The sequence below is a fragment of the Gordonia sp. 'Campus' genome (assembly GCF_022206305.1).
Taxonomy (GTDB): domain Bacteria; phylum Actinomycetota; class Actinomycetes; order Mycobacteriales; family Mycobacteriaceae; genus Gordonia.
Genome location: NZ_JAKOIW010000007.1, coordinates 113,978 through 171,648, shown reverse-complemented (window position 1 = coordinate 171,648; position 57,671 = coordinate 113,978). Strand labels below are relative to the sequence as shown.

At 68.0% G+C, this 57,671-nt stretch carries 51 protein-coding genes and 1 tRNA gene (2 of these 52 running past the window's edge); 22 read left to right on the top strand and 30 right to left on the bottom strand.

The window, feature by feature from the left end; genetic code table 11:
• Positions 1-937 carry the 5' portion of an NAD(P)/FAD-dependent oxidoreductase gene (locus MAY35_RS10370; protein ID WP_238421218.1) on the bottom strand. Its footprint begins 599 nt before the window's first position, so 937 of the gene's 1,536 nt are visible here — the first part of the coding sequence; its start codon is at positions 935-937; its stop codon lies off the left edge, out of view.
• A 286-nt stretch (positions 938-1,223) separates the two neighbouring features.
• Between MAY35_RS10370 and MAY35_RS10365 the strand changes: the two genes are divergently transcribed.
• The gene (locus MAY35_RS10365; RefSeq protein ID WP_238421217.1) at positions 1,224-1,688 is read left to right on the top strand and encodes an SRPBCC family protein; all 465 of its coding nucleotides are present in this window, start codon (positions 1,224-1,226) and stop codon (positions 1,686-1,688) included.
• Here MAY35_RS10365 and MAY35_RS10360 read toward each other — a convergent pair.
• The 4 genes from MAY35_RS10360 to sucC all read right to left on the bottom strand — a co-directional run bounded on the left by MAY35_RS10360 (position 1,672) and on the right by sucC (position 5,083).
• Complete coding sequence (locus MAY35_RS10360) at positions 1,672-2,199, bottom strand: RDD family protein (RefSeq protein WP_238421216.1); 528 nt, start codon at positions 2,197-2,199, stop codon at positions 1,672-1,674. The genes MAY35_RS10365 and MAY35_RS10360 overlap by 17 nt on opposite strands.
• Complete coding sequence (locus tag MAY35_RS10355) at positions 2,196-2,906, bottom strand: hypothetical protein (protein ID WP_238421215.1); 711 nt, start codon at positions 2,904-2,906, stop codon at positions 2,196-2,198. The genes MAY35_RS10360 and MAY35_RS10355 overlap by 4 nt, the downstream gene beginning before the upstream one ends.
• Positions 2,907-3,003: 97 nt before the next feature.
• Positions 3,004-3,906: a succinate--CoA ligase subunit alpha gene (sucD, locus tag MAY35_RS10350; protein ID WP_238421214.1), complete on the bottom strand. Its 903-nt coding sequence runs from the start codon at positions 3,904-3,906 to the stop codon at positions 3,004-3,006.
• A 13-nt stretch (positions 3,907-3,919) separates the two neighbouring features.
• Positions 3,920-5,083, bottom strand: coding sequence for an ADP-forming succinate--CoA ligase subunit beta (sucC, locus tag MAY35_RS10345; protein ID WP_086537150.1), 1,164 nt, complete (start codon positions 5,081-5,083; stop codon positions 3,920-3,922).
• A 412-nt stretch (positions 5,084-5,495) separates the two neighbouring features.
• Between sucC and MAY35_RS10340 the strand changes: the two genes are divergently transcribed.
• Positions 5,496-6,653 (top strand): M23 family metallopeptidase, encoded by a 1,158-nt coding sequence (locus MAY35_RS10340; RefSeq protein ID WP_238421213.1) that lies wholly within the window; start codon positions 5,496-5,498, stop codon positions 6,651-6,653.
• Positions 6,654-6,746: 93 nt separating this feature from the next.
• Here the strand turns inward: MAY35_RS10340 and MAY35_RS10335 are convergent, their stop codons facing one another.
• Positions 6,747-9,239 carry a UvrD-helicase domain-containing protein gene (locus MAY35_RS10335; protein ID WP_238421212.1) on the bottom strand — a complete coding sequence of 831 codons (2,493 nt, stop codon included), beginning with the start codon at positions 9,237-9,239 and terminating at the stop codon, positions 6,747-6,749.
• Between the two features lie 206 nt (positions 9,240-9,445).
• Between MAY35_RS10335 and MAY35_RS10330 the strand changes: the two genes are divergently transcribed.
• Positions 9,446-11,002, top strand: a complete 1,557-nt coding sequence (locus MAY35_RS10330; protein WP_238421211.1) for a hypothetical protein — start codon at positions 9,446-9,448, stop codon at positions 11,000-11,002.
• A 5-nt stretch (positions 11,003-11,007) separates the two neighbouring features.
• Here MAY35_RS10330 and MAY35_RS10325 read toward each other — a convergent pair whose 3' ends face one another.
• Entirely contained in the window at positions 11,008-12,879 is a 1,872-nt protein-coding gene (locus MAY35_RS10325; protein ID WP_238421210.1) for a hypothetical protein, read from the bottom strand.
• Positions 12,880-12,980: 101 nt separating this feature from the next.
• Here MAY35_RS10325 and MAY35_RS10320 point away from each other — a divergent pair, with 101 nt between their 5' ends.
• Positions 12,981-13,340, top strand: a complete 360-nt coding sequence (locus tag MAY35_RS10320; protein WP_238421209.1) for a chorismate mutase — start codon at positions 12,981-12,983, stop codon at positions 13,338-13,340.
• 65 nt (positions 13,341-13,405) lie between these two features.
• Positions 13,406-15,103, top strand: coding sequence for a glucose-6-phosphate isomerase (gene pgi, locus MAY35_RS10315; RefSeq protein WP_238421208.1), 1,698 nt, complete (start codon positions 13,406-13,408; stop codon positions 15,101-15,103).
• A 36-nt stretch (positions 15,104-15,139) separates the two neighbouring features.
• Here pgi and MAY35_RS10310 read toward each other — a convergent pair whose 3' ends face one another.
• The 4 genes from MAY35_RS10310 to MAY35_RS10295 all read right to left on the bottom strand — a co-directional run bounded on the left by MAY35_RS10310 (position 15,140) and on the right by MAY35_RS10295 (position 17,995).
• Positions 15,140-15,673: a hypothetical protein gene (locus MAY35_RS10310; RefSeq protein WP_238421207.1), complete on the bottom strand. Its 534-nt coding sequence runs from the start codon at positions 15,671-15,673 to the stop codon at positions 15,140-15,142.
• 57 nt (positions 15,674-15,730) lie between these two features.
• On the bottom strand, positions 15,731-16,246 hold the full coding sequence (locus MAY35_RS10305; protein ID WP_238421206.1) for a hypothetical protein: 516 nt from the start codon (positions 16,244-16,246) through the stop codon (positions 15,731-15,733).
• A 67-nt stretch (positions 16,247-16,313) separates the two neighbouring features.
• Positions 16,314-17,057 (bottom strand): SDR family oxidoreductase, encoded by a 744-nt coding sequence (locus MAY35_RS10300; RefSeq protein ID WP_238421205.1) that lies wholly within the window; start codon positions 17,055-17,057, stop codon positions 16,314-16,316.
• Positions 17,058-17,104: 47 nt separating this feature from the next.
• The gene (locus tag MAY35_RS10295; RefSeq protein WP_238421204.1) at positions 17,105-17,995 is read right to left on the bottom strand and encodes a DNA-formamidopyrimidine glycosylase family protein; all 891 of its coding nucleotides are present in this window, start codon (positions 17,993-17,995) and stop codon (positions 17,105-17,107) included.
• 25 nt (positions 17,996-18,020) lie between these two features.
• Between MAY35_RS10295 and MAY35_RS10290 the strand changes: the two genes are divergently transcribed.
• On the top strand, positions 18,021-18,761 hold the full coding sequence (locus tag MAY35_RS10290) for a 3'(2'),5'-bisphosphate nucleotidase CysQ (protein ID WP_238421203.1): 741 nt from the start codon (positions 18,021-18,023) through the stop codon (positions 18,759-18,761).
• 10 nt (positions 18,762-18,771) lie between these two features.
• Entirely contained in the window at positions 18,772-19,521 is a 750-nt protein-coding gene (locus tag MAY35_RS10285) for an ABC transporter permease (RefSeq protein ID WP_238421202.1), read from the top strand.
• A 31-nt stretch (positions 19,522-19,552) separates the two neighbouring features.
• Here the strand turns inward: MAY35_RS10285 and cobF are convergent, their stop codons facing one another.
• Genes cobF through MAY35_RS10270 form a run of 3 tightly spaced genes read right to left on the bottom strand, consistent with a single transcriptional unit; the run spans position 19,553 to position 21,378 of the window.
• Entirely contained in the window at positions 19,553-20,311 is a 759-nt protein-coding gene (gene cobF / locus MAY35_RS10280) for a precorrin-6A synthase (deacetylating) (protein WP_238421201.1), read from the bottom strand.
• A 2-nt stretch (positions 20,312-20,313) separates the two neighbouring features.
• Entirely contained in the window at positions 20,314-21,123 is an 810-nt protein-coding gene (locus MAY35_RS10275) for an SDR family oxidoreductase (protein ID WP_238421200.1), read from the bottom strand.
• A gap of 30 nt (positions 21,124-21,153) precedes the next feature.
• Positions 21,154-21,378 (bottom strand): hypothetical protein, encoded by a 225-nt coding sequence (locus MAY35_RS10270; protein ID WP_238421199.1) that lies wholly within the window; start codon positions 21,376-21,378, stop codon positions 21,154-21,156.
• 82 nt (positions 21,379-21,460) lie between these two features.
• Between MAY35_RS10270 and MAY35_RS10265 the strand changes: the two genes are divergently transcribed.
• A complete protein-coding gene (locus MAY35_RS10265) occupies positions 21,461-22,423 on the top strand; it encodes a GlxA family transcriptional regulator (RefSeq protein WP_238421198.1) in 963 nt (320 codons plus the stop codon).
• Between the two features lie 17 nt (positions 22,424-22,440).
• On the opposite strand, the gene MAY35_RS10260 is transcribed toward MAY35_RS10265, so the two are convergent.
• Positions 22,441-22,516: transfer RNA gene (locus tag MAY35_RS10260), tRNA-Arg, on the bottom strand.
• Positions 22,517-22,612: 96 nt separating this feature from the next.
• Positions 22,613-22,828, bottom strand: coding sequence for a hypothetical protein (locus tag MAY35_RS10255; RefSeq protein ID WP_238421197.1), 216 nt, complete (start codon positions 22,826-22,828; stop codon positions 22,613-22,615).
• Positions 22,829-22,944: 116 nt separating this feature from the next.
• Between MAY35_RS10255 and MAY35_RS10250 the strand changes: the two genes are divergently transcribed.
• Both MAY35_RS10250 and MAY35_RS10245 read left to right on the top strand, forming a co-directional pair.
• The gene (locus tag MAY35_RS10250) at positions 22,945-25,458 is read left to right on the top strand and encodes a LuxR C-terminal-related transcriptional regulator (protein ID WP_238421196.1); all 2,514 of its coding nucleotides are present in this window, start codon (positions 22,945-22,947) and stop codon (positions 25,456-25,458) included.
• A 151-nt stretch (positions 25,459-25,609) separates the two neighbouring features.
• Entirely contained in the window at positions 25,610-27,001 is a 1,392-nt protein-coding gene (locus tag MAY35_RS10245; RefSeq protein WP_238421195.1) for an acyltransferase, read from the top strand.
• Between the two features lie 7 nt (positions 27,002-27,008).
• Here the strand turns inward: MAY35_RS10245 and MAY35_RS10240 are convergent, their stop codons facing one another.
• The gene (locus MAY35_RS10240) at positions 27,009-28,232 is read right to left on the bottom strand and encodes an oxygenase MpaB family protein (protein ID WP_238421194.1); all 1,224 of its coding nucleotides are present in this window, start codon (positions 28,230-28,232) and stop codon (positions 27,009-27,011) included.
• 152 nt (positions 28,233-28,384) lie between these two features.
• On the opposite strand from MAY35_RS10240, the gene MAY35_RS10235 reads away from it, so the two are divergent.
• The gene (locus tag MAY35_RS10235) at positions 28,385-29,050 is read left to right on the top strand and encodes a TetR/AcrR family transcriptional regulator (RefSeq protein WP_238421193.1); all 666 of its coding nucleotides are present in this window, start codon (positions 28,385-28,387) and stop codon (positions 29,048-29,050) included.
• Between the two features lie 54 nt (positions 29,051-29,104).
• Positions 29,105-30,733, top strand: coding sequence for an MFS transporter (locus MAY35_RS10230; protein WP_238421192.1), 1,629 nt, complete (start codon positions 29,105-29,107; stop codon positions 30,731-30,733).
• A 22-nt stretch (positions 30,734-30,755) separates the two neighbouring features.
• Here MAY35_RS10230 and MAY35_RS10225 read toward each other — a convergent pair whose 3' ends face one another.
• Positions 30,756-31,193, bottom strand: coding sequence for an SRPBCC family protein (locus MAY35_RS10225; RefSeq protein ID WP_238421191.1), 438 nt, complete (start codon positions 31,191-31,193; stop codon positions 30,756-30,758).
• Positions 31,194-31,380: 187 nt separating this feature from the next.
• Here MAY35_RS10225 and ggt point away from each other — a divergent pair, with 187 nt between their 5' ends.
• Entirely contained in the window at positions 31,381-33,285 is a 1,905-nt protein-coding gene (gene ggt / locus MAY35_RS10220) for a gamma-glutamyltransferase (RefSeq protein WP_374237941.1), read from the top strand.
• Positions 33,286-33,424: 139 nt separating this feature from the next.
• Positions 33,425-35,596 carry a glutamine synthetase III gene (locus MAY35_RS10215; protein WP_238421189.1) on the top strand — a complete coding sequence of 724 codons (2,172 nt, stop codon included), beginning with the start codon at positions 33,425-33,427 and terminating at the stop codon, positions 35,594-35,596.
• A gap of 54 nt (positions 35,597-35,650) precedes the next feature.
• Here the strand turns inward: MAY35_RS10215 and MAY35_RS10210 are convergent, their stop codons facing one another.
• Together MAY35_RS10210 and MAY35_RS10205 are read right to left on the bottom strand one after the other, a co-directional pair.
• Positions 35,651-36,529 carry an SDR family NAD(P)-dependent oxidoreductase gene (locus MAY35_RS10210; protein WP_238421188.1) on the bottom strand — a complete coding sequence of 293 codons (879 nt, stop codon included), beginning with the start codon at positions 36,527-36,529 and terminating at the stop codon, positions 35,651-35,653.
• Positions 36,530-36,571: 42 nt separating this feature from the next.
• Positions 36,572-38,179 (bottom strand): CdaR family transcriptional regulator, encoded by a 1,608-nt coding sequence (locus tag MAY35_RS10205; protein WP_238421187.1) that lies wholly within the window; start codon positions 38,177-38,179, stop codon positions 36,572-36,574.
• A 75-nt stretch (positions 38,180-38,254) separates the two neighbouring features.
• Between MAY35_RS10205 and pruA the strand changes: the two genes are divergently transcribed.
• The gene (gene pruA / locus MAY35_RS10200; protein WP_238421186.1) at positions 38,255-39,901 is read left to right on the top strand and encodes an L-glutamate gamma-semialdehyde dehydrogenase; all 1,647 of its coding nucleotides are present in this window, start codon (positions 38,255-38,257) and stop codon (positions 39,899-39,901) included.
• Positions 39,901-40,854 (top strand): proline dehydrogenase family protein, encoded by a 954-nt coding sequence (locus MAY35_RS10195; RefSeq protein WP_238421185.1) that lies wholly within the window; start codon positions 39,901-39,903, stop codon positions 40,852-40,854. Before pruA ends, MAY35_RS10195 begins: the two co-directional genes overlap by 1 nt.
• Before the next feature lie 6 nt (positions 40,855-40,860).
• Here the strand turns inward: MAY35_RS10195 and MAY35_RS10190 are convergent, their stop codons facing one another.
• Positions 40,861-41,274 (bottom strand): hypothetical protein, encoded by a 414-nt coding sequence (locus tag MAY35_RS10190; protein ID WP_238421184.1) that lies wholly within the window; start codon positions 41,272-41,274, stop codon positions 40,861-40,863.
• 757 nt (positions 41,275-42,031) lie between these two features.
• Here MAY35_RS10190 and MAY35_RS10185 point away from each other — a divergent pair.
• Positions 42,032-43,291, top strand: coding sequence for an HNH endonuclease signature motif containing protein (locus MAY35_RS10185; protein ID WP_238421183.1), 1,260 nt, complete (start codon positions 42,032-42,034; stop codon positions 43,289-43,291).
• A 95-nt stretch (positions 43,292-43,386) separates the two neighbouring features.
• On the opposite strand, the gene MAY35_RS10180 is transcribed toward MAY35_RS10185, so the two are convergent.
• The 6 genes from MAY35_RS10180 to MAY35_RS10155 form a co-directional block, all read right to left on the bottom strand.
• Entirely contained in the window at positions 43,387-43,935 is a 549-nt protein-coding gene (locus MAY35_RS10180; RefSeq protein ID WP_238421182.1) for a molybdenum cofactor biosysynthesis protein, read from the bottom strand.
• 90 nt (positions 43,936-44,025) lie between these two features.
• Complete coding sequence (locus MAY35_RS10175; RefSeq protein WP_238421181.1) at positions 44,026-45,606, bottom strand: RnfABCDGE type electron transport complex subunit D; 1,581 nt, start codon at positions 45,604-45,606, stop codon at positions 44,026-44,028.
• Positions 45,603-46,490, bottom strand: a complete 888-nt coding sequence (locus tag MAY35_RS10170; protein WP_238421300.1) for an FAD:protein FMN transferase — start codon at positions 46,488-46,490, stop codon at positions 45,603-45,605. The genes MAY35_RS10175 and MAY35_RS10170 overlap by 4 nt, the downstream gene beginning before the upstream one ends.
• A complete protein-coding gene (locus MAY35_RS10165; RefSeq protein WP_374237939.1) occupies positions 46,487-47,017 on the bottom strand; it encodes an FMN-binding protein in 531 nt (176 codons plus the stop codon). The genes MAY35_RS10170 and MAY35_RS10165 overlap by 4 nt, the downstream gene beginning before the upstream one ends.
• Before the next feature lie 56 nt (positions 47,018-47,073).
• Complete coding sequence (locus tag MAY35_RS10160) at positions 47,074-48,849, bottom strand: substrate-binding domain-containing protein (protein ID WP_238421180.1); 1,776 nt, start codon at positions 48,847-48,849, stop codon at positions 47,074-47,076.
• 110 nt (positions 48,850-48,959) lie between these two features.
• Positions 48,960-49,397 carry an SRPBCC family protein gene (locus tag MAY35_RS10155; protein ID WP_238421179.1) on the bottom strand — a complete coding sequence of 146 codons (438 nt, stop codon included), beginning with the start codon at positions 49,395-49,397 and terminating at the stop codon, positions 48,960-48,962.
• Between MAY35_RS10155 and MAY35_RS10150 the strand changes: the two genes are divergently transcribed.
• Entirely contained in the window at positions 49,375-49,995 is a 621-nt protein-coding gene (locus MAY35_RS10150; protein WP_238421178.1) for a DNA-3-methyladenine glycosylase, read from the top strand. The genes MAY35_RS10155 and MAY35_RS10150 overlap by 23 nt on opposite strands.
• A gap of 19 nt (positions 49,996-50,014) precedes the next feature.
• Here the strand turns inward: MAY35_RS10150 and MAY35_RS10145 are convergent, their stop codons facing one another.
• From MAY35_RS10145 to MAY35_RS10135, 3 genes are read right to left on the bottom strand one after another with little or no spacing between them, the layout of a single operon-like run.
• Positions 50,015-50,224, bottom strand: coding sequence for an antitoxin (locus tag MAY35_RS10145; protein ID WP_238421177.1), 210 nt, complete (start codon positions 50,222-50,224; stop codon positions 50,015-50,017).
• 52 nt (positions 50,225-50,276) lie between these two features.
• The gene (locus MAY35_RS10140; RefSeq protein ID WP_238421176.1) at positions 50,277-52,775 is read right to left on the bottom strand and encodes an HAD-IC family P-type ATPase; all 2,499 of its coding nucleotides are present in this window, start codon (positions 52,773-52,775) and stop codon (positions 50,277-50,279) included.
• 19 nt (positions 52,776-52,794) lie between these two features.
• A complete protein-coding gene (locus MAY35_RS10135; protein ID WP_238421175.1) occupies positions 52,795-53,982 on the bottom strand; it encodes an MBL fold metallo-hydrolase in 1,188 nt (395 codons plus the stop codon).
• Positions 53,983-54,119: 137 nt separating this feature from the next.
• On the opposite strand from MAY35_RS10135, the gene MAY35_RS10130 reads away from it, so the two are divergent.
• The 4 genes from MAY35_RS10130 to MAY35_RS10115 form a co-directional block, all read left to right on the top strand.
• Positions 54,120-54,734, top strand: a complete 615-nt coding sequence (locus MAY35_RS10130; protein WP_245403892.1) for a TetR/AcrR family transcriptional regulator — start codon at positions 54,120-54,122, stop codon at positions 54,732-54,734.
• The gene (locus MAY35_RS10125; protein ID WP_238421173.1) at positions 54,718-56,001 is read left to right on the top strand and encodes an alanine racemase; all 1,284 of its coding nucleotides are present in this window, start codon (positions 54,718-54,720) and stop codon (positions 55,999-56,001) included. The genes MAY35_RS10130 and MAY35_RS10125 overlap by 17 nt, the downstream gene beginning before the upstream one ends.
• Complete coding sequence (locus MAY35_RS10120; RefSeq protein WP_238421172.1) at positions 55,989-57,320, top strand: D-arabinono-1,4-lactone oxidase; 1,332 nt, start codon at positions 55,989-55,991, stop codon at positions 57,318-57,320. Before MAY35_RS10125 ends, MAY35_RS10120 begins: the two co-directional genes overlap by 13 nt.
• Positions 57,321-57,471: 151 nt before the next feature.
• A protein-coding gene (locus MAY35_RS10115; protein ID WP_238421171.1) for an XdhC family protein crosses the window boundary here: on the top strand, positions 57,472-57,671 show its beginning. It continues 895 nt past the right edge of the window; only the first 200 of its 1,095 coding nucleotides appear in the window; it begins with the start codon at positions 57,472-57,474; its stop codon lies beyond the right edge, outside the window.

Here is a 57,671-nt window from a genome sequence, read left to right as displayed (position 1 = left end):
CGGGCGCTGCGCACAGGCGCTGGTCCCATGGGTGGTAGGGCGGGTTGAAGTGCTTGTCGACGTCGACACCGTCGGGCAGCCGCTTGATGTTCGCGCAACGGATCAGCGTTCGCCCAGCGTGCGGAAACATCCGGAGCCCCTTGACCACCCCGCGTTCGATCCAGATGTTCTTGAACCGCGTCACTGCGTAACCGCGTTCCGTGCCAAGGAGTTTCGTGAGTGCAACAGCAAGGCGGTCGACACGTGGAACCGGCATGATGTAGGTAGGAGTGCGCTGCAGCATCGTCACGTGATCGGCGGCGCCAGGACCGGTCAACATCGCCGGCACCATCGTGACCGCGGTCGCGCCGCTGCCGATGATCACAACCTTCTTGCCGCGGTATTCGAGGTCCTCCGGCCAGTGCTGCGGATGAACCACCGGACCCGCGAAATCGTCGCGGCCGGGAAACTCCGGAGAGAACCCCTCGTCGTACCGGTAATAGCCCGTAGCCGCGAAAACCCACCCGGTACGGATCGTCTTCGTGGCGGTTGAACCGGTGACGGGGTCAGTCTTTTCGACGGTGAGCGTCCATTTCGAATCCGCCGACGACCAATCCGAACGCACGACCCGGTGTCCGAACTTGATGAGGTGCGCCAGGTTGTTCTCCTCGACTGTTTCCTGGAGGTACTCACGGATCAGGTGTGCGTCGGCGATCGCCGACTCGTGGCGCCACGGTTTGAACTCGTAACCGAAGGTGTGCAGGTCGGAATCGGAGCGGATGCCCGGGTAGCGGAAAAGATCCCACGTGCCGCCGATGTTGTCGCGGCCCTCCAGCACGACGAGGGACTTGTGTGGGAGCTCACGGCTGAAATACGTTGCCGCGCCGAGCCCGGAGATTCCTGCTCCGATGACGACGACGTCGAACTCCGCGACTTTGCTCGGTGCCTCGATTGTCATGGCTGCCAACTCCTCGTCGTTCTGGTGACTTCGTGACATCCACAGTGGCTGGGGCTTGACGTTGTTGACTACGACAGCGCGCACCTCATTTCGTCCGACCAGGTGCAAGGTGCACCGGGAGCGCCGCCGGGGTGCCTGAGGGTGCACCGTGCACCTGGCGATCGACACGCTGCGCATCGATCCGGGTAGCGAAGGCGCTCACACCACCGAGGCGATGACTTCCGTCGCCCGCCGGTGTCATACTCACGTCAACTCGAACCAGTCGACCGACGGCCAGGAGACCCCGATGTCCGACACCTTCCGCATCACCCGATCGATCACTGTCGAGGCCCCGCCGACCGCCGTGCTCGCACAGCTCACCGACTTTCGGCAGTGGGTGCACTGGTCGCCGTGGGAACAGGTCGATCCGGGGATGTCCCGCGAGTATTCGGGTGCGGAGTCCGGAGTCGGTGCGAAGTACGCGTGGTCGGGCAACAAGAAGGCGGGACGCGGCGCGATGGAGATCACCCGCGTCGACGAGCCGCGCGAGGTCGAGGTGCGCCTCGATTTCGAGAAGCCGATGAAGACCACCAACACGGTCACGTTCGAACTGGTTCCGCAGGGTCGGTCCACGCGTGTCATTTGGACGATGGTCGGCAAACAGACGCTGTTCAGTCGGGTGGGGGGCGCACTCGGATTCCTGGACAAGTTGCTGGGCAGGGACTTCGAGAAGGGCCTGGCCCAATTGAAGGCGGTCAGCGAGAGTAGATGACCCTGGTGCGCAGCAGGACGTCGGCGACCGATCGGCGCCGCCGGTCCACGACGACCCATGCCAGGCCGACGGCGAACAGGGTGCAGATGAGCGCGCGCAGAACCGCGACGACGGGACGAATGCGTGTGCCTTTCGCATTGACCACCCGCAACCCCATGACGACGGCCCCCAGTGTCCGCCCGGACACCTCCCAGCACGTCGCCAGGTACAGAACCGACACCAGTACGAAACCCGTTGTCGTGAAGATGAGATCGACCTCGGGCAAGGCGAATTCGCCGACCGAGACCGCGAACTTCATCAGTGCCAGACCGGCGTAACCCGCACCCAGGACGGTCCAGACGACGAGAAGGTCGAGGAATGCCGCGATGCCCCGGCTCACGATGCCCGCGTTCTTGTCACGGTCCTGTACGGCGTGCGCCCGGTGCACCGGAGTGAACGCGGGAGTCGTTGCCGCAGGCGCACTCTGACCCTCACTCTGGCCGGAGGCGACCTCGTCGGGGTTGGTGGTCATCTCGGAGCTCCTCCGCCGCTCTCGGTGTCGCCGGATTCTGTGCCGCGTCGTCGGAGAAAGCGGTTGACCGCGTTGGCCACCACGTCGTCGGCCCGTTCGCTGGTGCTGCGCACATCGGTCATCACATCGGCGGTCACCGATGTGCTGGCCTCGCGGATGATGTCGGGGAGATCGACGCCGTCGATGATCTCCTCGGCGAGTCCGATCAGATCGACGCGCCCGAGAATGGCGTCGATGTCGATGCGGGCGGCGATCGCGTCGATGTCGATGCGGGTGGCGACGGAATCGAGATCCACTTTCCCGATGACGGCGTCGAGGTCGACGAGATCGATCGCCGCCATCAGATCCACCTGCGCCACAGCACGATCGAGGTCGACGGTGGTGATCACCTCGTCGATGTCGATGAGTGCGAGCACCTCGGTGATGAGGCGCTTCAGATCCACCTGGGTGAGGACGAGGTCGGTGAGGTCGACCTCCTCGACCAGAGCGTCGACGACCTCCCGGATGACGACACCCAGAACTGTTCGCGTCGTCGATACGACTGCCGCCACCACGGCGTCGGTGATCGTGGTGATCCGCGCCCGCACGGACCCGATCAGCCCGCCCGCCACGGGAAGCCGTTCGGCGACCCCCACGAGGACCCCCGCGTATCGCACCGACTCCCCCACCAGCTGGGGAAACGCGCCGCGTCGCACCTGGGAGTTCACCGACGGATTATCTCACGCGACGGTTGTGGCGGGTCGGCCCATGAAAAAGCCCGAGCGGGGAGGACTCCCGCTCGGGCTTTTTCGTCTGCAGTGAGGCTTACAGGGCCTCGTAGAGCTCCCGTGCCAGCGAGGCGGTCTCGGACGGCGTCTTGCCGACCTTGACGCCCGCGGCCTCGAGGGCCTCCTTCTTGCCCTGGGCGGTGCCCGCACCGTCGGAGACGATGGCTCCCGCGTGGCCCATGGTCTTGCCCTCGGGAGCGGTGAAGCCCGCGACGTAGCCGACGACCGGCTTGGTCACGTTGGCCTTGATGTACTCGCCAGCCTTCTCCTCGGCGTCGCCACCGATCTCACCGATCATGACGATCAGCTTGGTCTCGGGATCCTTCTCGAACGCCTCGATGGCGTCGATGTGGGTGGTCCCGATGACCGGGTCGCCGCCGATGCCGATGGCGGTCGAGAAGCCGAGATCGCGCAGCTCGTACATCATCTGGTAGGTCAGGGTGCCCGACTTCGAGACCAGACCGATCGGCCCCTTGCCGGTGATGTTGTTCGGCGTGATGCCCACCAGCGCCTCACCCGGGGTGATGATGCCGGGGCAGTTCGGGCCGATGATGCGGGTCTTCTCGCCCTTCTCCACGTTGTAGGCCCACGCGTAGGCGGAGTCCTGCACCGGGATGCCCTCGGTGATGACCACGAGCAGCGGGATCTCCGCGTCGATGGCCTCGATGATGGCGTCCTTGGAGAACTTCGGCGGCACGAAGGCGATCGAGGTGTCGGCCCCGGTCTCCTTCATCGCCTCGGCGACCGAGGCGAACACCGGGAGCTCGACGTTGTTGCCGTCGGCGTCGACGTGCGAGACGGTGGTGCCGGCCTTGCGTGCGTTGACACCGCCCACGACGTTGGTGCCGGCCTTGAGCATCAGGGCGGTGTGCTTGGTGCCCTCGCCGCCGGTGATGCCCTGGACGATGACCTTGTTGTCCTTGTTCAGAAAGATCGACATTTCCGTGGCTCCCTTACTTGCTCGCCAGCTCGGCGGCCTTGTCGGCGCCCGAGTCCATGGTTTCGGCGAGCGTGACCAGCGGGTGGTTCGCATCGGCCAGGATCTTGCGGCCTTCGTCGACCTTGTTGCCGTCGAGGCGGACGACCAGTGGCTTGTTGGCGTCCGACCCCAGCTTCTCCAGAGCCCCGACGATGCCGTTGGCGACGGCGTCACACGCGGTGATGCCGCCGAAGACGTTCACGAAGACGCTCTTGACCTGCTCGTCGCCGAGGATGACGTCGAGACCGGCGGCCATGACCTCGGCCGAGGCGCCGCCGCCGATGTCGAGGAAGTTCGCGGGCTTCACGTTGTTGTGCTTCTCACCGGCGTAGGCGACCACGTCGAGGGTCGACATGACCAGGCCCGCGCCGTTGCCGATGATGCCGACCTCACCGTCGAGCTTGACGTAGTTGAGGTCGTTCTCCTTGGCCTTGAGCTCCAGGGGATCGGTGGCGTCGCGATCCTCGAACTCCTCGTGGCCGGGCTGACGGAAGTCGGCGTTGGCATCGAGGGTGACCTTGCCGTCGAGGGCGAGGATCTGATCGTCCGGGGTGCGGACGAGCGGGTTGACCTCGACCAGGGTGGCGTCTTCGCCGACGAAGACCTCCCAGAGCTTCGAGATGGTGACCGCTGCGGCGTCGAGCACCTCGGCAGGGAGGTGACCCTGCTCGGCGATCGAGCGCGCGGTCTCCAGGTCGACACCCTTGACGGCGTCGACGGCGACCCTCGCGAGGCGCTCGGGCTTGGTCGCGGCGACCTCTTCGATCTCCATGCCGCCCTCGACCGAGCACATGGCCAGGTACGAGCGATTGGTGCGATCGAGCAGGAAGGAGATGTAGTACTCCTCCGCGATGTCGCTGGCCTCGGCGACCAGCAGCTTCTTGACGACGTGGCCCTTGATGTCGAGGCCAAGGATGTTGGAAGCGTGGGACTGCGCGTCGTCCGGGGTCGCGGCGTACTTCACGCCGCCTGCCTTGCCACGCCCGCCGGTCTTGACCTGCGCCTTGATCATCACAGGCTTGCCGATTTCCTCGGCGATCGCCCGCGCGTCGGCGGCATCATCGGTCACCCGACCGGGTGTGGTGGGAACCCCGTGCTTGGCGAACAGTTCCTTCGCCTGGTATTCGAAGAGATCCATTCAGCTCACCATCTCGTAGATTTGCCCGCGCAAGGGTGTAATGCGGGCCATATCGGACTCTAAACCTGTCGGAAATCGCCACCCCGCGCGCACCCTGCGCTTGTGCGACAGATCACTCGCTCGGTCGGTTCTCACAGCTGTGGGTGATGTACGTGAGGTATCGACCGTTGAGCAGCGGTTACTCCGTCGCGACGCCCAACCCCACCCCAGCGGCGTCGATACTCTCTTGTGAACAGGAGATTCTCGATCTCGACGAACCACGCCGAAGTCATGTGACTCAGCTCACAATATCCCGGTATGCCCGTTTCTACGGTTGGACTTGCCGCAATCATTTCGTTACCGTCGGCTTTCAGCAGTTGGTCACAGAAGGATTACGGACGTTTACTTCGGATCCGCGCAACGAAGAGATGAGGTGGACGATTTGGCGGGACTCGATGTCTCACGCGGATCGAGCCGCGTCCGATCGGGCGGACTGCTCGATGACGTCACAGCGGAAGAGATGACCACTATCATCCCGATCGTCGATCCCGACGCCGCAGGCTACGACCTCAGCGATTACGACTTCGATTTCGCCGACTCCGACTCCACTTCTCGGAAGTCCCAGGTACAGACGTCCTCCGACGCCGGGTGGACCCCGTCGTCGTGGCAGGGCTACTACCGCCCCTCGCGCTCCGAGATCACGCAGGACATCCTGATCCCGGAGCACGAGTTCGACCAGTACGAACACGACGAGCCGTTCGACGTCGAAGGGGCCGAACTCGACATCCTCGTCGACGACGACACCGACGTCGAGACCGAGCACCTCCCCTTCCGCACCAACCCAGCCGGACAACGCGTCCGTCGCGGCGGCAAGCACCGCATCGCGGCCCCGCCGAACGCCCTCAAGGGCGGCCGTGCGGCTCTCATCGCCATGGCGGCAGGCGCAGCCGTCGCCGCGGCCTCTCAGGCCGGCACGAGCAGCGAGGCGCCCGCCCCGGTGAACGCGGCAGCCGTCAACGACGCCGCCGCCCAGACCGCGGCGCCCGTCGACCTCGGACCAGGGGTCGCCGCCGCCACGGCCCAGACAGACCAGATGAAGGTCTTCGGCGACCAGCTGGCCGTCGGCGCCAAGCGGGCCGAGGCAGAGGCGCGTGTCGACGCCATGAACCGGCGGCCGTTCTATCAATCACCGATCCCGCTCGGCAAGTACGACTTCACCTCCTCCTTCGCGATGCGCTGGGGCACCATGCACGGCGGCATCGACATGGCCGCTCCGCTGGGCACCCCCATCCACGCCGCCACCGACGGGGTCGTCATCAAGGCCGAGCCCGCCTCCGGCTACGGCCACTGGGTGCAGATCAAGGCCGCCGACGGCACGGTCACGATGTACGGCCACATGGCCTCCTCGGGCGTCCTGGTCCACGCGGGCCAGCGCGTCACGGCCGGCGACGTCATCGCCCTCGTCGGCAACGAAGGGTTCTCCTTCGGTCCGCACCTGCACTTCGAGGTGTGGAAAGACGGCGTCACCAAGATCGACCCGGTGCCGTGGCTCGCCGCCAAGGGCATCAAGCTCTCCGGCTACACCGGCTAAGAGACTCCTGCGCCCCTGGGTGCGAGCAGCTTTTCCACCCTCACTGCGGTGCGAGGAGCGACGAGCTTCGAAGGCCCGCCGCCCTCACCACCGCTAGAGCTTGTCGCCGGGGATGCCGCCCGCGGTCAGGAGCGTGACGCGTCCGGCGCTGCCGCCGTAGTCGATCGTCACACGTTCGGTGGCGCCGCTTCCTTCTTTGGCCACGACCTTGCCCATGCCGTACTTGGGATGGTTGTGGCGGTCACCGATGTCGAGTTGCACCTGCTTGTTGCGCCCACGGGCCGGGTCGGCCGAGTACGACGACCTACCCCGGGCGGACGACGAACCGGAGAACGCACCGTCCCGGCCGAACACACCGCCCGACGACCCGCCGAAGCCCCGCATCCCACGGCGGGGCTCGGTGCGCCGCCAGTCGATCAGATGCTGCGGGATCTCTTGCAGGAAGCGGGATTCGGGATTGGACACCGGTTGTCCCCACGACGCCCGGGTCACCGACCGGGTCAGGTAGAGGCGCTGCTTGGCGCGCGTGATGCCGACGTAGGCCAGGCGCCGCTCCTCGCTCAGCTCGGCCGGGTCGCCCAGTGCGCGCATGTGGGGAAAGTGTCCGTCCTCCCAACCGGTCACGAAGACGACCGGGAATTCCAACCCCTTCGCGGTGTGCAGGGTCATCATCGTGACAACGCCCTCACCTTCGTCCGGGACCTGATCGGCGTCGGCGACCAGTGACACTCTCTCGAGAAACGCTGCGAGAGAACCCGGTTCGGGCTCACCCTCGCGATCGACCTCCACCTCGGGGTCGTCGTCGTCGGCGTCGATCTGGGCCGCATCGGCACTGAATTCCCTTGCCACGGCGACGAGTTCGTTGATGTTGTCGAGGCGGGCACCGTCTTGCGGATCGTTGGACGCCTCCAGCTCGGCGCGGTACCCGGAGCGCTCGACGATGGCGTCGACGAGCTCGCCGATGTCCGCCGACTCCTCGGTGGCGTCGAGGAACACGACGTCGGACTCGTCGGAGTCGCTCGCGCCGAAGTGGGTGAGGAAGTCCGAGCGCAAGCCCTCGATCAGTTCGACGAATCCGCCGATCTGCTTGACCGCCCGCGTGTTCAACAGCGCGACCTTGCCCTCGGCCGCGTCCATCAGCGACTCGTAGAAGCTCCGGCCGGTGTTCTCCGAATGCACGGCGACGCACGCCTCGGCGCGATCGCCGATACCGCGCCGCGGCGTGTTGAGGATGCGACGCAGGCTCACCGAGTCGTCGGGGTTGGCGACCACCCGGAGGTAGGCGACCACGTCCCGCACCTCTTTGCGCTCGTAGAACTTGGTGCCACCCACCACCTTGTACGGGATTCCGTGACGGACGAAGACCTCTTCGATCGCACGCGATCCCGTGTTGGTGCGGTAGAACACCGCCACATCCGAGTACTTGTGGCTCGACGATCCGCCGATCGAGTAGTCGGTGAGCTCCTCGATCTCCTTGGCGATGAAGGTGGACTCGTCGCGATCGGAGTCGGCGACGTATCCGACGATGAGTTCGCCGTCGCCGGAGTCGGTCCACAACCGCTTCTCGCGACGGTTGGCGTTGCGCGAGATCACGGCGTTGGCCGCCGACAGGATCGTCTGCGTCGAGCGGTAGTTCTGTTCGAGGAGAACGGTTTCGGCCGAGGGGAAGTCCCGCTCGAATTCCTCGATGTTGCGGATGGTGGCGCCACGGAACGCGTAGATGGACTGGTCGGCATCACCGACCACGCAGAGTTCGGAGGGTTCCAGACCACTCGCGGTCGTCTGCTCGCCGACCAGCTCGCGGATGAGCACGTACTGGGCGTGGTTGGTGTCCTGGTACTCGTCGACCAGGACGTGCCGGAACCGGCGCCGGTAATACTCGGCCACCTGCGGGTGGCGATGCAGCAGCGCGACGGTCTCGCCGATCAGGTCGTCGAAGTCGAAGGCGTTGGCGGCGCGCAGGCGGCGCTGGTACTCGGCGTAGATCCGCGCGATCGTGGTCGACGTCGGGTCGTCCTCGTCGGCCGATGCCTGCGCCGCGTCGGGCGGGATCAGCTCGTTCTTGAAGTTGGAGATGGCCACCGAGACGCCTCGCGGGCTGAACTTCTTCGGGTCCAGCTCGAGGTCGCGGATGATCATGCCCAGCAGACGCTTCGAGTCGTCGGCGTCGTAGATGGAGAAGTTGGAGTTCATCGACTCCAGCAGCCCGGACTGGGCGCGCAGGATGCGGACGCACGTCGAGTGGAACGTCGAGACCCACATGTAGGCGGCACGCGGGCCGACGAGGTCGATGACACGCTCGCGCATCTCCGCGGCGGCCTTGTTGGTGAACGTGATCGCCAGGATCTGCCCCGGGGTGACATCGCGCGCCGCCAGCAGATACGCGATCCGGCGGGTCAGGACGGCGGTCTTGCCGGACCCCGCGCCGGCCACGATCAGCAGCGGGGCGCCGGCGTGCAGCACCGCCGCGCGCTGCTGCGGGTTCAGGCCTTCGAGCAGGCGCGCGACCCGGTCGTCGGACGTCCGACCCGAAGGTGCGGACCCCGCGCGACCGGCGAGAAGAGGGGCAGAAGAAGAGCTGTTCATCGGTTGTCCAGGCTACCCGCCCGGACCGACACGTTTCCGGGCGCCGGGCGCCGACGACGTCGTGCGAACAGTGGACCTGCCGCGTGCGTTGACACCCCGAGCGTCATGCCCCGCGGCTACGATGACCCGGTATCAGTGGCTCGGGGTGGCCCCTCTGCGGACCGTCGCACGCGGGGACTCGCCCCGGCGAGGAGAAAGAGCCGCCCATGAAGAGACCGTCCGTCGTTCCCGCCGCCATCACCCTCGGTGTCGGAGCACTGGCCCTCGTCATAGCGCTCGTCCTGTCGTTTGTGCCGTTCAGCAGCGCGGGGACCGTCGAACCCACGCCCGCGTTCCGCGCCCAGAAGAGCCTCGACGAGGTGCTGTTCAAGATGGCGACCAGCCCGGCGGCCCAGTTCACCGGCAAGGTCACCTACACCTACGACGACGAACGGGGCGACGGGACGGTCGAATTCGACGAGTTGATCGTGACCACGTCCAACACGGCCGAGGGCACCATCTCGCTCGGCTCGCAGCAGGGCGAGTACCGCCAGATCGGCAACAGCCCCTTCATCAGCGCCCCGAGTGCGCTGTGGACCGAACTGCTCGTCGACGCCGAGAAGACCAACCTCGACGCCGCGCCGCTGGACAACAAGTGGGCCTCGACCCGCTTCACGAGCATGCCGCGCCTGGGCACGATCCTGGGCCCCGACAACCTCGCCGGCGACATCGGCAACATCGAGACCGACTCCGAACCCCAGCTCGGTGCCGAACTCCCCACGCCCAACAAGGGCACGCCCGACGCCCGCCGCTGGCCCACCTCGGACCCGCCGATCGAGTTCATCGGCGACGACAAGGTGAAGCTGGGCACGTGGGAGGTCACGTTCGATCCGGAGACCAAGAACGTCACGCACGTCAAGGGGCAGAGCGTGCAGGACTCCGTCACCTACGACATCGACACCGCGGTCAGCCTGCAGCCCGCCGATCAGGCGCAGAAGGTGTTCGCCAACCAGCGCGCACTCGTGTCGGACCTGCTGTCGGTTCCGGCGCCCGGCCTGTGGATGAAGCAGCCGGTGGTCACCTCGCGTCAGACCGGCGCATGCACCACGTCGTCCTGCGCGTTCGACTACACGGTCCAGGGCAGCCCCTACACCGACGACGTGCGCGGCCACTTCAACTACGGTCTGACCCTCAACTTCGCGGTGGGCAACCGTCCGCCCGGTGCGGTCGGCGGTGAGTGCAAGGTCGTCCTGCGCGTCGATTTCGGTCGCAACGGCACCACCCGGTGTGCGGCGACCAACCTCCCGCCGGACACCAACATCGGTTCGCGGTACAGCTTCACCTACCTCGCCTTCCTCGATGCGACCACCGATGAGCTCAACGATCTGATCGACAACAACGAGAAGCAGACCAACACCGAGATCGTCTACGTGCGGACCGGCAACAAGGAGCCGCAGCAGGCACGATTCGGCGCCAGCGTCACCGGGCTGCCGAGCTACTACGCCATCAAGCGCGGCGACTACCTCTTCGACGGCATCGGCACCGACGGCAACATGCACATCACCTTCGGCGAGGGGTACAGCGAACACCTCGCGGGCGGCGTCTTCGATCCCTCCTGGGAGGGCACCGAGGTCCTCCGGAAACAGATGGAACAGCAGGTCGCCGCCGCCGGTGACGCGAAGGTCGTCTACTTCGTCGCCGAGGAGGACGCGGCGACGGCCCTCCGTACGTTGATCGCCCAGGAGAACCAGAGCGACAACATCTCCGCCTACCACTACGACTAGCGCGGTCAGCCGGCGAAGCGCGCCTCGGCCGCCTCGCCCACCCGCCCGGCACCGGTGTGCAGGCGAAGCCCCGGAGTCAGGGGGCGCAGGTCGATGTGGTCACCGCCGCCGTCGAGACGCACGTAGGTCGCGCCGAGTCCGGCGCGGACCGGCACCCGGACCGGGGCCCCGCCCTCGAGGGCGATCTCGACCTCGCCGTCGCGCGTCGCGCAGTAGCTGAGTGCGACCGTCCACGGCCACGAGAACAGCGGACCGTCGAGGCGCAGTTCCGTGGGACCGTCGACCTCGGGCAGCCTGCACGTTCCGGGGCCCGCCCCGATGATGCGTCGCTGCGTGACCCCGCCGGGCACCAGGTTGCCCGCGGTGTCGAGGACGAGCTGGCGGTCCGTGGAGTCGCCGAACGCCGGCCGCGGGTCGACCCGCCCGAAGATGCGGCTGACCTGGTTGTCGGGGTAGACGAACGGTTGCAGGATCTCCAGCGGCACCGACTGATCGAGCAGCGTCGCATCGGCATTGTCGTGCAACGATGCGACGGCGGTGTCGAGGTACTCCCCCGTCGGGTTGTCCCGCCACGATGACGAGAACGCGACCATCGACACCAGGGCCGACACGACGACGAACGCCCCGGCGACCGCGGCCGAGGCGACGAGCACCGATCGGCCCTCGCCGAGCTCGTGACCGGCGTCCTCGTGCTCCCGGGCGTGCCGTCCGCCGGTCATCTCGGGTATCCGCGCCCCGGGCGTCCTCTTCTCGGAGATCTTCTTCCCCGGGGTTCTCGACGGCGCGGCGAACAGCAGGGCGATCGCGATCGCGAAGACCATCGCGGTGTCGGGCAGGTAACGCATGTGCTGCGCCAACTCGATGGCCGTCTGGGGACTGGACCGGTTCCACATCACCGGTATCTGCGCTGCCACCGCGTACACCGCCGCACAGGCGACGATCGCGGCGCCGCCTCGCTTGCGGCTGACGGCGACCCACGCCACCCCGGCGAGCGCGATCCAGCCGCCGACGATCATCCACACGTGCGGGAAACCGGTGGGGGGACCGGGATTCCACCGCTCCCACTCCCAGGGACCACCCATCAGCGAGGGCACGATCGCGGAGTTGACGGACCGCCACACGAGCCGGGCGGTCTGCACCGACGAATGCTCCCCGGACGTCGGGTCCGAGACGAGGAAGTACAGGACGAGCCACACCGCCGACAGTGCGGTCAAGGCGACCCACAGTTCCCGACAGACGTTCAGGGTCGACCGGATCGCGCGTGGACCGCCACGAGCCAGGACCGCGGCCACCAGGGCCACGGGCAGGATGAACACCGACTTCTCGAAGAACGCCAGCGCGACCAGGAAGATCACCGCCGAGCGGATCCACACCGTCCTGCGCCTCGCCTCGTCGACCTCGCCCCTCGCGAGCCGAACCGCGTCGGCGACGATCCACGCCATCGCGGCCTGCATGGGCAAGGTGTTGAGGCCCGCGGACCACCACGCGAAAGCAGGCACGGTCATGGGGCTGAACAGGTAGAACCCGAGCGCGATCAGCGCGCCCACCCGGGCCCGGGGCGCGATGCTCCTGACCATGCGCCACACCGCGATCGACGCAACGGCCTGCATCGCCACCAGCATGAGTGCGGGCACCACCCAGTTCAGCGGGGCCAGCCAGGTGGCCACTCCGGCGACGAGGAAGGCCGCGGGCATGAAGTGGCCGTCGTGGCTGTGCCCCAAGTACTCCCAGGACAGGATCGGCCCCGACGAGGCACGTGCGATGAGGACGAGGTCGTCCCAGTAGAAGTCACCGGTCGCGACCAGCCAGCCCCGGACGATCAGCTGACCCGCGATCAGGAAGACGGCAATCAAGGACACCATCCGCGCGTTGGGCATGCGCTCCAGTCTCCATGGGCGGCGTTGGCCTCCACACCCGAGGTCGCATGCCGCGGCAGGCGCATGCGGGACGGCGGGCATCGCCGTGGCAAAATCGGGCCGTGACCGATCGCAGCCCTGATTCCGGAGCGCAAGAACCCCGTCCGACCGGCGGGGAGTCCTTCGAGAACACGATCGACCTCGAGAAGTACCAGCTCAGCTCCGATGTCGCCGACCTTCCCGATGACATCGACCAGCTGCGCCTGGAGATCGATCGGTTGGATGCGGTCATCCTCGGCGCGATCAAACGGCGCTCGGCCGTGTCCAAGAAGATCGGGGCGGCGCGAATGGCGTCGGGCGGCCCGCGTCTGGTGCACAGCCGCGAGGTCAAGGTGCTCGAACGGTTCAAGGACCTGGGCCAGGAGGGGCACACCCTCGCGATGCTCCTGCTGCGGCTCGGGCGCGGCCCCCTGGGACGCTGACGCCGCGAACCGGCCCACGCCGTGACCGTCGCGGCCCGGCCGTCGAGCACATAGGGTGAACAGTCATGAGCACCCAGGCCCCTGGCAGCGACTTCACCGGCACCGATCACGGCGACATCACCGCGACGCAGTCCTGGCAGGCGCTCGCAGCGCATCAACCGCACGTGTACGCGATGCACCTGCGTGAGGTCTTCGCGATCGACCCCGCTCGCGGCCGCGAACTGACCGTCGACGTCGGTGATCTGCACATCGACTACTCCAAACACCGTGTGCTCCGGGAGACGCTCGAACTGCTGCTGAGTCTCGCGCGCGAGGTCGGTCTCGAGGAGATGCGCGACGACATGTTCGCCGGCGCACACATCAACACCTCCGAGGACCGCGCGGTTCTGCACACCGCGCTCCGGCTGCCCGCCGATGCGACGCTCACCGTCGACGGTCAGGACGTGGTCGCCGACGTCCACGAGGTGCTCACGCGGATGGGCGAGTTCACCGACCGGTTGCGCAGCGGAGAATGGAAAGGCCACACCGGAAAACCGATCACCGACGTCGTCAACATCGGTATCGGCGGCTCCGATCTCGGCCCGGTCATGGTCTATCAGGCGTTGCGCCACTACGTCGATGCCGGGATCCGTTGCCACTTCGTCTCCAATGTCGACCCCGCCGACATGGTCGGCACTCTCGCCGATCTCGACGCCGAGACCACCTTGTTCATCATCGCGTCGAAGACGTTCACCACGCTCGAGACGCTGACCAACGCCGCCGCCGCCCGGACGTGGTTGCTCGAGGCGCTCGCCGCCGAGTCCGACGCGGTGGCCAAGCATTTCGTCGCGGTCAGCACCAACGCCGACGAGGTGGCGAAGTTCGGCATCGACACCGACAACATGTTCGGCTTCTGGGACTGGGTGGGCGGACGGTACTCGGTGGACTCGGCCATCGGGCTGTCGGTGATGGCGGCGGTCGGCAAGGAACGGTTCGCGGAGTTCCTGCAAGGGTTCCATCTCGTCGACGAACACTTCCGCACACAACCCCTCGAGCGCAACGCGCCGGTACTCCTCGGCCTGATCGGCCTCTGGTACAACAACTTCTGGGATGCCGCCACCCGCGCCGTGTTGCCCTACAGCAACGACATGGCGCGTTTCGCCGCCTATCTCCAGCAGCTGACGATGGAATCCAACGGCAAGTCGGTGACGGCGAGCGGGCACCACGTGACCACCGAGACCGGTGAGATCTTCTGGGGTGAGCCGGGGACCAATGGCCAGCACGCGTTCTATCAGCTGCTGCATCAGGGGACCCGGATGGTCCCGGCGGACTTCATCGGTTTCGCCGAGCCGACCGACGACCTGCCCACCGCCGCAGACGGTTCCGGCTCCATGCACGACCTGTTGATGAGCAACTACTTCGCCCAGACCAAGGTGCTCGCGTTCGGCAAGACCGCCGACGAGATCTCAGCCGAAGGCGTACCGGCGCACGTAGTGGCCCACAAGGTGATGCCCGGCAACCGGCCGACCACCTCCATCCTGGCCCCCCGACTCACCCCGTCGGTACTCGGTCAGCTGGTGGCACTCTACGAGCACCAGGTCTTCGTCGAAGGCGCCATCTGGGGCGTGAATCCGTTCGACCAGTGGGGCGTCGAACTGGGCAAGACCCAGGCCAAGGAACTGCTCGGCACCATCACCAGCGTCGAAGCTCCCGCAACGCATGACGATTCGTCGACGGACGCGCTCGTCGCGTGGTACCGCGAGCGCCGGGGCCGCGCGGTCTGAGGGGTTTCGACGAGCCCACCCGGCGGGTGGATGAGGCTACTTCCAGTAGTCCTCGTCGAACACCTCGTCGGGGATCTCGTCACCCGGTTGGACGTCCAGCGCCTGGATACGGCCCATGATCGCGGCCGCGGTCGCCACGTAGGTGACGAGATCGGTTGCCTCCACGTCCCTTTCGGCGGGATCGCCACCGAGGAACTCGTAGACGGCAGGCGCGACGCAGGCACCCATGTCCAGCGACCGGGTACCGGTCGCGGTGCGCCACGCGTCGAAACTCACCGAGTCCACCGCCTCGGCGATGTCTCCGGTCCGCACCGCCCCGAGGACCTCGTCGAGAGTTGCCAGCTCCCCGGACGTACCGCTCGACGGATCGAACCCGAGGACCGACTCGGGTGCGGTCGACTCGTCGTCGTCGAGAGTGAAGTAGACGATGCCGCGCCAGTCAGCACCGACCGCCTCGATGTCGGTGCGGTCGAAGATCTCGCCGAGCAACTCGCCGACCCGGTCGCGGAGACCTCCCCCGAAGAGCTGAAAGGCACCCGACGCGACCACCTGTCCCTGCTTGTTCGCCACGTCGGTCACCTTACGCACGTCGGTCGTCCGCACGCAGATCAGTGGTCCGCACGCAGATCAGTCGTCGAGACCGAGCACGACCACGCGGCCGGTGGCCGGGGACAGGTACACGGTCGCGTCCCACTGCGCCGAGGAGAAGGCGCGGTCGAGTTCGGGTCCGCCGAGCAGTCGGCCGGTCGGTAACCACGGACGCACCACCTCGGCCGACGCACCCGGCGCGGCCACCGGCCGGGTGTCGTAGAGCTCCGACCATCGGGTCACCCGATCGGTCCCTACATCGACCACGGCGTCGAACCAATACGTGCTGGGCCCGGGCACCCGACCGGTGCCCTCGCCCCCGAGAGTCCCTGCCGCCCATGCGTCGACGCGCGCACCGGTGAGCAGCGGGAAGCGGGCCACGACCGGCTCGACGTCGCGTCGCGGTCCTGCGGTCACGGTCTTGCTCACCTGCACCGGCGTCGAGACCGGCGGCCCGGGCGTGCGATCGACCGGGTCGGACGGTCCACAGCCGGTGACCAGCGCGCCGAGTACGACGACTCCCGCGCACACCGGCCGGAATCGCAAGGGAGACATCCCGTCACGATAATCGGCGCATGGAGGCGAAGCCCGGAAAATCCGTCCGGTGAATGATCCGGGCCGGTCAGATCATGCGACGGGTGACCGACGCGGGCAGGTACTTCAACGCTGCCGCGATGGGCGTCCACGGCCAACCCGGCACCGGGGCCCAGTCCTTCTCGGCCTCGATCGCCGTGACCATCGCATCGACGCCCTTGTCCGTGTCGACCATCAGCGACGTCTTGACGCCACGGTTGATGTCGGTCTCGATGTAACCCGGCGCGACGACCGTCACGGTGATGGGTGAGTTCGCGAACTCCGCCTGCAGACCCTGACCGAGTGCGGTCAGGCCCGCCTTGGACGCCGAGTAGGCGGCCTGGGCTCTCGGCATACCGCGGACCCCCGAGATCGAGCTGATGAGGACGAGGTGTCCGGCGTTCTGGGCACGGAAGATCTCCAGCGCGGCCTCCGCCTGCGCGAGCGCACCGACGAGATTGGTCTGCACGGTCTCGATGTTGGCCGCCGCGTTGCCCGTTCCGAGCGGGGCACCCTTGCCGAGGCCCGCGTTGACGATGACCCGGTCGAGGCCGCCGAGCCGGTCGGCGAGCTGACCGAACACCGTCGGCACGGATGCGAGATCGGTGACGTCGAGCGCTTCCACCTCGACCCGTGCGGCGGCGGGCCGGATCTGATCCGCGAGCTCGTCCAGCTTCTCGACGCGACGCGCGGCCAACCCGAGCGCACGTCCCTGGTCGGCGAACCGGCGGGCCATGCCCGCACCCAGTCCCGAACTCGCACCGGTGATGAGGATTCTCTGCCGTGTCGTCACGACGCCAGGCTACCGGCCGGTAGCCCCGCGTCCCGGCCGGCCCGCGCTCACTTCAACAGACGTGACATCCGACGGTCGGCCAGGACCTTGCCGCCGGTCTGACAGGTGGCGCAGTACTGGAACGACCGGTCGGCGAAGGACACCTCGCGCACGATGTCGCCACACACCGGGCACGGCAGGCCCGTACGGGCATGGACGCGCAGACCGGTGCGCTTCTCCGACTTGAGCCGTGCCACCGTCTGACCCTCCAGGCGATCGGTCGCGTCGGTGAGTACCTCGCGCATGGCGTCGTAGAGCGTGGCCACCTGGTCCGGTTTCAGGGTCTTCGACGACGCGAACGGCGACATGCGGGCGGTGTGCAGGATCTCGTCGCTGTAGGCGTTGCCGATCCCGGCGATCACCCGCTGATCGGTGAGCACGTTCTTGATCCGGCCCGTGGTCCCGGCGAGGACGGCGGCGAACTGTTCCAGGGTGAGTTCGAGCGCATCGGGACCGAGTCCGGCGACACGCTCGATGTCGGTGAGCTCCCGCACCAGCCACACTGCGAGCCGTTTCTGGGTGCCGGCCTCGGTGACGTCGAACCCCTCCCCCGGCAATCCACAGTGGACGCGCAGCGCGATGGGACTCTTGCCGCCGGGCCGCAACGGCCGGGGCGAGAGTTCCTCGCTCCATCGCACCCATCCGGCGCGCGACAGATGGATGACCAGCTGCAGCAACGGCTCTGGGGCCGTGGCCGCCGACCCGGGAATGGTACGGATGACCAGGTACTTTCCCACCCGCCCGACCGATTCGACGATGCGCTCGTGCAACGCGCTGTACGGCGGGTCGGCGGTCTTGAGCACCGACAACGACGCGACATCGACCCTGCGGATCGGGAGTCCGGCCGCGCGTCCGTCGACATAGTCGGCGATGGCGGCCACCTCTGGAAGCTCAGGCATGCCAACAGTGTGCTCTAGTTGAGGGATGAACTCCCGTCTTTCCGATGCCGAACTGGCTGCCCGGATCGCGCAGGGGGCCGGGGAGGTACTTCTCGGAATCCGTTCCGGCGGACTGCTCGGCGGGGCCATGCTCGGCGATGTCGGGGATGCGCTTGCCCAGGCATGGATCTCGACGGTGCTGCGCAAACACCGTCCCCGGGACGCGGTGTTGAGCGAGGAGGCCGCCGACGTCGGCGACCGGTCCACCGCGCAGCGCGTCTGGATCATCGACCCTCTCGACGGCACAAGGGAATTCGCCGGCGGCTCGGCGGACTGGGCCGTGCACGTCGCGCTCACCGAGAGCGGGATCGTCACCGAGGCATCGGTGTCGCTGCCCGCGACGGGCGAGTTGTTCCGCTCCGACACGGTCGAGGAGACCGACGGGCCCCTCACGCGTCGCCTCGTCACCTCCCGCTGGGGCGGGTCGTATGAGACCAGCTACGTCGCCAACCGACTCGGCTTACAGATGGTGCCGGTGGGGTCGGCGGGCGCGAAGGCGATGGCCGTCGTCCGTGGCGATGCCGATGCCTATGTCCACGCCGGCGGTCAATACGAATGGGACAACGCAGCGCCGGTCGGGGTCGCGCTGGCTGCCGGGCTGCACTGCAGCCGTCTGGACGGTTCGGAGATCGTCTACAACAACCGGCATCCGTACATGCCCGACTTCGTGATCTGCCGCAGCGAGATCCGCGAGGAGATGCTGGCGGCCCTGCAGCAGATCTGGTGACCCCGACACCGTGAACGGAGTCGGCGACGCGGTCGTACGGATCGGGCCCGCACTGATTGTCGTCGTCGTACTGCTGGCGGTGGCCGCGGCGGTGGTCAACCGCCGGTCCGGTCTGGCCACCGAGACCCTCGTGGCGGTGCTGCGTGCCGTCGCGCAACTCGCCGCACTGGCCGCGGTGCTGGCGGTGGTCGTCCCCCACCTGTGGGCCTCCGCGCTGTTCGTCCTTCTCATGGCGTCGGCAGCGGCGTGGACGTCGGCCCGGCGCGTGCACCCGGAGCGCTCCGGCGTCGTCGGGATCGCGTGGTGTGCGGGTCCCGTCGCCCTGCCAACCATCGTCATCGTCACCGCACTCGTCGTCATCGGAGTACTTCCCGCCCGCGGGATCGCCGTCATCCCGACGGCCGGAATCCTCATCGGTGGCGCGATGGTCACCACGTCGCTCGCCGGGCGCCGGGCGCATGACGAGTTGAGGGTGCGCCGCGGCGAGGTGGACGCAGCGTTGTCGCTGGGTCTGCTCTCGCGGGACGCGCGCATGGAGATCTGCGGGCCCGCCGCGTCGAGTGCCCTCATCCCCGGACTCGATCAGACCAAGTCGGTGGGGCTCGTCACCATCCCCGGCGCGTTCGTGGGCATGGTCCTCGGCGGCGCCTCGGTGTGGGCTGCGGCGGCGATGCAGTTGTTCGTCCTCGTGGCACTCTTGACCGTCAGTTCCATCGCCATGCTCGTCACCGTCGAACTCGTTGCCCGCGAACGACTGTGAACCCTGAACACCTGCAGACGGGTGCCGGTACTCAGTGCGCCTTGCGGATGAGATAGATGTCCATGATCCAGCCGATGCGTTCCCTGGCCTCCGTGCGGGCAGCGACGATGCGGTCGGTGACATCGGCGACCCTGCCGCTGATGAGGATCTCGTCGTCGGTGCCCACGTAGGCGCCCCACCAGATGTGGTCGTCCGGGCTCGCCGTGTGCCGGAAGGCGAGTTCACCGTCGAGCATCACGATCTGGTTCGCGTCCGCTCCGGCGGGGGTGTCGGCCAGGCGCCGTCCGGTGGTGATGTGGATGGGTTCCCCGACGCGGTTGGCGACGATGCCGTGCGCCGCGGTGAGCGCGCTCGCGCTGGTGACACCGGGGATCACCTCGACGGACAGGTCGAGGTCCGCGCGTGCGGCGAGGTCGTCGACGATGCGCAGCGTGCTGTCGTAGAGCGCGGGATCTCCCCAGACGAGAAAGGCGGCCACACCCCCGTCGCCCACTTCGTCGCGCAGTGCCGTGGCGATGAGGTCGGCCCGGGCCGCGTGCCAGCGGCGGACCTCCGCGTCGTAGTCCGCCGGAGCACGGTCGCGCGGCGGGTCGGGAATCTCGACCAACGACGATCCCTGCCGCGCATGGGCGTCGAGAACGGCGCGTCGGGCATCGAGCAGACCGCTCTTGGACGTCCCTTTCTCGAGTGCCAGGAACACGTCCACGTCGGCCATCGCATCGATGGCCTGCAACGTGATCTGACGCGGGCCGCCGGGGCCGATCCCGATGACTCGCAGCGTGATTCGCACGGTCAGATCTTCACCCTCGGGAGCCCGTGCTTGCGGGCGGTCATGTCCAGGATCAGCTGGCGGGGTGCGAGCCTTCTCAGCAGGAAGACCACGCCCGCCTGATTACCCCTGGCGTAGAACGGCTTCGGATGGTCGGCGAGAGCGGCGTCGACGATCTGGGCGGCCATGCTCTCGGCACTGATGCCGGCGTCCTCGTTGCGTCGGGTCGCGGCCGCGAGTGTCTCGTACTCCTCGCGGTAGACCGAGTTCTCACCCACGAAGATGCTGCGCCGGTCGCCGATCCCGGTGGCGATCGTGCCCGGTTCCACACTGATCATGCGGATTCCGTAGGGCGCGAGCTCCCGTCGTGACGCCAGCGCGAATGCCTTGAGCGCGGACTTGGTCGCGGCGTAGTTCGACCGGAAGGCGACCGGGAAGCTCGACAGCATCGAACCGACCATCACCACCGTGCCGCGACGCCGCTCCCGCATGCCCGGCAGGACCGCCTTGGTCAGCGCGATCGGACCGAACACGTTGACGCGGAACAGATCCTCGATCGCCGACAGCGGCGTGTCCTCGAGCGCACCCGCCTGCGACTCCCCCGCGTTGTTGACGAGAATGTCCACCTCACCGACCAGAGCTGCGCACGATGCCGCCGAGTCGTAGTCGGCATTGTCGAGGCGGACATAGGTGACACCGGGGATGGGGGCACGCACGGCGTCGGGGTTGCGGGTGGTGCCGAAGACGCGATGGCCTCGGGACACGAACTGGCGTGCCACCTCGGCCCCGATGCCGCTGGTCGCGCCGGTGACGAGGACAGTCTGAGAACTCACGACCGCAACGGTAGCGCAGCGGCCGAGACGTCAGACGAGCTTGTCGTACCGGCGGGTGAGGATGCTGAGCTCGGCGGCGACCCGCTCGGTGTCGGGGCCGTAGGGGCGCCGCGGGTTTCGGGTGAACCAGTCGGCGAGCCGCTGGCCCGGTGTGCGCCGACCTGCCGGCGTGCGCCGCGCGGCGAGGGCCAGGATTCCGGATGCGCCTGCGACCGAGGCGACAACGACGAAGGCGAGAACGAAAACGAGTGTCATGGCAGTAATCATCTGCTCGCATGTTTTCGGCCACCAGTGGCAGCTATGTCATTCTTCGCAAATTATCCGCCATACTGGTCGTGTGCTGCATTCGATCGGTGTCCTCCTGTACGGGCACGTCGCGCTGTTCGAGTTCGGGGTCGTCCACGAGGTGTTCGGTCTCGATCGCACCGACGACGACGTACCCGCCTTCGACTTCCGCGTCGCCACACCGGATCCCGGGACTTCGCTCGCCGTCGGCAACGGGGTGTCGATCCAGGTGTCGCACACCCTCGACGAATGCCGCGACGTCGACCTCGTCGTCATCCCCGGCGGCAGCGTGAGCGGCGACTACCCCGACGAGGTACTCGACACCATTCGCGCGGTCGTCGACAACGGAGGACGTGTCCTCACCGTCTGCTCGGGTGCGTTCGTGGCCGGCGCGGCCGGACTCCTCGACGGCCGCCGGTGCACCACCCACTGGCGTTACGGCAGCCATCTGGCCCGCATGTTCCCCCGGGCGCGGGTCGACACCGACGTGCTCTTCGTCGACGACGGGCCCGTCACCACGAGTGCGGGCACCGCGGCTGGCATCGACGCGTCCCTGCACCTCGTCCGCGAGGCCTGGGGCCCCGCCGTCGCCAACCGGATCGCACGTCGCATGGTCGTACCGCCCCACCGCGACGGCGGGCAACGGCAGTTCGTCGACGCACCCATGCCCGCATGCACCGATGACGGTTTCGGCGCCCTGCTCGCCTGGCTGGTGGAGAACCTGGATCGCGACATCAGCGTCGACGACATGGCCGCTCGGATGCACATGTCGGGACGCACCTTCGCTCGGCGCTTCGTCGACGAGGTGGGCGTGTCCCCCCGCCGGTGGCTCACCGAGCAGCGCGTCCTGTCCGCGAAGAACCTGTTGGAATCCACGGACTGGGGTGTCGACGAGGTCGCGCGCCGCGTGGGCTTCGCGTCCGCGACGCTCCTACGACATCATTTCGCCGCATCCGTCGGCGTCTCGCCGCTGGTGTACCGACGTCGATTCGCGAAGGCGACGACGCATCCGTGAACCGGAGTCGAACACGATGGTGCCCTCGGCAGGATTCGAACCTGCGACCTACCCTTTAGGAGAGGGTTGCTCTATCCCCTGAGCTACGAAGGCGACTCGGCGGGCGTGGCCACCGACAGCGGGAGTCTACTTGAGCAACCGTCTCCGACGACAATGCCCACGGCACCGCGAGTCGGCATCGAGAACGCGTCAGATGGTGAAGATCGTGTAGTTGGTCCCGAGGCGTCGGTTCGCCGCACGCACCCGCCGGACCGACGCCCACGACACCGCACCGGCGACCACCGAGACGGCGCCGGCCACTAGTGCGGCTTCATCGGAATTCCAGGTCAGCGCCAGACCCGCAGCAACGATGCAGCAGATCGCGGTCAGTGCTGCACATGCCATCAGCATCGCTATCTTCCTCATGCACTTCAGCGTCGAGGACAACGCCCGGCGACTCATGATGCACAATTGATCATTCCGAAATCCGCGATGGAAACACGACGCGGACATCGCTGCACCCGAAGAAGGACCATGACGGGATGACCGGTACGGACGCGGGACGGGCGGTGGCGTACACGACCACGCCGGTCGTGGCCCTGCTCGATGCCGAGCACCACCCGATCCCGCTGCGTCCGCGTGTCCGGCAGGCTCTGGCCCTCTTGCTTCGGCATCGCGAGGTCGGCATCTCCGACGACGACCTCGTCGCCGGCATCTGGCCGACGCTGCGGCCCCGCCACCCGGACGCGGCGCTACGAACGGTCCTCAGCCGGTTGCGGGACAAACTGCCGCCCGGCAGCCTGCAGCGCACCACGTCCGGGTACCGACTCGCCGGCTTGCACGGACCCGGACACGTCCCTCCGCCGCTCCTGGGTCGCGACACCGATCTGCACTCGGTGGCCCGCCTGCTCGACACACACGACGCGGTCCTGGTCACCGGCCCGTTCGGCATCGGAAAGTCGCGCCTGCTCGCCGAGTTCTCGGCCGTGGGTACCAGCGCTGCGCCGCCTCGGCCCTCCCGGTGGCAGCGCATCGTGGTCCTGCCGCCCACCGTCGCCGCGCTGCGCGCGCGGGCCGGGACCGACGACGACCCCGTCGCGGCCCTCCGACGACGGTCCGGCCACTCCGACCGGACGCCCGCGCTGGTCGTCGCCGACGACATCCACCGGGCCGAACCCGCGATCATCGACCTCCTGACGGCACTCGCCGAGATGGAGCCCCTCCGCATCCTCGCCGCTTCCCCCACCGATCGGGAGGCGCCCGGGACGGTCACGGACCGACTCCGGGCCGGCCGATGGGCGCACCACGCGTTGGGCCCGTTGGACGATGCCGCCTCCGCCGCTCTCGGGCACATCGTCGGAGCGGTTGAAGTGTCTGCGGCGCATGGTAATCCGGAGCTCATCTGTGCGCTCGCGCGCGACGGCGCCGCCGCGGGCCACGGGGTGGCCGACACAGTGCGGCGTCGCCTCGCCGGACTGCCGGAGCACTGCGCGGACGCGCTCGCCCTCGTCGTCCTCGCCGGAGCCCTCGACTGGCGCACCGCCCACGAACTCGACGTCCTCGACGCCGTCGCGACGCTGGAGGACCACGGACTCGTCGCCACCGACACCGAGGGAGCACGAGCGGCGTCGGCGCTGATCGCCGAGGCCACCGAGCAGTCCCTCGGCCCGGCCCGCCGGTCGCACGTGGCCGACCGTCTGTACGCGACGGCGACGACACCGGTGATGCGGGCGTCGTGGGGGTTGCGGACTAACCGTCCGGTCGCGGTGGCCGACCTCCTCGCCGCGGGGGCGTTCCACCTGACGGCCGGCGACCCGGACAGCGCCGAACGGTTCGCCGCCGCGGCGTGGCGCGCCGAACCGACCCCCGAAGCGGGGTTCGTCTGGGCGCACGCCATGACCCTGGGCACCCTGCCGGGGCACGAGATCGCCGCGCGGCTCGCCGCCGTCCAGGCCACCCTGCCGGTCCCGTCACCGGCCATCGACACTGCGGCCGCGATCTCGGTGTTCCTCAAGGACGCCGAACCGGGGCCGGCGCGTGATCGCCTACGCGCCCCGGGGGTCGACGCGCACCCCATGGCACAGGTCGCCGACGCCCTGATCCGGACCTACACGGGCCGGCCCGACCCCGACACCCCGTGGCGTGTGCTGTCACAACAGACCGAGCCCGCCGTCCGCGGCGCCGCGTGGGCGACCTGGTTCCTCGCCGCAGACCTGACCGGAGACCGCTCCCTGACGGCCCGGCTGCCCGACCCGACGACGGCTGCCGACGAGGGCCTGTCGTCGGCCCAGTTGCACGCGATGCGCGCCCGAGCCCACCTGCGCTCCGACGACCCGGTCGGCGCCGAACGGGAGATCGCTGCGGCCAGGTCGGCCACGACGCTCGGCGACCTGCGGATGCGCGCGTGGCTGGCGACACTGCGCTCGGAACTCGCCTTCTGGAACGCGGAGTTCGCCGAGTCGGCGAGCCGTGCGGGGCACGCCGTCGAGTTGCTGCATCGCAGTCGGCATGTCAGTGACGAACGCATCGCCCGTCACTGGCTCGCTCTCACCCTCGCCGCGGCGGGAGACCCCGAGGGGGCGAGCACCGCACTCGTCGAGGCCGACCGAATGCCTGCGGCCGCGGTGATCGGCGAGCACCACGGCGACGCCGCGCGCGCTCTGATCGCCGTCGGACGCGGAGAACCCGACGCCGCGGTCTGGCTGGAACGCGGCCGGAGTCGGGCCGAGCGCCACGGGATCACCGACGACCTGCCGCTGGAGGTGGTCTCGGCGGTGCTCGCCCCCGCATCGACAACCAGCGGACCGGGCATCACGGCACATCCGGTCCGGACCCGCATCGTCGACCACCTGCGCCGGGCCACGGCCCACGATCCGCGGATGGCCCGGCTGACCGCCCGCGAACGCCAGATCCTCCGCCTGTACCGACAGCGATTCACAGCCCGGGAGATCGCTGCGCAACTCGGGATCTCCTCCGCCACCGTGCGCAACCACGTCGCCCACGGTTTTCGCACGCTCGGAGTCCACGCGCGTGGCGAGCTCCCCGACGGCCTCTGAGTCAGCGGTGCCGGACGTTGCCACAAACGGACAATCCGGACTGTGATTGTCGCCACTGTGGACACCCCGGCGTTGAGGTTCCTGCCAGATTGGAGCCGTAGACTGCCTAGCGCACACGTCCACATCACGGCCCGGGGAGGTCTTCTCGTTGGTGCACGCGGCATCCGGACCAGCACCCATCGCGCCTGACGACACATCGTCATCCGTCGGCGCCGACGAGGCATCGTCGTCCACCGCCGCCGACGGGGCATCGGCAACCGGCGCAGCCGACGGCACCCCGAGCGCCGGGCCGTCGAAACCCGCACGGTCGACGGGACCGGCCAAGCCGCGCGGCCGCGCGCACACCGCGGACTTCGTCCGCGTGGTCCTCTTCACGTTCGTGGTCGTGGCGCACAGCGTCAACGCCATCAACGGCGGGGCCGACGAGATCCGGGGCGCGAACCTCGTGGGCGTCCTGTGTCACCTGACCCGCTACGGATTCGTCGCGGTGACCCTGTATGTACTCGTGCTCAGCATGCAGGGGCGGGAGATGTCGCCGTGGCAGTTCTGGCGCCGGCGCTTCGGCCTCGTGGTCGGCCCGTACCTCGCATGGACCCTGATCTACACCATCACCGACCACCTCATCATCGCCGACAACCCGTTCCCGCCGGCCGGCGAGATGCTCCCCCATCTCGCGCATGACCTGCTCGTCGGCGAGGGCAAGTACCAGCTGTACTTCCTGCTGATCTCGATGCAGATCTATCTGTTCTTCCCGCTCATCTCGTGGATCTTCGAGCGCGGGCGCAACCGGCCCTGGCTGTTGCTGTCGGGCGGTCTGGCACTCCAGCTCGCGGTGTTCGTCACCTACCAGTACCTGCCGCGACCGTCTGGTCAGGCGTGGGACATCGCCTACCAGCACCTGTGGAAGACGCTGCCGATGTACGCATTGTTCATCACGGTCGGCGTCCTGGCGGCGCAGCACCGGGAGAGCGTGGACCGCTGGCTCCGGGACCACATGGCCACCGTCGTCCTGATCGCGGCGGGGTGCGCGGCGTTCACCGTCGCGGGTTATCTGCTGGCGACCTCACCCGGCAACGTGCCGTGGCAGGCCAACACCGCCTGGAACCCGATGTCGCTCCCCTGGTTCATCGGCGGTCTCGCACTGCTGTGGCTGATCGGGCTGGTGTGGGACGACCGTCGCGCGGCAGGCCGTCCGGCCGGCGGGAAGCTGGTCTCGCAGGCCACTCTGCGCGCGTTCGGGGTCTTCGCCGTGCATCCCTTGATCCTGGACATCCTCGGTCGCCTCGGCTTCCTCGGCGGCCTCTTCGACTGGTTCCCGCACTCGGCGGTCATCCGGTCGCTGATCCTGATCACCGTGGTGCTCGTCGCATCGCTCGCACTGGTGGACATCCTGCTCCGCCTACCGTTCAGCAAATGGCTGACCGCCCGGCCCCGGATCCCCCTGCGGCTCTGGCGGCGAGGGGGACAGCGGGACCGGGCGGCCGAAGTCGAGGAGTCGGCGGGGGCTGAGAAAGTGACCGCCGACCAGGTGGGTCACCCGTAGCGGTGGGCTACTTGTAACGCGGGTTGTTGAACACCGGGATCTCGATGTTGATCGGCATCCGCAGCTCGGACATGTAGAACAGCACGAACTGGCGGAGGAATTCGTCGAACAACCAGTACGCCTCGCGCGGCATACCGACGTTCAGCAGCCCTTCACGGACCTGTACGTACGGACCCCACGCGGTCTCGAGCAGCGGTGTCCACACCGGCTCGCGCGGGATGCGCAGCCAATCGGCGACCTGGTCACCCAGCATGAAGCGCGTCAACGCTCCCAGGACGCCGCGGGAGAGCAGGGTGAGGTCGAGGTTCATGCCCAGGTCGAGCAGCATGTCCGCGAGCTTGATCCCCTCCGGCGTCGGCGCGAGGATCGGGTCGAGGACCTGCTTGGCCTGTGAATCCGCGGCGGCCCACGAGGCGGGGATGTACTCGTCCTTCACCCCGAGCATGTAGGCGCTGACCTGCCACGAGTGCAGGAAGCCCGCGGACTCGTCGGCCGCGATCGGGACGTTCCACTTGTCGAAGTTGCGCATGACCGTCGTCGGCAGGCTGTGCCAGGTGACCATGATGTCGGCGTGGCTGATCGGCTTCGTCTCGGTCGCGTTGTGCACCCAGTGCGGGGACTGCGGTAGAAGGTGGCGGACGCCGGCATGGGCCATTCGGGTCTTGACACAGGTCACGACCATCTCGCCACCGGGCTGGTAGGCATTCAGCGAGCCGATGTCGTAGCCGAGCTTGGCGGTCTTGGTGATGCGATCCTTGAGGTCCCAGCCACCCTTGGAGTAGTACACCGCGCGTGCCTCGCGCGGGATGACGGTGCTCATCATGCCGCTGGCGAAGCCGTAGAGAACACCGAGGTAAGTGCCGCGCTTCTGGTTGAATTTGACCGCGGACGCCAGTTTGTCCTGGTCGGTCCACGACGGCAGTTGCCGTGCGTACTCCATGAAGTCACGGAGTTCGGAGGGCAGGCCGGCGGGCAGTGGTTGGGCGTTCCGATGCCACGTACGCAGCAACTTGTTGACCTTGGGTGCCTGCCCGCTGTCGATCACCTTGGCGATCACCGGATCGGCCTCGTCGTCGAACTGCTGGCGCGGGTCCCCACCGCGGCCCCGCCCGGGCACCGAGTTGGCCGGCGACCACGTCCACGGTGTCGACTGCGCCACCGCCGCGACCGCACCGGCCGCACCGACGGCACCACCGGCGCGCAAGAGTTTCCGTCTGTTCAGATCTTCCATGACCCCGTCCCATCACTTCCATGTATCAATGTGACAAACAACGTATCCTTGTATCATCAATACCACTTGGTGGTCCACGACACACGGGAACCGACAACTTTGCGATCATGGAAGCTCGCGACGTCATCATGTGATGGGAAGGGGGTGACCAGGTGACCACGCAACCGACCGGCGCGTCGCTGTCGAGTTCACTTCTCGCGCGTGCGTTCCTCGAGTCCTCGACCCCGTCCGAGGAGGCCACCGACCCCACTGCCGAACGGCTTCTCGACGCGGCGTTCGAGTTGTTCTGCCGCCTCGGTGTGCAGCGCACCCCGATGGAGAAGGTCGCCAAGAGCGCCGGGGTCACGCGCGTGACGCTCTATCGCAAGTTCGCCACCAAGGACGCGCTCGTCGACCAGGTGGTCCTGCGCGAGTTCCGGCGGTACTTCGACCGCTTCCGCGCGGAGATCCCCCGGGCCGACAGTGTCGCCGACCGCGTCGTCTTCGGCTTCGTCGGCTCCCTGCGAGCCATCTCGAGCAACCCCCTGATCGGCGAGATCAACGATGCCGAGCCCAGCATGCTCATCGAGTCGATGATCGGCGGCGACGGCATGCTCCTGGCGATGGTCCAGCATTTCGTGGCGGCGCAGTTGCGCCGAGAACAGTTGGCGGGCAACATCTCCGACCTCCTCGACGTCGAGCTGGTCGCCGAGATGATGGTGCGCGTCTCGGCGTCGTTCCTCACCGTGCCCAGCCGGGTCGTCGACATCACCGATGACGCCCAGCTCGCCCGGGTGGCGCGCCAATTCCTGGTGCCCATGCTGAATCCGCCGCGCTGACGGCGCCGACCTGCAAAGATCACCAGCGTCCCGCCACGCCCCAGGGAGGCAGCGATGCGCTCATGGTCGGTGATCGCGATTCTCGCGGTGTCGCAATTCGTCATGGTGCTCGACAGCACCGTCATGAACGTGTCGATCTCGGTCGTGGCCGCCGACCTGGGCACATCCATCACCGGCATGCAGGCAGCCATCACCTTCTACGCCCTGACGATGGCGGCGTTCATGCTGACCGGCGGCAAGCTCGGCGACCTCATGGGCCGCGCCCGGGCATTCAAGATCGGTGCCGTCATCTACGGAATCGGTTCGCTCACCACCTCACTGAGCCCCAACCTGACCGTGCTGCTCATCGGCTGGTCGCTGGTGGAGGGCCTCGGAGCGGTCCTCGTCATCCCGGCCATCGCTTCTCTTGCCGCGATCAACTACACCGGCAAGGCACGGGTCACCGCGTTCTCCATCCTGGGCGCGGTGACCGGGCTCGCCGCGGCGGTGGGCCCGCTACTGGGTGGCGTGATGACCACCTACCTCTCCTGGCGCTACGTCTTCGTCGCCGAGACGGTGGTGATGATCGCGGTCCTGTTCGCCGCGAAGCTGATCCGAGATGTGCCGCGGGACAGGAGCGTCCGCATCGACCTGCTGAGCGTCGCGGCATCCGCCGGCGGCTTGTCGCTGATCGTCTACGGTGTGCTGCAGTCAAAGACCTGGGGGTGGCTCGCACCGCAGCACCCGCCGGAGATCGACGGCAACGAGATCGCACCGCTCGGCGTCTCGCCGGTCGCCTATCTGCTCCTCGCCGGCGTGATCGTGCTGTGGTTGTTCGTCCTGCGTCAGCGGACCCTCGCAGCATCCGGACGGAAACCCCTGTTGCGCGTGCAGTTGTTCCGGATCCCCGCGCTGCGAAGCGGACTCGGCGGTTTCCTCGCCCAGTACTTCGCCATCGCCGCACTGTTCTTCGTCGTTCCGGTGTACCTGCAGACGATGCTCGGTCGCGACGCACTGCAGACCGGCGTGAAGATCCTCCCGCTGTCGGTGGGTCTCGTGCTGTTCTCCGTACTCGGATCCTGGCTGACGGCACGACGATCCGCGCGTTTCATCGCCCGCGGCGGACAGATCACCATGGCGGTGGGCACACTTCTCGTCATCGCCTCGGTCGGCACCGACCTCCGCAGCGCGGCCTTCGCCGCGGGTATGTTCGTGATCGGTTCGGGCTTCGGTCTTCTCGCCTCCCAGTTGGGCAACGTCAACATGTCGGCGGTCGAGGAGAAGGACACCTCCGAGGTCGGCGGACTCCAGGGCACCTTCCAGAACCTCGGTTCGTCGTTCGGCACCGCCGTCGCCGGATCGGTGTTCATCCTGTTGCTGTCTTCGGGATTCGTGTCCGCGGTCGGCGACACCGAGAGCCTGACACCCGCAGAGCGACAACAGGTCACGGCGTCGGTGGACGACGCCGGAGTACCCATCGTCTCCGGCGAGCAGGCACGCACCCTCGTCCTCGACGCCGGCGGGACACCGGATGCCGCGCAAGCCGTGTCCCAGGCCTACTCCGACGCGCAGATCACGGCGCTCCAGCAGGCGCTGTTCGTCGTGTTCGCCCTACTCGTGCTGGCGCTGCTCTTCTCCCGACACCTGCCCAACCGAATACCCGATCCCGCCCCGGGCCCCGACGACCAGAGGTCGGCAGCCTGAGCCCCGCAGGCGGGGACGATCGCTAACCGAGCTTCTTCTTGATGGTCGCTTCCGTATGACGTACCCCCTGCGCGGCGAACGGCCCCACGACCTTGCCGAGGAGCTTGCCCGCCATCCCGCCGGGCAGGTTGTAGGCGATCTCGACGTCGAGCTCGGTGCCCGACCCACCATCGGCGTCGGCGAAGCGCCACGTCGTGTTCGCGTCGAAACCCTCGACGGCCTTCAGTTCGATGAGTTCGTTCTCGACGTACCCGGTGCACTCGACCACCGACTTCAGCGTCTTCGGCCCGACATCCATCGACACCGCGAACTTCGCCCCGAGCCCGCTCGTCTGCTCCGTCGTCGGCTCGAAACGTTTGATCCCCAGCATGTACTCGGGCACGTTCTGATACCCGTCGATGTAATCGAACACCCGCTCGCGCGGACTGTCGATCTTCGCCTGATGCCGTACCACTCCCACGCTGATCCCCGTTCGTCGTGCTCCGCCGACCGTGTGCGGGCCGGCCCGTCCCGTCGAGCCTATGTGGTCAGGCGTCCCGGTCGAGTCCACAACACGGACAACACGGGTGTGCGACGCTGAATCGATGAGCCGCCGCGAGATCAGCCGCGTCCTGCGCGCACTGGCAGTCGCCACCGTCGCCGCGTCGATGGTGGCCTCGTGCACCGATGACAACGGAGAGCCCGACGAGCCGACTGCCGCGCCGGTCACCTGCGCGGAGCTCCCCAACGGCAAGATGATCGCCGCCCGGGACGATGAGTCCGGGTCTCCCACCGACATCGCCACGCGGCCCGAGGTCGCATCCGGCTACCGAACCGGCATGCGGCCCGTCACGACCCAGACCTTCGCCGCCGCGACCGCCAACCCCCTGGCCACCGGTGCCGCATGCGAGGTCCTGCGCGACGGTGGCACCGCCGCCGATGCGCTCGTCACCGCGCAGACGGTTCTCGGGCTCGTCGAACCGCAGTCGTCCGGCATCGGCGGTGGGGCATTCGTGCTCTACTACGACGCGGCGTCGAAGGCGGTACGCGCCTTCGACGGGCGTGAGACCGCGCCTGCCGCCGCGACCGAGACCTACCTGAGCCGGATCAGTCCCGACAACCCGGCGCCGCCGGTGCCGAGCGCGCGCGCCTCCGGACGGTCGATCGGTGTACCGGGCCTAATGCGCATGCTCGAACTCGTGCACGGCCGATACGGCAGGCAGACGTGGCGCGACCTGTTCACCCCGGCGGTCTCGCTGGCCGACAACGGGTTCGAGATCAGCCCGCGACTGGCGTCGGCGATCGCGGAGTCGGCCGACGAGCTCGCCGCCGACAAGGAGGCACGCGACTACTTCCTGAACGGCGACGGCAACCCGAAAACCGAGGGAGTCGAGCTGGTGAACCCGGCATACGCGAAGACGCTCGGCGTGCTGGCCACCGACGGCCCACAGGCGATGTACGAGGGCCCGCTCGCCCAGGCCATCGTCGCCGAGGCCGGCAGTACGGCAGGCGGCATGACACCCAGCCTCATGACGGTCGGGGATCTCCGCGATTACCGTGCCGTGGAACGCGATCCGGTTGTCACGACCTACCGCGGGCGACGGATCGTCGCGATGCCGGGCCCTTCGTCCGGCGGGATCACCGTCGCCTCCGCGCTCGGAATCCTGGAGAACTTCGACCTCCCGGCGATGCCACCCGGAGACCTCGACACCGACGGCGGTCGTCCGGATCCCGCTGCCGTGCATCTGATCACCGAGGCCGAGCGGCTGGCGTACGCCGATCGCGACAAGTACGTGGCAGACCCGGACTTCGTGCCGCTGCCCGGCCGGGGTGTCGCGACGATCCTGGACCCGGGCTACCTGCGGGCGCGGGCACAGCTGATCCGCCCCGACGCGTCTCTCGGCGAGGCGGAGGCCGGCGATCTGGGCCCGGTTCCGCTGGGTTCCCACCCCGGCACCGAACACGGCACGAGTCACATCACCGTCGCCGACCGCTACGGCAACGTCGCGTCGATGACCACGACGATCGAATCCGCGTTCGGCAGCTATCACATGGTCGATGGTTTCCTGCTCAACAACCAGCTCACCGATTTCTCGGCCGAACCACGCGACGACGACGGAATGCTCCTGGCCAACCGGGTGTCGCCGGGTAAGCGACCGCGATCGTCGATGGCGCCGACCCTCGTCCTTTCGCCCGGCACCGCAGGCGCCCCCGCGGAAGTGCTCGCTGCCCTCGGCTCACCGGGCGGATCGGTGATCATCCAGTTCGTCGTCAAGACGATCGTCGGGATGCTCGACTGGGGTCTCGATCCGCAACAGGCGGTCTCGATGATCGACTTCGGTTCGGCGAACAGCCCGACGACCAATGTCGGCGGCGAGCACCCTCTGGTCGACACCTCCGACGACGGAGCGCACGACCCACTCGTCCGTGGACTCCGGGAGCGCGGCGCCGAGGTGTCGGTCGAGGAACAGTCGAGCGGACTCAGCGCCCTGGTGCGCAAGGACGGCGGCTGGATCGGCGGTGCGGACCCGCGGCGTGAGGGTGCGGTGATGGGCGACAACGCGATCTACTAGTTTTCCTCAGCGTCACACCTGCGCAATCGGACGCATACACCCAGGTCATAGCGTCAGATCGCTCGCATCTGCGACACCGGCGTAACGACGTCGTCGTGCCGGCCCTGCGCGATCGGGGCCGATTCATCCAGGAGTGACCATGAGTGGCAGCATGTCCCGCCGGCAGGCGATCGAGGCCGTGACGACCTACGACGTCTCGGCGCCCGGATTCTCCGAACCGTTGGCAGACACGTTCGGACGCAACGTGTTCGGACTGTCCGTGATGAAGAAGCGGCTCCCGAAGCATGTCTTCAAGGCGGTTGCCGCCACGGTGGACACCGGATGCGCCCTCGATCCGACGCTCGCCGACTATGTCGCGGTCGCCATGAAGGACTGGGCGATCGAGCGGGGCGCCACCCACTACGCCCATGTCTTCTACCCGCTGACCGGTTTCACCGCGGAGAAGCACGATTCGTTCCTCGAACCCGATTCCACCGGAGCCTCGCTCGCCGAGTTCGCAGGCAAGACCCTGATGCAAGGTGAGCCCGACGCGTCGAGTTTCCCCAACGGCGGACTCCGCGGCACCTTCGAGGCGCGCGGTTACACCGGCTGGGATGTCACCAGTCCCGCCTATCTGCTGGAGAACCCGAACGGGAACACCCTGTGCATCCCCACGATCTTCATCTCGTGGACCGGTGAAGCGCTCGACAAGAAGACCCCGCTGCTGCGCAGCCAGCAGGCGATGAGCAAGCAGGCCATGCGGTTGCTCAGGATCTTCGGCCACGACGACGTCGACACCGTCGTCTCCTACGCCGGCGCCGAGCAGGAGTACTTCCTGATCGACGAGCACTTCTTCTATGCCCGACCCGATCTGATGACGTCCAATCGCACCCTCTTCGGCGCGCCGCCGTCGAAAGGCCAGGAGTTCGACGACCACTATTTCGGGGCGATCCCCGAGCGGGTGCTGTCGTTCATGATCGAACTCGACCGCGAACTGTTCAAACAGGGGATCCCGGCCAAGACCCGTCACAACGAGGTCGCACCCGGTCAGTTCGAGATCGCACCCGTCTTCGAGCGTTCGGTTCTCGCCCACGACCACCAGCAGCTGATGATGACGACGATGAAGGCCGTCGCCGAGAAGTACGGCATGAAGTGCCTACTGCACGAGAAGCCGTTCTCCGGCGTCAACGGATCGGGCAAGCACGTCAACTTCTCGCTGGGCAACGCGAATCAGGGAAACCTGTTGAACCCGGGCGACACCCCGCACGAGAACATGCAGTTCCTCACCTTCTGCGGAGCCATCATCCGGTCGGTCCACCTGTACGGCGGACTCCTGCGTGCGGCGGTCGCCTCGGCATCCAACGACCATCGCCTCGGGGCGAACGAGGCTCCGCCGGCGATCATCTCGATCTTCCTCGGCGAACAGTTGATGGACGTCTTCGACCAGATCGCCAAGGGCGGTGCCACCGGGTCCAAGACAGCCGGGGTCATCGAACTGGGCGTCGACACGCTGCCGCCGCTGAAGGCCGACCCGGGTGACCGCAACCGGACGAGCCCGTTCGCGTTCACCGGCAACCGCTTCGAGTACCGGGCGCCCGGATCGAACCAGTCGATCTCCGATCCGATGGTCGCCATCAACACCATTCTCGCCGAGTCCATCGATCACATCTCGACGGCTCTCGAGAAGCTGCTCGGTGAGGGTCTGGAACTGGGGGACGCGGTCCAGAAGACGTTGCAGGAGATCATCAACACCCACGGAGCGGTCATCTTCAACGGCAACGGTTACTCCGACGAATGGCAGGAGGAGGCCGCCGCGCGCGGTCTGAAGAACCTGCGCACGACCGTCGACGCGGTCACCGAGTACACCTCACCGGAGGTCGTGGAGATCTTCGAGAAGTACGGCGTCTTGTCTGCGCGCGAACTCCAGGCCCGCGAGGACGTCATCTTCGAGCAGTACGGCCTCACGATCCTCGTCGAGGCGAAGGAGACGGCGGAGATCGCCAAGACGATGATCATGCCCGCCGCGATCCGCTATCAGGGCGAGCTCGCCGGTACCGCCGCCTCGTTGAAGATGGCCGGGATCGATGCCCCCACACCGGTTCTGCCGGAGTTGACCGAGCTGATCGGCACGCTGCACGACACAGTCGTCGCCCTCGATGTGGCCATCGCCGGGATGCACGGCGAGTCGGCGCACGAGGAGTCGAAGTACGCCCTGGAGAACCTGATCCCGGCGATGGCCGCCGTCCGCGGTGTCGCGGACACGCTCGAGGCCATCGTCGCCGACGACCTGTGGCCACTGCCCACCTACAACGAGATGCTCACCATCCTCTGATCCGATCGCACCACTGACCCACACCCACCGACACCGCGTCCGAGGCTCTTCCGGTCACCCCAGGGGCCACCGGGTGCCCGTGAGAGTCTCGGCCTCGGTCCACAGGCGAGCGGCGAGGTCGTAATCGCACGCCGTCCGAGCCCGTCCCGACAGCACCGGCCGGCCGCGCAGTCCCCACGGCCCGTCGACTCCCACATAGCTGCCGGGCGGGATCGGTTCGGTCAGGCAGTGCAGCGTTGGTGCTGCGCCGGCGTCGAGGTCGTTGCCGACCACTCCCGCCAGCCCCTGGGCCACCCGGTGCAGGGCTCCGAGGCCGGGTTTGTTCGAGATGTTCGACGCGGCCCAACCCGGGTCGGTCAGCATCGAGACCACCGGTGACCCCGCGGCGCGCAACCTCCGGTCGAGTTCCAGGCCCCACACCATCACCGCGAGCTTGGAAGCGGTGTAGGCCCGCGGTGACGACCAGCGTGTGCGCCGGTAGTCGAGATCGGTGGGGTCGATACGCGCGCGCCGATGCCCCTCGGAACCGACCGACACGATCTGCCTTGTGACGCGCGGCAGGAGGAGATTGGTCAAGGCAAACGGGCCGAGGAAGTTCGTGCCCATGCCGAGTTCGAAACCGTCCGGCGTCTTTCTGCGTAGGTGGGGAAACATCCCGGCGTTGTTGACGAGCACATCGACCGGGCCGTCGAGTTCGTCGACGAACGCCCGCACCGAGGTGAGGTCGGCGAGATCGAGCCGGAGCACCTCGCAATCACCGCCGAATTCCCGTGCGCGACGTCCGCCGAGGTCGGTGTCGCGGACGGCCAGCACCACCCGCACACCTGCGCCGGCCAGCGCGCGGGCGGTGGCCATCCCGATTCCGTTGGTGGCACCGGTGACAACGACTCGAGAGCCCGCCAGTTCGGAGAGCGACGTCGACGACGAGGGCATGGACGCCACGGTACCCACCGTCCGCCGGGGCGGTGTCGCACCTCAGTCGGTCGGATGTCCCGGCACCCGGCGGACGCGCAGGGACAGCGCCACCACCAACCGCGTCGCCGGATCGTCGAGGTCCATACCCGTCAGCGCCTGTAGGCGACGGATGCGGTAGCGCAACGTGTTCGGATGGATGTGCAGGCTGCCGGCGGCGGCCCGCACATCACCGAAATGATCGAGGTAGGCACGGAGGGAGGCGGTGAAACCGCTGCCACCGGCGGCGTCGATGGCGGCGAGCTCGGTCACGCGGGAGTCGACGAGATCCGGATTCTCCGAAAGCAATCCGACGATCTCACCGAGCAGTACGCCGGTGCGTGAACGCGCAACGGTGGTGACGTCGTCGATCAGCTCCGACTCCCGCATGGCCGCGTCGAGGACGCGGTCCACCTGTGTCCGCAGATCCGGCACGGCCGCCATGTTTTCCGGACCGGCGACGACCGCGCGGATCTGCAGCCCGAACTGTCTGCGGCCGGCGTCGACGGCGAGTCGTGCCCATGCGACCGCGGCCTCGGTGATGACGTCGGGGAGGACGGCGTAGGCACGGTCACCTATACCTGTGGTCACCGACAGCGGGCTGAAAGCGCTGGCATGCAATGTCAGGGCCGACACATGTGTCGCATGCTCGCCACCGGGTGCCGTGAATCCGACGACGGTGACCGCGGACGACGGGTCGACACCCAGGTCGGTGGCCAGTCGACCGGCGTCGACGATGTCACCGCGGGCACCCAGAAGAGTGCGGACGAGGTCGTCGTGTTCGGTGCCGAGGGAGCGCCGGCGGGTGATCACCCGCGCGGCGACGGCGGCGGCACCGATGAGGACCTCGTCGGTGTCGTCCGCGAGGCGGCCGGCCCCCTTCTGCAGCCAGACCACGCCGAGGAATTCGCCGGATCCCGGCGCACGGATCGCCACCGCCCGGCGCGGGCGGAGCCGCAGATCTGCGCGTTCGTCGACGGTGACCACCGCCGACGAGGTGCGCAAGGCGTCCAGAATCCCCCACTGCCGCAGCCAGGCGAGCATCTCGGGTGGGCCTTCCCGACCCAGGATCGACAGTCTCCGGAGTTCATCGGCCTCATCGCCCGCGGTGCTGTAGGCCAGGACGTGGGAGTGCTCGTCCTCGATGCTGACGAGCCCGCCGGTGCGCCGGGCCACCTGTCCCGCCAGCTCGAACAGGTCACCGGTGTTCCCCGAGCGCATCGACTCGCCGTCGGGTCCCGAACCCACGCGGGCGATGTCGAGTACCCGCATCACGAGGTTGTAGATCCGCTCCCAACGTGCGTGTGGGTCGATGGCGATGACCGCGACCCCGAGTCGGTCTGCGACATCGGCGAGCCCGGGCGTGGGCGCCTTGCTCATGATCGCCACCGGGCGGTGCGTGCCGAGGCCGGTCAGCAGTTCCCCGGCGGCCGCGTCGGGCAGGCCGACGAGCAGGAACAGGTCGGCCGCCCGTGCGGCACGCCCGAGGCCGTAGCGGAGGTCGTCGACGTCGAGCATCGCCACCGTCGCGACCTGCTCGTCGAGTCCGTGCGGGGCGCTGACCAGGGTTGCCAGCGTCCGGTCCAGGGCGAGGATCAACCTCCCCAGAGCCACGCCCACCGGTTTGTCCATATCGCCAAGAGTACGGCCGCACTGCTTGCCGATCGGACATATCGCTCGGGTGATGTCCGAGGTGAACTGAGTGGCATGGATGCCGTCACCACACCACCGCGACCGGTCAACGAACCCGTCCACACCTACGCCCCCGGCACGCCCGAGCGAACGCGGATCGTCGATGAGCTCGACCGCCAATCGCGCGCCGGCCGCCGCGAACTACCCCACATCATCGGCGGACGGCTGCGTCTCGGGAACGGTGCCCCGATCGACGTCGTTCAGCCTCATGCGCACCGCGAGGTGCTCGGCTTCGTTCACAACGCCACCCACGACGACGCCCGCGCCGCGGTGGATGCGGCACGCGCGGCGGCCGACGACTGGGCACACACCAGCTTCGACGACCGCGCCGCGGTTGTCCTGCGTGCGGCCGAACTACTGGCGGGGCCGTGGCGCGAACGGATCGCCGCCGCGACGATGCTCGGACAGTCGAAGTCGGTGCAGCAGGCCGAGATCGACGCGCCTTGCGAACTGGTCGACTTCTGGCGGTTCAACGTCGCCTTCGCCCGCGAGATCCTGGCCGAACAACCCCTGTCGTCGCCCGGCGTCTGGAACCGTCTCGACCATCGGCCCCTGGACGGATTCGTCTACGCGGTCACGCCGTTCAACTTCACCGCGATCGCCGCGAACCTGCCCACCGCACCGATGCTGATGGGAAACACCGTCGTGTGGAAGCCCTCTCCCACCCAGGCGTATTCGGCCCAACTCACGATGGCGTTGCTCGAAGCCGCCGGTCTGCCGCCCGGCGTGATCAATCTCGTCCACGGTGACGGCGCGGCGGTCTCCGACGTCGTTCTCGCCGACAACGACCTCGCCGGTATACATTTCACCGGTTCGACGGCGACCTTCCGCCATCTGTGGCGCGAGGTCGGCGCACGGATCGACAGCTACCGGAACTATCCGCGTCTCGTCGGAGAGACCGGGGGCAAGGACTTCGTCGTCGCCCACGCCTCGGCCGATGCGAATGTTCTCCGGACAGCACTGATCCGCGGGGCGTTCGAATATCAGGGACAGAAGTGTTCGGCCGCGTCGCGGGCGTACATCGCGCGGTCGGTCTGGGACCGGATGGGTGACGACTTCCTGGAGGAGACAGCCGAACTCGCCTACGGCGATGTGCGTGATCTGTCGAACTTCGGTGGCGCGGTGATCGATCGGCGGGCGTACGACAAGCAGGTGGCCGCGATCGACCGCGCGAAATCCACCCCGTCGGTCACCGTCGCAGTCGGCGGGCAGTGCGACGACACCGTGGGATTCTTCGTACGGCCGACTGTCTTGCTCTCCGACGACCCGACCGACGAATCGTTCGCCGTCGAGTACTTCGGACCGCTCCTGTCGGTCCATGTCTACGACGACACCGAGTACGAAACGGTTCTGTCCCTGGTGAATTCGTCGGCGACCTACGCTCTGACGGGGTCAGTCGTGGCAACCGACGTCGCGGCGATCGCGCTGGCGTCGGACCGACTCCGCAACGCGGCAGGCAATTTCTACGTCAACGACAAGCCGACCGGAGCGGTCGTCGGGCAACAACCGTTCGGCGGCGGACGCGCCTCGGGCACCAACGACAAGGCGGGGTCGAAGCAGAACCTGCAGCGCTGGACGTCGACCCGGACGATCAAGGAGACCTTCACCCCGCCCACCTCGTCGCGCTATCCCCACATGAGCACCGACTGGACGGCCGTCTGATGGGTACCGTGTTCGACGGCCTGCTGCGGCCCACGATCGCCGCGGCGTCACGCAGCGAGTGGATCGAACAGACCTCCCAGCGATGGACCGTCACCGAGAAGGTCGTCCGCCGATTCGTGCCCGGCGAGTCCCTACCGGAGGTGATCCGCGCGATCGACGACCAGCGCCGTGACGGACTCACCGTGACCGTCGACTTCCTCGGCGAGGACACCATCGACGAGGCCGGTGCGGACGCCACCGTGCAGGCGTATCTCGAACTCCTCGACGCGATGCCGGTGCCCGCTTCGACGACGGGTGAGGCGATGGAGGTGTCGCTCAAACTGACGGCCGTGGGGCTCGACCTCCCCGATCACGGCCACAAGATCGCCGAGGAGAACGCGCGCACTGTCGTCGAGGCGGCCCATCGTCGAGGCGTTCTGGTCACCATCGATGCCGAGGATCACACCACCGTCGACGCGAGGCTGGCGATCGTCCGCGCACTGCGCGCCGACTTCCCCGGCACCGGGACCGTACTCCAGGCTTACCTGCGGCGCACGGAGGACGACTGCACCGAGTTCGCGGCGTCGGGCGCCCGAATCCGCCTGTGCAAGGGCGCCTACGCGGAACCTCCGGCGGTCGCCTACCCCGGGCGACGGCAGATCGACGACAGCTACCTCCGGTGCCTGCGAATCCTGATGCGGGGCAACGGTTGCCCGATGGTCGCCAGTCACGACCCGACCATGATCGAGGCGGCGACGATCCTGGCGGGTGAATTCGGGCGCGCGCCGGACACCTGGGAACACCAGATGCTGTACGGGATCCGCAGCGACGAACAGCGTCGACTCGCCGCCACCGGAGCCCGGGTCCGCGTGTACATCCCGTACGGCGGGCAGTGGTACGGCTACCTCGTCCGCCGCCTGGCCGAACGGCCCGCCAACGTCGGGTTCTTTCTCCGCGCGCTGGTGTCGGGGTGAGTGGGGTCAGCCGCCCTTTCGAGGACCGTCGCTGTCGAGCACGACGGTGAGGCAGGTGTCGAAAGCCGGTGTCGCAGCCGGAGTCGCCGGGCGTCGGGTCACCACGTCGGCGTCGACCAGCGTGAGTCGCCCAGCGCCGATCGTTCCGGGCACGTACGTGTAACCGGCGGGCGAGGTCAACAGCTGTGCGGGGTCGACACCGCGGACCCGCCACACGTCCACCGGTCCTCCGCTGTTGTTCATGCGGACGAAGTGATCGCGCTCGTGCGCGCCTCGCGCCAGGAAGCAGCCGTCCTGCTCGGGACGATCACTCCCCGCGATCCCCCGCGCCGCGCCCATCCGACGGGCATCGAGGCCGTGGGTGACGATCGACTCGCGATTGCTCACCGAGGACACGTGATAGAACTCCTCGTCTTCCACTGGTTTGGTTACCTCTCGTCGTGCATCACGGTGTCGCTGGCCAAGGTAACCGTTTCGTCTCGTGCAGTCCGATCGATTTGATTCATGCTGGCGAGTTCCGGGCGGTCGGCGACTCGGCTAGGAAGGATCTATGGCCCGTCCATCGCTGCTGGAATGGACTCGATACCGGGCCCCAGCGACGCAATCCGATTATCAGCCGTTCGCGCAGGCGAATTCGAACCACCCAGAATCGTCGGATGAGTACGGCACCCACGACGAAATCGAGGGCCTAGCTCGCTTCTCCGAGGGCGCGACGCGCGGCCTCGGCTGCGGGTAATTCACGACGACTGGAACCCCGGAGCAGAGATCATCGCGTCTTCAGACCGCCAGAATCCGGATAAGAGGATGCAGAGTCAGCGGTGGCATCCCAAGGAATCGAACTCCCCTGGCAACGACACCGCAAGCGGGCCCGCCCCGCCCTCAGCGAAGTTGCCAAACGCCGAAGTGTCGGCCCCGCACAGGGACGACGCGCGAACACAATTGTGATCTCACACCCGTCGCATGGCTTCCGAAACATCACTGCGGTCACGCGACAGCCTCGTCGCGAGCTCCGACGAGTGTTCAAAAGGCAGCAGACTCTCCCCGCAAGCCGAATGTCCAGTACAGATGCGACAGGAGTTCCCCACTGTCAAGAATGACTCGAATGTGGCGCGACTAGTATTGCGTGGCAACGACATTGAACTCATTCGAGTTCGCGTCACCCCTTGCATTCGCCAGTATGTTCGAGTATCGTAAAGTCATGACAGAGCTCGACAATCTCCTCGATCGGCTCATCGAGATCTCCCCGCCCATTGAAGATCCCGCCGGAAGGGCAACGTTCGACGCGCTCAACACATTGCGGTTGATTCGCAATGCGGCCGACCAGCTCATCGTCACCCACACAGCACAACTCGATCTTCTGGGTGTTGCGCGCAAGGCGGGCGCCACCACCCGAAAGATGTTGATCGACATGGGTTTTGCACCGACAGCAGCATCGCGCACCATGCGGATCGTCGAGGCTTCACCATCACTGCCCACTCTCGCCCGTCACGCCGCCGACGGACGACTGTCCACCGAGATCGCCGACGCCATCGCACGCGGCGTGGCGCACATCGACAAACGTTCGCCCACAACGCTTACCAACGAGGAGCGTGCCACCCAGGAAACCGCCCTCCTCGGACAAGCCCTGTCCGGTGCCACGCCGGCAGAGATAGAGCGCCACGCCCGCGCCATCGGCAACACCCTCGCCGACGCCACCGACACCGGAATACCCGCCGCCGACGACGCTGGTATGAACGCGGTCAACGCCCACACCACCGACGACGGACGCGTCGAGATCCGCGCCGACCTCACCCAGACCATCGGCGAAAAGTTCCTCACCATGATCGACGAACGCTCCTGCCCACGCCCCGAACCCGACGGCGCCGAAGATCGCCGCACCGCAGAACAACGCCGCGCCGACGCCCTCGAACTGATCCTCGACCAAGCAGCACTCGGAGCGAGCATCGACAGCATCGGCCGCCCACGCACCCAACTGATGGTCACCATCCCCGCCACCGGCGACCCGGCGGCCCTGCCATGGACCGGATCGATCAGCCAGGCGACCGCCAAACAAGTGTCCTGCGACGGATCACTCACCGAGATCGTCCTCGACGGCGAAGGCGTGCCGCTACAGATGGGACACACCAGGCGCTTGTTCCCCGCCCACCTCCGTAAAGCCGTTGTCGTCCGCGACCGGTGCTGCATCAAATGCGGTGCACCGCCCTCGCACACGCAGGTCCACCACATCGCCCACTGGGCCGACGGCGGCAGCACCGACCTCGACAACGGCTGCCTGCTCTGCCAACGCTGCCACACTCAAGTCCACCACCACGGCTGGGATGTGATCCTCGGCTTCGACCGGCATCCCTGGATCGTCCCGCCCGCCACCATCGACCCACACCGCCGCCCACTACCCGCCCACAACCGACGCACCATGAGACTCGACCACGCCGCCTGAAACCGCCCCTCGCGCAGCATCTTCCGCACCCGGCGCCCCCGGGACCGCATCCGTCCCTTGACAACTCCACAGTGCTCGCGGGTTCGGGCGCCCCCTCACAGGGGCTGGGCGCGCCGTACCTGGTCTGCAGCTCGACCCGCATCGAGGACCTCGTCGGTGATGATGACCGCAGGGCCGAGGCTGAGCGTCCCGGAGGTCAACGGTTGCGCCCGTAACCCGCCGCGCCCGATCAAGGCCTTGCGGACACCCTCGCCGGCGACCGTGTCCATCCACGAACAGGGATGTGCGGGACGACCCCCACGGAACCGGACAGGCCCCGACCCGGTGTCCAGTGCGAATTCGCGACCGCGGAGCGGATCCAACTCGAGACCGCGCACGACGACGTTCCGCCGGGCGAGCACGGGGTCGACGTCCCCCGCGGCCGCCGTCCACGCCTCGAGCGCCAGGAACGTGACCGCCGCCTCGGTGTGCGCTCGCACCCCGAAGAAACGGTCACCACGAATCCCCTTGTCCGCGGCGATCTCCACGGACTCAGGCGTCGAGGTCTCGACATCATCGGCGGGTCCGTCTTTGGGCCGACCGAAATAGGCGTGCGCGGGCGAGACCACGAACGTGACTATCTCGCAGTCGTATCGGTGAGACATGGGTGCCCCTCGTGGCTCGTCGCTTGCGCTCCTCGCACCTCAGGGAGCGGTGTGGCGTTTGCGCTCCTCGCACCTCGGGGAGCGTCTTGCTCAATACCCGGTGAACGAGTCGGTGTGGATGCGCCATGGACGCATCCTCGTGGCGGGATCGTGGCGCCGGATGGTCGCCGAGGTCACCTCGACGAACGCCGGTGTGCCGGACACGTAGTAGTCCGCCTCACCCGCGCGGGAGCCGATCAGTTCGGCGAGGCGTGCGGGATCGTCGATCCCGTCGGCCGATTCGGGTGCAACGACCGTCTCCACTCGTGCACCGCGGGCGCGCGCGGCGTCGAGGTCGTCGGAATACACCGCCCGCGCGTCGTCGCGCAGTATGTGCACCAGTGACAGTTCCGCGAGGTCTGCGTCCGGCGCAGCCGACGTCAGTTCACGCACCATCGACACGAACGGCGTGATCCCGATCCCCGACGCGATCAGCACCACCCGGCCCCTCGACGGGAATCCGCGGGGCAGCACGAAGTCGCCGCCGATCTCGTCGACGAATGCGCGCTTGGCGGTTCCGTCGATCAGCGCCGCCTTGTATGCGGACGGCTCCGATGCGACCGTGAACCCGAACTCGACAGGCGACTGCCCGGGAGCCGACACGAACGAGAACACCCGGCGCGAACCGGCCCACACCGGCGCCGACCATCGCGGCAGGCTGACGCTCGACCACTGCCCCGCCCGAAACGCGGGCGCACCACCGGTCGGCTCCGCGCGGACCGAGTAGCTGCGGTCGGCGATGGGAACCGCCTCGACGTCGAGCGGCACACGGCGCGCGGTCCCCGAGACCAGCCGCACCACGAACGCATACAGACACCCGACCAGCAGGGCGACCTCGGGCACGAAGGCCAAGGTGTAGGAATCGGTGATCGCGACCGTGTACTGGCAGTGCATCAGCACACCGACGAGCGCGCCGTAGACGAGCCGGTGGACCTGCGTCGCCGGTGAGGTCAGCGGCTCAGGGAGCATGATCGCCGCGACGAACAGCATCGGGCTCGACACGATCCACGTCGACAGATCCTGACCACCACGGACCAGTTCGACGACGCCGATCGTGACCAGTGAGGCGGCGATGAACACGACGACCAGCTGCCAGTCCCGGATGAGGGTGACCACCACGGCACCGATCACGATCATCGGGACGAGCAGTGGCTCGGTGGCGACCCACCAGAACGGGAAGCTGATGCCCTCGACGCCGGCGTACGCCAATGCGTAACAACCGACCGCGCCGGCGACCGCCGGGTTGACGAACAGCCGACGCCGCCACGCCAGAACATATTTCGACACCGCGGCGATGGCCGCACCGACCGCGACCGTCGTCACCGCGGTGTCCTCCGACCCGCCCGGCAGGACGAAGAACAAGATCAGGCCGGTGATGAGCCACGAATCCGAGTTCGGCGGCACGCGCACCACGGCGGCGCACACGTAGCTCACGACGGCGCTGACCCCGACCGCCACCACCAGCCATACAGCGAGTTCGTCGGGCCCGTAACCGAAGTCGGCGTCGACCACCGACACCACAAAGGCAGCGACCACCAACAGGAGAAGCCCGCAGAGCACCGCCCGGTAAGGCGTCAGGTGCCGCCGCGACGCGTCGATCGGCGTGAGTAACCGTGGGAGGACCGATGTCACAGGAACAGCTCCAATCCGGGGATCGCGGTGTGCTCGACACTCCCGTTGCGTCGGATGGTCACGTGATGAAACCCCTCGCGGTGATGGTCGAAGTCCCCGCGCAGGAACGCCGCCGGCGTGAAGAACAGTGCCGTCGCAAGCCCGTCGGCCTCCATCGCCGACGGCGCGATCACCCACGTGGCCAGCACCTCTCGGGCGGGCGATGCGGTCCGCGGGTCGACGATGTGATGCCAGTCCGCCCATGCACGGCGGTTGCTCGCCGACGCGCAGATCGCCCCGCCGGCCACCGACACCACACCGATCGCCTTCGATGAGTCCAGCGGATGTTCCAGCGCCACGCGAACGCCTCGGTCTCGCGGTGAGATCGCCATGTCCCCGCCTGCGTCGACGACGTAGTCTCCGACACACTCCGCCACGATCGCCGCCACGCGATCCACCGCGAAACCCTTTCCGGCGGCGCCGACATCGAGCAGCGCCGGCGCCCGCATGTCGAGGACACCCACGTGGTCGGCGATCACCGCATCCCAGTCCGGCGCGACAGGCACCTGCGGCGACGGACGCAACGAATAGCCGGCGTCGTACCCGGCATCGGCGAGGGTCTGGCCCACCAGCGGCGACACCCCGCCGCCGGTCAAGTCGTAGAGACGGCGGTACCAGTCGAGGAGAGGCTGATCGGACTCGGCGACCTCGTAGCGGCCGGCTCGACGCGCCATGTCCGCGACCACGGAATCATCCCGGAACCGCGACCACACCCGGTCGATCCGGTCGATCTCGGCTTCCACCGCGGCAACCGTGTCGACGGTCAGCGGCGCAGGCGTGCTGATCGTCCACCGGGTGCCCAGAGCGTCGAACGCCCAATGGTGGGCGGTGGCGAGGGACGTCAGGCCTGGGCCTCTTGCTTGATCTGGGCGATCGCGTCGTTGAAGCCGCCCGACGTCAACGACGAGCCGGACACCTTGTCCACATCGATCTCGTCGATGTTCTTGCCCACCACGACGTCGGAGATGCCGCTGGAGAACTTGCCCTGGTACTCCAGCGACGGCCCCTTCGTCTGACTCGTGTCGATGGACACCGCGGTGATCACCGAGTTCGACAGGGTCACCGTCACACCCACCGTCTGCGGCCCGCCCGGGGAGATGTATTCGCCGACCGCGGTGTACTCACCGTTCTTGTAGTCACCCGACCCGGCATCGGCCACCTCCGTGGCGGCCGAACTGCCCGCGGTGGTCCCGGAGGTCGAGTCGCCGGAACCGGAGTCCTCCGAGGAACACGCGCCGGCGACGAGCCCGACCGCTGCCATCGCGGCGATCACCCCGCCGGTCCGTGCCAGCGCTGACGAGGTACGCGGAGCGGGGGTGCGGGACGCCGACAACGAATCGGACGACTGGGACATTTCCGGGGTGAGGGTCATGGGCTCAATTGTGCCGACAGTTCGCCGGAAAGTCCCGGTGACGTCCGGATCCGCACTCAGCGGCCCGCCGCGGCGACCCGCGCCTGGATGGCGTCGACGAACACGGTGCGGATGTCGGCGGCGTTCTCGGCGACATAGGTGGTGCCGCCGGTCGCCGTCGCAATCTGCTTGAGCGCGTTGGAGTCCGCGTCGTCGGAGATTCCGATCGTCAGCACCAGAACCGGCCGTGCCGGGTCCTCGAGTCGCTTCAGTTCCGCGAGCAGGTTGTCGAGGGTGATGCTCTCCGGGTCCTCGTTCTGCCCGTCGGTCATGATGATGACGCTGTTCGAGTAGTTCGGATCGTAGGTGTCCTGGACCTTCTTGAAGGCGGCGAGAGTGGTGTCGTACAAACCGGTTCCGCCGCCGAGGTTCGACAGGCCCTCTTCCACCGCCCGGCCGAGTGCCTCACGGTGGGTGCCGCTTCCCGACCTCGCGTCGAGTCTGCGGATCGGTGCCATCTCGACCCAGTCCTGGCCGGGCCCGCCCTTGTCGACACTGAAGGCCCAGCCCCCGATCATCGTGTTGTTGGGGAACAGTTTCAGGCCGGTCTGCGACGCGTCGATGAGCAGGCCCGCGCGGGTCGTGCCGCCGGCCGGGGTCTCCATCGACCCGGAGGTGTCCTGCACGACGAGCGTCCGGATGGGCACGCCGAGCACCTGCCACTGCCGCAGGGCCTTGTCGACCGAGGTGGGGTCGCGCAATCCGAGTTCCTTGACGGGCGCGCCGACACCGTTGCCGTCGGCGTCGCGGTATCCCGAATCGGTGAGCGCGGCCCGCCCGGCGTCGGTGCCCAGCGCCGCGACGAGTGCGGCACCGGCGTCGGCTGCCGTCTGCTGCCGGGCCATGGCCGCAGTGTTGACCAGCGGGTAGTCCAGCATGACGGTGCCCGCCGTCGGGATCGCCGACTTCAGCGTCGAGCCCGGATGAGTTCGCATGAACAGATCGAACTGCTGCTCGGTGGTCACCACCGGCACGCCCGCGGTGTTCGCGAGGTTGAGCCGGGTGCCCTCGTTGTCATTGGCGAGACGCGCGTTGTTCTGCTGGATGGCGAGGATCGTCATCGCCTCGGTGAACTTCTCGTCGGTGAGTTCACCGGCATCGACCGCGGCCAGCGCACCGATGATGGGCGCATCGCCCGTGCTGGTGTCGACCGGACTGCCGGTTCGCAGGTCGGGAAGCCGCATCACCTCGACCCACGTGCCCAGCTGCGGGACGTCGGTGCCTGCCACGACGGTCGGCGTCGACGCGATCGACGGGGAGACCATGTCGAGTTCGCGACGCACCTGGGTGGTGACGCGCCGGGCCTGCACCTGCGAGTCGGCCACCCACAGATCCGGCGCCGCGGCGCCCTGCGTGAGCAGGCCCGGGACGTCGGCGCCCGCCGCGGTCTGGATGTCGTAGTCGAAGCACGAGTCCGCCGACGCCTGCCGTGCGACCTCACGAAGCGGCCCGGTCATCGCCGCGTCGGAGGCGACCGCGACGCGGGTGCGGTCCCCGCACCCGGTCGAACCCGTCTGCCAGATGATGAGGCCGCTGATCAGGGCGACGACCACGATCAGGACGGCCGCGGCCCACAGCCAGGTGCCGCGTCTGCCGCCACGGGTCTCGCGATGTTCGAAGCCGAAGTCGTCGTCATCCCGCGCCGGCGGCGGAACCGCCGCCCGCCGGCCGCTGGGTGCGTCTCCCGCACCGTCGCGTCCCGCCCGATCGTTCGATCCCGCCCGATAGTTCGACCCCGGCCGATCGTCCCGGTCGTTTCCGGCGCGATCGGCACCGGAGCTGTGCCGCCCCATAGTTTCTCTCCCCTTGTACGGCGGCCTCCCGACCGCCTCACGCGTTGCGGCCGCCCCGCCCGACGCATCGCGGCACCGGCGACAGCCGCCGGCGCCCGTTCACGCCTGGCTCAACCGAAGACCTCGCGGAACTTCAGCAGCGACTTACGCAGATCCCCCGACACCGCCATGGCCGCGGTCTTCCCGACCGGCCCGATCAGCGGCAGCCCTCCCAGATCAACTGTGAAGGTTACTTCCGATCCGCCGGAAGTGGGAGCGATGCCCAGGTCGAGCTTCGCCTTGACCCCGCCCTTGCCGTTGCCCTTCAGGCGGACATGCGTCGTCGGCTCGTACTTCTCGATGACCCAGTCGAAGCGGACGCGAGTGCCCTTCACCTTCACGATCGACGAGATCTCCGTGCCCTTGGACAACTCGCCCGCCGCCGGAATGGGGCTGCGCCACGTCTCGTGGATCAGCAGCCACTCGCCATACCGGGACAGATCCGACGCCGCGGCCCAGGTATCTTCCGGTGACAGATCAACTTCGATGGAGTCACTCGTCTTCGCCATGGTCCAAGAGCCTAGTGCCACCGCCTCGGTCGCCGAACAGGCACGTTCACTGCTCGGCGCGCATCTGACCGGGCACGGCGTGACGATCATGGTGACCGAGGTCGAGGCGTACGCGGGTCCCGACGACCCGGCGTCGCATGCGTACACGCGAACGGCTCGCTCGGAGATCATGTACGGGCCACCCGGACGGCTCTACGTCTATCGCATCCACGGTCACCACTGCGCGAATGTCGTCGTGGCCGGGCCGGGACCCGCAGCCGCCGTCCTGCTCCGCGCGGGCGCCGTGACCGAGGGCACGGAAGTGGCGCGGGCGCGACGCGGGGCGACCCGCTCGGGCCCGGTCCCCGACTCCCGGCTCGCCGCGGGGCCGGGGAATCTGTGCCGGGCCCTCGGGATCACGATGACCGATCTCGGCACCGACCTCGCCGATCCGACGACCCCGGTGACGCTCACGCCCGCGGTTGCGGGGACGACGGGCCCGATCGTCGCCGGCCCCCGCGTGGGTGTGCGTCGCAACGCCGACGTCGAGTGGCGGTTCTGGATCGACGGCCAGCCCAGCGTGTCGGCGTACCGGCGACACCCGCGCGCCGGCCGATGAGACGGCCGGCGCCGGTCGGCTAGCGCTGCGGGTTGCCGGGGTTCTGCTGACCCGGGTTGTGTCCGGGGTTCTGCCCCACGGCCTTGCGCACGGCGTCCTGTGCCTTGTTGACCTGGCCGGAGTACTTGTTCTTGGTGACCTTGTCGATGGCGTCGCCGCCCTTCTCGATCAGGGCCGGGTTCTGCTGCAGCGTGGCCTTCGCCTTGTTGACGAGTCCCTTGAGGTTCATGGTGGTTCCTTCACATGACGGGCCGGAGCCGTTCCGGCCGCTTGCCGCGAGTTTAGCCGTGCGCGGCGAGTGACCCCCCGTGCTGCGCGGCGTCATCGTGGCGGCCGGCGAGCACCCGCGGCACGACCCGCGACACGACCTCGACGCACACGATGCCGATCGCGGCCGACACCAGCGCGACGGAGTTCATGTGCCAGTTGGACGAATCGAGTCGGAACAGGTCCTGGGTGAACGGCCACGCGAAGATCAGCACGTAGGCCCCGGCCGAGCAGGTGAGGAGGATGACCTTCCACCAGTTGTAGGGACGCGCCACCACGGCGAGGACGTAGACCGCGATAGCGATCAGGGTCATCAGCGCCGCGGTCGCGGCCTGCGTCTGGGCGGGCGAGAGGTTCACCGCGTCGCCACCCATCTCGACCCCGGAGCCGCCCGGGTTCACGATGACGTACGTCACGAAGGTGCACAGCCCGACGATGATGCCGTTCGGCACCGCGGACAGCAGCACCCGCCGTACGAAGCCGCTGCGTGCGCGCTCGTGGTTGGGCGCCAGGGACAGCACGAACGCCGGGATACCGATGGTGAACCACGCGGAGATGGTCACGTGGATCGGTTGGAACGGGTAGCTGAGGGGATCGGACCCCGCCAACGCGCCGACGAGTCCGCCGACGCCGACGAACAAGGCCAGCAGGACCGCGTACACGGTCTTCGTGAGAAACAGGTTGGAGACGCGTTCGATGTTGCCGATCACGCGACGGCCCTCGCCCACCACGTAGGGCAGGGTCGCGAACTTGTTGTCGAGCAACACGATCTGCGCCACCGAGCGGGCCGCGGAACTACCCGAGCCCATCGCGACACCGATGTCGGCGTCCTTGAGCGCCAGCACGTCGTTCACACCGTCACCGGTCATCGCGACGGTGTTGTCCCGGGATTGCAGCGCCTTGACCATGGCGCGCTTCTGATCGGGCCGCACCCGGCCGAAGGTGACGCCGTGTTCGACGACATCGGCGAGTTCGTCGGTCGAGGACGGCAGTTCGCGCGCATCGACCGACGTGGCGGCGGTTCCGAGTCCCAGGGATTCGGCGACCGCACCGACCGACCGGGCGTTGTCCCCCGAGATGACCTTGACCGCGACGTGCTGCTGGTCGAAGTAGTCGATGGTCTCGCGGGCGTCGGATCGGACACGCTGCTCGAGCACGACGAGCGCGACCGGCGTCACCGTGCCGGGAGCCACCGCACCCGCCGCGGGTTCGGTGTCGACGGGGACGTCGGTGCGGGCGAGCAGCAGGACTCGGAGACCCGTCGCCCCGATGTCCGACGCCAGCCGGGCGGTGTCACCCGTCGGGTCGAGGAGCACGTCGGGGGCGCCGATGAGCCAGTTCCCCACGTCGGCACCGGCGTCGCTCGCAGCGTCGTCGCGGAACGACATGCCGCTCCACTTCGTCGCCGAGGTGAACGGTTTGATCGCCGTGACCGTCCAGCCGGGCGCCTCCGGATGTGCCTCGGCGACCGCGATCATGCTGGCGTTGGGCCGCGGGTCGTGCGCGGCGAGCGCCGCGAGCACCTGGTGCGCGGTGTCGGCCGGCACCGATCCGACGGTACGGACCTCGGACAGCCGCATCCCGTTCTCGGTCAGGGTGCCGGTCTTGTCCGCGCAGACCACGTTCACCCGAGCCAGGCCCTCGATCGCGGGCAGCTCGTTGACCAGACACTGCCTTCTGCCGAGGCGCACGACGCCGACCGCGAAGGCGATCGAGGTCATCAGCACGAGACCTTCGGGCACCATCGGCACGAGGGCGGCCACCATCCCGAGCAACGCCCACCGAATTCCGTTGTCGCTGATGAAGAGTTGATTGACGATGGTCAGCAGACCGGCCGGGACCAGCAGCCAGGTGATGACGCGCAGGATCTGGTCGATCCCGGATCGCAGTTCCGAGGACACCAGCGTGAACTTCGACGCCTCGGCGGCGAGCTGAGCGGCATACGCATCGGCGCCCACTCTGGTCGCGCGATACGCGCCGCCACCGGCGACGACGAAGCTGCCCGACAGCACGACGGCGCCGGGGGTCTTGTCGATCGGGTCGGCCTCACCGGTGAGCAGCGATTCGTCGACGTCGAGCGCCGTCGCCTCGGTGACCTCCCCGTCGACCACGATCTGATCGCCGGCACCGATCTCGATGATGTCGTCGAGGACGACCTGATCCGGCGGCACCTCGGAGACCCGGCCGTCGCGACGGACCCGCGGGCGTGTCTGGCCGACGATCGCCAACTTGTCGAGCGTCCGTTTGGCGCGGACCTCCTGAACGATGCCGATCGTCGAGTTGGCGATGATCAGCAGGCCGAAGAGCCCGTTGATCAGCGATCCGGTGAACGCGACGATCGCGAACAGGACACCGAGGATCGCGTTGATCCGGGTGAACACGTTCGCGCGCATGATGTCGGACACGCTGCGTCCGGACCGGTCGGGCAGCGCGTTGACCTGACCCGCGGCAACTCTCTCGGCGACCTGCTCGGCACTGAGCCCGGGGTCGGACTTCTCGGTCGTGACACTCATTGCGCGCACTCCGCCGCGGTCACGCCGAGGCCTCCCACCAGCCAGGATTCGCCACACCGGGCCCGGTGCGGTGGACGAGATCGATCGAGCCGCCGGGCTGTGGGACCAGGATGGTCGGGCCGTCGGACGACGATGCAGCGGTCAGCCGGGCGATCGGCTCGCCCCAGGGGTGTCGGGCGAGGCTGAAGGTGCCCCAGTGGATGGGGACGAGCACAGAATCCCGCCCGGTGCCCGGCGAGACCATCCGGTGGATCGACAGGGCCTCCTCCGGGTTCACGTGGATGTCGGGCCACATCACGTCGTAAGCACCCGCGGCGATGAGAGTGAGGTCGAACGGGCCGAGTCGGGCGCCGACGTCCTCGAAGCGTTCGGTGTGGCCGGTGTCCCCGGAGAAGAACACCTTGTGCACGGGACCCGCGATGGCCCAGCTCCCCCACTGCGTGAGGTTGCGGGCGAGCCAGCGTCCCGAGAAATGCCGCGCCGGGCCACAGGTGAATCGCAACTCGCCACCCGCGGTGGGGACGGTCACCTCATCCCACCAATCGGCCTGCCGGATGCGATCTTCCGCGATCCCCCAGGAGGCGAGATGCGCACCCACTCCGATGGTCGTCACGAACACCGTGTCCGGCTGGGTCGCGGCGATGGTGGTGACGGTCGCCATGTCGAGGTGGTCGTAATGGTCGTGACTGATGACGACGACGTCCACCGGCGGGAGGACGTCCGGGGTGAGCGGTGCGGCGTGCATGCGTCCGGGGCCCACGAGTTGACTCGGCGAGCAACGGCGGCTGAGCACCGGGTCGGTGAGGATGCGTGCCCCGTCGATGTCGACGAGGGCGGTCGCGTGACCGAGCCAGGTCACGGCGAGCTCGGCCGGCGCCTCGAACCGGGGAACCGTCACCATCACCGGGCGCCGCGGACGGCCGGGGCGGCGTGCCATGTCCGACATGACCTGCAGATCGGGCTCACCGGCCGACGAGGCCGGCTCCGGGTTGTCGAAGACGCCGTCGCGCTGGTGCGGGGACAGTCGCACATGGGGGGCGATGTCGGCGCGCGAGGCGCCGATGGCGCGGGCCGGCCCCACACCCCCGGCGGCGAGTCCCGCGAGGACCGTGTCGGCCGCCATCACCCCGGCCGAACCGACCCGCCGCAGAATGCTCGAACGGGCGTCGGTCGTGCCCTGTTTCCCGGTCGTGGAAGTCACGTTCACACAGTAGTGCGTTCCGTGCGATGCCGACTCCGAGTGAAGCGCGTTGTGGGCCTCACCGGCACTGATAGGCTGCGGCGAACATTGTCCACCGAGCATGCGCCGGCGCATGTGGTCAGAAAGTCACCCAAGTGGCACGGATGTCCGTCGACCAACGTCGAAGCGCGCTGATCGAATCGGCGTACCGCGTGATCGCCGATCACGGGGTCGAGGGCGCGACGACCCGTCGCATCTGCGCTCACGCCGGGATGCCCCTGGCCAGCTTCCATTACGCCTTCGAGAGCCGTACCGCGCTGCTGTGCGCGGTGATGGAGACCGCCGTACCGACCGACATCGAGCGGATGTTGCACACCGTCCTGCCGGCGGCGGAGTACGGACCGATGCCCGACAAGGTCGCCATCCGCGAGAACATGCAACGACAGTTCCATGCGTTCTACGACCTGCTGAAGGCCGATCCCGGTCGCATGCAGGCGGCCATCGCGCTCGGCATCTACGCCCACAATCACCCGGAGCTGCAGCAGGTGGGCAAGCACATGTACGAGCAGCTCTACCGGGTGTCGTCGGAGGGGTTGCGGACGATCGCCGAGCTCACCACGGCGGTCTGGACGACCCCCGTCGAGGAGTTGGGCCCGCTGATCATCGCGGCGACCAACTCCATCACCCTCGTCTACCTCAGCACCGCCGACGACAAGGTCGTCGACGCGATCATCCGTTCGATCACCGATCAGCTCATGACGCATGTCAGATTCGAGTGATCCCGGCCCGTCGCGGCCGGCCACCACGGTCGGACTGTGGGCGCGCGACCCCGACACCTACTGGGCGTCGATAGACCAGGCCGTCGCCGACGCCGGCCTCGACGCCCCTGTCCTCGCGCTGGACCGGGCCGCGCTGGAACACAACGCAGGTGACCTGCTCCGACGCTCGGCCGGTGTACCGATCCGGGTCGCCAGCAAATCCGTCCGGGTGCGATCGGTGATCGCCGACCTGGTCGCGCGCAACGGTTTTCAGGGGGTACTCGCCTACGATCTGGCCGAAGCGCAGTGGCTCGCCACCGATTCGGGTCTGACCGATGTGCTGATGGGTTATCCGTCGGTTCGCCGTGGAGCACTCGCGGCATTCGCCGCCGACGAGGTCGCCACCACGCGGGTGACCGTTCTCGTCGACTCGGTGGATCACCTCGACGTCATCGACTCGGTCGCTCCCGCAGACGCCCGCCCGCCGATCCGGGTCGCCATCGACCTCGACGCGTCATACCGACTCCTCGGCGGCCGCGTCCACATCGGCGTGCGCCGCTCACCGGTGCACTCGCGCCGAGACGCACTCGATCTCGCCCGGACCATCGTCGCGCGCAAGGGATTCGACCTCGTCGGCGTCATGTCGTACGAGGCCCAGGTGGCCGGGGTGGCCGACGCCGTGGCCGGCAAGACCGTGGTCAATCGTGCGGTGTCGGCGATGCAGCGCCGGTCGATGGCCGAATTACGACGACGCCGCGGACGCGTGATCGACGAGCTGCGTCGACTCACCGACCTCGAGTTCGTCAACGGCGGCGGCACCGGTTCCCTGGAGGAGACCGCTCGCGACCGGTCGGTCACCGACATCGCGGCCGGCAGTGGCCTGTTCGGCGGGCACCTGTTCGACGGTTACCGCCGGTTCCGGCCGGCGCCAGCTCTCGCCTTCGGGCTCGACGTGGTCCGCCGCCCGTCCCCCGGCATCGTCACGTGCGCGGGCGGAGGTTGGATCGCCTCGGGCCCACCGGCGGCCGATCGCCTCCCGAAACCGGTGTGGCCGAGCGGCTTCGAGTTCGTCGGCACCGAGGCAGCCGGGGAGGTGCAGACACCGTTGCGCGGACCGGCCGCCGACCGCATCTCGGTGGGCGACCGGGTGTGGTTCCGGCACACCAAGTCCGGCGAGGTGTGCGAACGCGCCCGGGAGGTGGCGATCATCGATCGCGACGCGGCGGGACGTGCCGTGGTGAGCGAGGTCGTGCCGACCTACCGAGGAGAGGGCAGGTGCTTCCTGTGAGAGGGACGACCGCGCTTCCGACCCACACCTGGCGCAACTGGGGCGGGACGGCCGGCTGCACGCCGAACCGCGTCATGGGTCCGTCGAGCGCCGCCGAGATCGCCGACATCGTCCGCGACGCCGCTGCGCGCGGCGGCACCGTCAAGACCGTGGGCGCGGGACACAGCTTCTCCCCCATCGCCGTTGCCGACGATGTTCAGCTCGACCTCTCGCGGCTTCGCGGCCTGGTGCAGGTCGACGGACACCGGGTGACCCTGCGCGCGGGGACACACCTCTACGAGATCCCCGGCCTGCTGGCACCTTTCGGGCTCGCGATGACCAACCTCGGGGACGTCGATCGCCAGACCATCGCCGGCGCGACCTCCACCGGCACCCACGGCACCGGCCTGGCCTTCGGTGGGATCAGCACCCAGATCGTGGGCGCCACCGTCGTCACCGGCACCGGTGACATCGTCACCCTGACCTCCGACGATGCCGACTTGCGCGCTGTCGCACTCGGACTCGGCGCGCTCGGGGTCGTCGCGGAGCTCACCGTCGAATGCGTCGACGAGTTCCGGCTGCACGCCGTGGAGGGCCCCGAGACCGCGGACGCGGCGATCGCGGCGTTCGGCGAGCGCGTCGAGAACTCCGATCACCACGAGTTCTACCTCTTCCCCCACACCAACTGCGCATTGGTGAAGACGAACACCCGGGTCGGGACCGACGTCCCGGTCAACGGCCCGTCACGCATCAAGCGCTACATCGACGACGAACTGCTGAGCAACAAGGCACTTCGCCTGTTGTGCGAGGTGGGTGCACGCGTACCCCGCCTGGTGCCGGCCATCAACGGCGTCACCGGCCGCGCGCTGTCGGCCCGTGAGTTCACCGACTCGTCGACCGGCGTCTTCGTCTCCGACCGCGACGTGCGGTTCCGTGAGATGGAGTACGCCATCGACCTCGACGCCGTTCCCGAGGCCTTACGCGAGATCCGGGCACTGCTCGACCGGCGCGAGTACCTGGTGAGCTTCCCCATCGAGGTCCGCGCCGCGGCCGCCGACGACCTCATGCTGTCCACCGCGTCCGGCCGCACCAGCGGTTACATCGCCGTGCACCGCTACCACCGCGACGATCCGGCCGACTCCGACGCCTACTTCGCCGACGTCGAAGCCATCCTCACCGGATTCGGCGGCCGACCGCACTGGGGCAAGATGCACACCCGCGACGCCGAGTACCTTCGTGGCGTGTATCCGCGGTTCGACGAATTCCGTTCCGTACGAGACCGTTACGATCCGTCGCGGGTGTTCGCCAACGATTACCTGCGGCGGGTGCTCGGGGACTGACGGCTACCGGCCGTTGGTGTGTATCGCGTCCCATGTCGATCGGGTTGTGGTTGTGCCCGGTTCCCGGGTCGGAACGCAACGTGATCGGCGGTCGCCCGGCCGCGCGCGGCCTCGTCTGGCCGCCGCTGCCGCGATCTGGTCCACTGGACACATGCGCGACGTCCTGCGGTCCCTGATCGAACTCCTCGACGGGGATGCTGCACGCCCGGTCGCGCTCTGCCGGGTGATCGGCACGTCCGGATCGGCGCCACGCGAGGTCGGCTCCGCGATGATCGTGACCGCCGACGACATCGTCATCGGTTCGGTCTCCGGCGGGTGCGTCGAATCCGCCCTCGTACACAGTGCGCGAGA

Bases quoted from the DNA above. Each gene is read 5' to 3' on its own strand.
- MAY35_RS10365 (WP_238421217.1), top strand. From the start codon at position 1,224: ATGTCCGACACCTTCCGCATCACCCGATCGATCACTGTCGAGGCCCCG.
- MAY35_RS10360 (WP_238421216.1), bottom strand. From the start codon at position 2,199: ATGACCACCAACCCCGACGAGGTCGCCTCCGGCCAGAGTGAGGGTCAG.
- sucD (WP_238421214.1), bottom strand. From the start codon at position 3,906: ATGTCGATCTTTCTGAACAAGGACAACAAGGTCATCGTCCAGGGCATC.
- sucC (WP_086537150.1), bottom strand. From the start codon at position 5,083: ATGGATCTCTTCGAATACCAGGCGAAGGAACTGTTCGCCAAGCACGGG.
- MAY35_RS10335 (WP_238421212.1), bottom strand. From the start codon at position 9,239: ATGAACAGCTCTTCTTCTGCCCCTCTTCTCGCCGGTCGCGCGGGGTCC.
- MAY35_RS10330 (WP_238421211.1), top strand. From the start codon at position 9,446: ATGAAGAGACCGTCCGTCGTTCCCGCCGCCATCACCCTCGGTGTCGGA.
- MAY35_RS10325 (WP_238421210.1), bottom strand. From the start codon at position 12,879: ATGCCCAACGCGCGGATGGTGTCCTTGATTGCCGTCTTCCTGATCGCG.
- pgi (WP_238421208.1), top strand. From the start codon at position 13,406: ATGAGCACCCAGGCCCCTGGCAGCGACTTCACCGGCACCGATCACGGC.
- MAY35_RS10305 (WP_238421206.1), bottom strand. From the start codon at position 16,246: ATGTCTCCCTTGCGATTCCGGCCGGTGTGCGCGGGAGTCGTCGTACTC.
- MAY35_RS10295 (WP_238421204.1), bottom strand. From the start codon at position 17,995: ATGCCTGAGCTTCCAGAGGTGGCCGCCATCGCCGACTATGTCGACGGA.
- MAY35_RS10290 (WP_238421203.1), top strand. From the start codon at position 18,021: ATGAACTCCCGTCTTTCCGATGCCGAACTGGCTGCCCGGATCGCGCAG.
- MAY35_RS10270 (WP_238421199.1), bottom strand. From the start codon at position 21,378: ATGACACTCGTTTTCGTTCTCGCCTTCGTCGTTGTCGCCTCGGTCGCA.
- MAY35_RS10255 (WP_238421197.1), bottom strand. From the start codon at position 22,828: ATGAGGAAGATAGCGATGCTGATGGCATGTGCAGCACTGACCGCGATC.
- MAY35_RS10250 (WP_238421196.1), top strand. From the start codon at position 22,945: ATGACCGGTACGGACGCGGGACGGGCGGTGGCGTACACGACCACGCCG.
- MAY35_RS10240 (WP_238421194.1), bottom strand. From the start codon at position 28,232: ATGGAAGATCTGAACAGACGGAAACTCTTGCGCGCCGGTGGTGCCGTC.
- MAY35_RS10230 (WP_238421192.1), top strand. From the start codon at position 29,105: ATGCGCTCATGGTCGGTGATCGCGATTCTCGCGGTGTCGCAATTCGTC.
- ggt (WP_374237941.1), top strand. From the start codon at position 31,381: ATGGTGGCCTCGTGCACCGATGACAACGGAGAGCCCGACGAGCCGACT.
- MAY35_RS10215 (WP_238421189.1), top strand. From the start codon at position 33,425: ATGAGTGGCAGCATGTCCCGCCGGCAGGCGATCGAGGCCGTGACGACC.
- MAY35_RS10210 (WP_238421188.1), bottom strand. From the start codon at position 36,529: ATGCCCTCGTCGTCGACGTCGCTCTCCGAACTGGCGGGCTCTCGAGTC.
- MAY35_RS10205 (WP_238421187.1), bottom strand. From the start codon at position 38,179: ATGGACAAACCGGTGGGCGTGGCTCTGGGGAGGTTGATCCTCGCCCTG.
- pruA (WP_238421186.1), top strand. From the start codon at position 38,255: ATGGATGCCGTCACCACACCACCGCGACCGGTCAACGAACCCGTCCAC.
- MAY35_RS10195 (WP_238421185.1), top strand. From the start codon at position 39,901: ATGGGTACCGTGTTCGACGGCCTGCTGCGGCCCACGATCGCCGCGGCG.
- MAY35_RS10185 (WP_238421183.1), top strand. From the start codon at position 42,032: ATGTTCGAGTATCGTAAAGTCATGACAGAGCTCGACAATCTCCTCGAT.
- MAY35_RS10180 (WP_238421182.1), bottom strand. From the start codon at position 43,935: ATGTCTCACCGATACGACTGCGAGATAGTCACGTTCGTGGTCTCGCCC.
- MAY35_RS10165 (WP_374237939.1), bottom strand. From the start codon at position 47,017: ATGACCCTCACCCCGGAAATGTCCCAGTCGTCCGATTCGTTGTCGGCG.
- MAY35_RS10160 (WP_238421180.1), bottom strand. From the start codon at position 48,849: ATGGGGCGGCACAGCTCCGGTGCCGATCGCGCCGGAAACGACCGGGAC.
- MAY35_RS10150 (WP_238421178.1), top strand. From the start codon at position 49,375: ATGGAGTCACTCGTCTTCGCCATGGTCCAAGAGCCTAGTGCCACCGCC.
- MAY35_RS10155 (WP_238421179.1), bottom strand. From the start codon at position 49,397: ATGGCGAAGACGAGTGACTCCATCGAAGTTGATCTGTCACCGGAAGAT.
- MAY35_RS10145 (WP_238421177.1), bottom strand. From the start codon at position 50,224: ATGAACCTCAAGGGACTCGTCAACAAGGCGAAGGCCACGCTGCAGCAG.
- MAY35_RS10140 (WP_238421176.1), bottom strand. From the start codon at position 52,775: ATGAGTGTCACGACCGAGAAGTCCGACCCCGGGCTCAGTGCCGAGCAG.
- MAY35_RS10130 (WP_245403892.1), top strand. From the start codon at position 54,120: ATGTCCGTCGACCAACGTCGAAGCGCGCTGATCGAATCGGCGTACCGC.
- MAY35_RS10125 (WP_238421173.1), top strand. From the start codon at position 54,718: ATGTCAGATTCGAGTGATCCCGGCCCGTCGCGGCCGGCCACCACGGTC.